This window comes from Nocardia sp. NPDC057227, from assembly GCF_042669725.1.
Classification (GTDB): Bacteria; Actinomycetota; Actinomycetes; order Mycobacteriales; family Mycobacteriaceae; genus Nocardia; species Nocardia asteroides_A.
Genome location: NZ_JBHUXA010000028.1, coordinates 1 through 57,671 on the forward strand (window position 1 = coordinate 1; position 57,671 = coordinate 57,671).

The 57,671-nt window shown below is 72.9% G+C and carries 41 protein-coding genes (1 of these 41 running past the window's edge); 15 read left to right on the plus strand and 26 right to left on the minus strand.

Annotation, left to right across the window (positions count from 1 at the left end):
- Window positions 1–78: 78 nt before the first annotated feature.
- Both ACFUJ1_RS28830 and ACFUJ1_RS28835 read right to left on the minus strand, forming a co-directional pair.
- A complete protein-coding gene (locus tag ACFUJ1_RS28830) occupies window positions 79–1,728 on the minus strand; it encodes an AMP-binding protein (RefSeq protein ID WP_378650472.1) in 1,650 nt (549 codons plus the stop codon).
- Window positions 1,729–1,731: 3 nt separating this feature from the next.
- Window positions 1,732–2,904 (minus strand): thiolase family protein, encoded by a 1,173-nt coding sequence (locus tag ACFUJ1_RS28835; protein ID WP_378650473.1) that lies wholly within the window; start codon window positions 2,902–2,904, stop codon window positions 1,732–1,734.
- A gap of 106 nt (window positions 2,905–3,010) precedes the next feature.
- Between ACFUJ1_RS28835 and ACFUJ1_RS28840 the strand changes: the two genes are divergently transcribed.
- The 4 genes from ACFUJ1_RS28840 to ACFUJ1_RS28855 all read left to right on the plus strand — a co-directional run bounded on the left by ACFUJ1_RS28840 (window position 3,011) and on the right by ACFUJ1_RS28855 (window position 6,465).
- Entirely contained in the window at window positions 3,011–3,853 is an 843-nt protein-coding gene (locus ACFUJ1_RS28840) for an alpha/beta fold hydrolase (protein ID WP_378650474.1), read from the plus strand.
- A 110-nt stretch (window positions 3,854–3,963) separates the two neighbouring features.
- The gene (locus ACFUJ1_RS28845) at window positions 3,964–4,536 is read left to right on the plus strand and encodes a TetR/AcrR family transcriptional regulator (protein WP_378650475.1); all 573 of its coding nucleotides are present in this window, start codon (window positions 3,964–3,966) and stop codon (window positions 4,534–4,536) included.
- A gap of 39 nt (window positions 4,537–4,575) precedes the next feature.
- Window positions 4,576–5,580, plus strand: coding sequence for an NAD-dependent epimerase/dehydratase family protein (locus tag ACFUJ1_RS28850; protein ID WP_378650476.1), 1,005 nt, complete (start codon window positions 4,576–4,578; stop codon window positions 5,578–5,580).
- 261 nt (window positions 5,581–5,841) lie between these two features.
- Entirely contained in the window at window positions 5,842–6,465 is a 624-nt protein-coding gene (locus ACFUJ1_RS28855; protein ID WP_378650477.1) for a Fic family protein, read from the plus strand.
- 146 nt (window positions 6,466–6,611) lie between these two features.
- Here ACFUJ1_RS28855 and ACFUJ1_RS28860 read toward each other — a convergent pair whose 3' ends face one another.
- Window positions 6,612–7,817, minus strand: coding sequence for an alpha/beta hydrolase family esterase (locus ACFUJ1_RS28860; RefSeq protein WP_378650478.1), 1,206 nt, complete (start codon window positions 7,815–7,817; stop codon window positions 6,612–6,614).
- A 5-nt stretch (window positions 7,818–7,822) separates the two neighbouring features.
- The gene (locus ACFUJ1_RS28865; protein ID WP_378650479.1) at window positions 7,823–9,499 is read right to left on the minus strand and encodes an AMP-dependent synthetase/ligase; all 1,677 of its coding nucleotides are present in this window, start codon (window positions 9,497–9,499) and stop codon (window positions 7,823–7,825) included.
- Between the two features lie 146 nt (window positions 9,500–9,645).
- On the opposite strand from ACFUJ1_RS28865, the gene ACFUJ1_RS28870 reads away from it, so the two are divergent.
- On the plus strand, window positions 9,646–10,416 hold the full coding sequence (locus ACFUJ1_RS28870) for a PAS domain S-box protein (protein WP_378650480.1): 771 nt from the start codon (window positions 9,646–9,648) through the stop codon (window positions 10,414–10,416).
- A gap of 440 nt (window positions 10,417–10,856) precedes the next feature.
- Here the strand turns inward: ACFUJ1_RS28870 and ACFUJ1_RS28875 are convergent, their stop codons facing one another.
- The 6 genes from ACFUJ1_RS28875 to ACFUJ1_RS28900 all read right to left on the minus strand — a co-directional run bounded on the left by ACFUJ1_RS28875 (window position 10,857) and on the right by ACFUJ1_RS28900 (window position 17,557).
- Complete coding sequence (locus ACFUJ1_RS28875; protein WP_378650481.1) at window positions 10,857–11,558, minus strand: ABC transporter ATP-binding protein; 702 nt, start codon at window positions 11,556–11,558, stop codon at window positions 10,857–10,859.
- Window positions 11,555–14,251: an ATP-binding cassette domain-containing protein gene (locus tag ACFUJ1_RS28880; RefSeq protein ID WP_378650482.1), complete on the minus strand. Its 2,697-nt coding sequence runs from the start codon at window positions 14,249–14,251 to the stop codon at window positions 11,555–11,557. Before ACFUJ1_RS28880 ends, ACFUJ1_RS28875 begins: the two co-directional genes overlap by 4 nt.
- On the minus strand, window positions 14,248–15,483 hold the full coding sequence (locus ACFUJ1_RS28885; RefSeq protein ID WP_378650483.1) for an ABC transporter substrate-binding protein: 1,236 nt from the start codon (window positions 15,481–15,483) through the stop codon (window positions 14,248–14,250). The genes ACFUJ1_RS28880 and ACFUJ1_RS28885 overlap by 4 nt, the downstream gene beginning before the upstream one ends.
- 124 nt (window positions 15,484–15,607) lie before the next feature.
- A complete protein-coding gene (locus ACFUJ1_RS28890; protein ID WP_378650532.1) occupies window positions 15,608–16,411 on the minus strand; it encodes an enoyl-CoA hydratase-related protein in 804 nt (267 codons plus the stop codon).
- On the minus strand, window positions 16,408–16,995 hold the full coding sequence (locus tag ACFUJ1_RS28895; protein ID WP_378650484.1) for a hypothetical protein: 588 nt from the start codon (window positions 16,993–16,995) through the stop codon (window positions 16,408–16,410). The genes ACFUJ1_RS28890 and ACFUJ1_RS28895 overlap by 4 nt, the downstream gene beginning before the upstream one ends.
- A gap of 16 nt (window positions 16,996–17,011) precedes the next feature.
- Window positions 17,012–17,557, minus strand: coding sequence for a TetR/AcrR family transcriptional regulator (locus ACFUJ1_RS28900; protein WP_378650485.1), 546 nt, complete (start codon window positions 17,555–17,557; stop codon window positions 17,012–17,014).
- 57 nt (window positions 17,558–17,614) lie between these two features.
- Between ACFUJ1_RS28900 and ACFUJ1_RS28905 the strand changes: the two genes are divergently transcribed.
- A complete protein-coding gene (locus ACFUJ1_RS28905; RefSeq protein ID WP_378650486.1) occupies window positions 17,615–18,517 on the plus strand; it encodes an alpha/beta hydrolase family protein in 903 nt (300 codons plus the stop codon).
- 18 nt (window positions 18,518–18,535) lie between these two features.
- A complete protein-coding gene (locus ACFUJ1_RS28910; protein WP_378650487.1) occupies window positions 18,536–19,405 on the plus strand; it encodes a DUF5995 family protein in 870 nt (289 codons plus the stop codon).
- 55 nt (window positions 19,406–19,460) lie between these two features.
- Here ACFUJ1_RS28910 and ACFUJ1_RS28915 read toward each other — a convergent pair whose 3' ends face one another.
- Window positions 19,461–21,422 (minus strand): potassium transporter Kup, encoded by a 1,962-nt coding sequence (locus tag ACFUJ1_RS28915; protein ID WP_378650488.1) that lies wholly within the window; start codon window positions 21,420–21,422, stop codon window positions 19,461–19,463.
- A 200-nt stretch (window positions 21,423–21,622) separates the two neighbouring features.
- On the opposite strand from ACFUJ1_RS28915, the gene ACFUJ1_RS28920 reads away from it, so the two are divergent.
- Together ACFUJ1_RS28920 and ACFUJ1_RS28925 are read left to right on the plus strand one after the other, a co-directional pair.
- Entirely contained in the window at window positions 21,623–22,999 is a 1,377-nt protein-coding gene (locus ACFUJ1_RS28920; protein ID WP_378650489.1) for a hypothetical protein, read from the plus strand.
- Window positions 22,999–24,372: a hypothetical protein gene (locus tag ACFUJ1_RS28925; RefSeq protein WP_378650490.1), complete on the plus strand. Its 1,374-nt coding sequence runs from the start codon at window positions 22,999–23,001 to the stop codon at window positions 24,370–24,372. The genes ACFUJ1_RS28920 and ACFUJ1_RS28925 overlap by 1 nt, the downstream gene beginning before the upstream one ends.
- Here ACFUJ1_RS28925 and ACFUJ1_RS28930 read toward each other — a convergent pair.
- The 4 genes from ACFUJ1_RS28930 to ACFUJ1_RS28945 all read right to left on the minus strand — a co-directional run bounded on the left by ACFUJ1_RS28930 (window position 24,344) and on the right by ACFUJ1_RS28945 (window position 31,399).
- Entirely contained in the window at window positions 24,344–29,329 is a 4,986-nt protein-coding gene (locus tag ACFUJ1_RS28930; RefSeq protein WP_378650491.1) for a hypothetical protein, read from the minus strand. The genes ACFUJ1_RS28925 and ACFUJ1_RS28930 overlap by 29 nt on opposite strands.
- A 104-nt stretch (window positions 29,330–29,433) precedes the next feature.
- Window positions 29,434–29,850 carry a hypothetical protein gene (locus ACFUJ1_RS28935; RefSeq protein ID WP_378650492.1) on the minus strand — a complete coding sequence of 139 codons (417 nt, stop codon included), beginning with the start codon at window positions 29,848–29,850 and terminating at the stop codon, window positions 29,434–29,436.
- A gap of 110 nt (window positions 29,851–29,960) precedes the next feature.
- On the minus strand, window positions 29,961–30,785 hold the full coding sequence (locus ACFUJ1_RS28940) for an alpha/beta fold hydrolase (RefSeq protein ID WP_378650493.1): 825 nt from the start codon (window positions 30,783–30,785) through the stop codon (window positions 29,961–29,963).
- A 116-nt stretch (window positions 30,786–30,901) separates the two neighbouring features.
- Window positions 30,902–31,399: a tellurite resistance TerB family protein gene (locus ACFUJ1_RS28945; protein ID WP_378650494.1), complete on the minus strand. Its 498-nt coding sequence runs from the start codon at window positions 31,397–31,399 to the stop codon at window positions 30,902–30,904.
- 109 nt (window positions 31,400–31,508) lie between these two features.
- Here ACFUJ1_RS28945 and ACFUJ1_RS28950 point away from each other — a divergent pair, with 109 nt between their 5' ends.
- Together ACFUJ1_RS28950 and ACFUJ1_RS28955 are read left to right on the plus strand one after the other, a co-directional pair.
- Window positions 31,509–33,173 (plus strand): alkaline phosphatase D family protein, encoded by a 1,665-nt coding sequence (locus ACFUJ1_RS28950; protein ID WP_378650495.1) that lies wholly within the window; start codon window positions 31,509–31,511, stop codon window positions 33,171–33,173.
- Window positions 33,174–33,231: 58 nt separating this feature from the next.
- Window positions 33,232–33,768, plus strand: coding sequence for an LppA family lipoprotein (locus ACFUJ1_RS28955; RefSeq protein ID WP_378650496.1), 537 nt, complete (start codon window positions 33,232–33,234; stop codon window positions 33,766–33,768).
- Here ACFUJ1_RS28955 and ACFUJ1_RS28960 read toward each other — a convergent pair.
- The 6 genes from ACFUJ1_RS28960 to ACFUJ1_RS28985 all read right to left on the minus strand — a co-directional run bounded on the left by ACFUJ1_RS28960 (window position 33,765) and on the right by ACFUJ1_RS28985 (window position 50,331).
- Window positions 33,765–34,571 carry an ABC transporter permease gene (locus ACFUJ1_RS28960; protein ID WP_378650497.1) on the minus strand — a complete coding sequence of 269 codons (807 nt, stop codon included), beginning with the start codon at window positions 34,569–34,571 and terminating at the stop codon, window positions 33,765–33,767. The genes ACFUJ1_RS28955 and ACFUJ1_RS28960 overlap by 4 nt on opposite strands.
- Entirely contained in the window at window positions 34,571–35,398 is an 828-nt protein-coding gene (locus ACFUJ1_RS28965; RefSeq protein WP_378650498.1) for an antibiotic transporter, read from the minus strand. Before ACFUJ1_RS28965 ends, ACFUJ1_RS28960 begins: the two co-directional genes overlap by 1 nt.
- Window positions 35,395–36,354 (minus strand): ATP-binding cassette domain-containing protein, encoded by a 960-nt coding sequence (locus tag ACFUJ1_RS28970; protein ID WP_378650499.1) that lies wholly within the window; start codon window positions 36,352–36,354, stop codon window positions 35,395–35,397. The genes ACFUJ1_RS28965 and ACFUJ1_RS28970 overlap by 4 nt, the downstream gene beginning before the upstream one ends.
- Complete coding sequence (locus tag ACFUJ1_RS28975) at window positions 36,351–49,274, minus strand: amino acid adenylation domain-containing protein (protein ID WP_378650500.1); 12,924 nt, start codon at window positions 49,272–49,274, stop codon at window positions 36,351–36,353. Before ACFUJ1_RS28975 ends, ACFUJ1_RS28970 begins: the two co-directional genes overlap by 4 nt.
- 42 nt (window positions 49,275–49,316) lie before the next feature.
- On the minus strand, window positions 49,317–49,718 hold the full coding sequence (locus ACFUJ1_RS28980) for an AMP-binding protein (protein ID WP_378650501.1): 402 nt from the start codon (window positions 49,716–49,718) through the stop codon (window positions 49,317–49,319).
- Window positions 49,719–49,911: 193 nt separating this feature from the next.
- The gene (locus ACFUJ1_RS28985; protein ID WP_378650502.1) at window positions 49,912–50,331 is read right to left on the minus strand and encodes a DoxX family protein; all 420 of its coding nucleotides are present in this window, start codon (window positions 50,329–50,331) and stop codon (window positions 49,912–49,914) included.
- Between the two features lie 119 nt (window positions 50,332–50,450).
- On the opposite strand from ACFUJ1_RS28985, the gene ACFUJ1_RS28990 reads away from it, so the two are divergent.
- The 4 genes from ACFUJ1_RS28990 to ACFUJ1_RS29005 all read left to right on the plus strand — a co-directional run bounded on the left by ACFUJ1_RS28990 (window position 50,451) and on the right by ACFUJ1_RS29005 (window position 53,093).
- Complete coding sequence (locus tag ACFUJ1_RS28990; protein ID WP_378650503.1) at window positions 50,451–51,110, plus strand: TetR/AcrR family transcriptional regulator; 660 nt, start codon at window positions 50,451–50,453, stop codon at window positions 51,108–51,110.
- Window positions 51,111–51,120: 10 nt separating this feature from the next.
- The gene (locus ACFUJ1_RS28995) at window positions 51,121–51,939 is read left to right on the plus strand and encodes a mycofactocin-coupled SDR family oxidoreductase (RefSeq protein WP_378650504.1); all 819 of its coding nucleotides are present in this window, start codon (window positions 51,121–51,123) and stop codon (window positions 51,937–51,939) included.
- Between the two features lie 116 nt (window positions 51,940–52,055).
- Complete coding sequence (locus tag ACFUJ1_RS29000) at window positions 52,056–52,202, plus strand: hypothetical protein (protein WP_233019034.1); 147 nt, start codon at window positions 52,056–52,058, stop codon at window positions 52,200–52,202.
- Between the two features lie 69 nt (window positions 52,203–52,271).
- Entirely contained in the window at window positions 52,272–53,093 is an 822-nt protein-coding gene (locus tag ACFUJ1_RS29005) for a TIGR03619 family F420-dependent LLM class oxidoreductase (RefSeq protein ID WP_378650505.1), read from the plus strand.
- Here the strand turns inward: ACFUJ1_RS29005 and ACFUJ1_RS29010 are convergent.
- The 5 genes in view from ACFUJ1_RS29010 to ACFUJ1_RS29030 are tightly spaced (at most 16 nt apart) and all read right to left on the minus strand, a layout consistent with a single transcriptional unit that may run on beyond the window.
- On the minus strand, window positions 53,081–55,396 hold the full coding sequence (locus ACFUJ1_RS29010; RefSeq protein ID WP_378650506.1) for a SpoIIE family protein phosphatase: 2,316 nt from the start codon (window positions 55,394–55,396) through the stop codon (window positions 53,081–53,083). The two genes, ACFUJ1_RS29005 and ACFUJ1_RS29010, sit on opposite strands and share 13 nt — an antisense overlap.
- Window positions 55,393–56,025, minus strand: coding sequence for a SpoIIE family protein phosphatase (locus ACFUJ1_RS29015; RefSeq protein WP_233019031.1), 633 nt, complete (start codon window positions 56,023–56,025; stop codon window positions 55,393–55,395). The genes ACFUJ1_RS29010 and ACFUJ1_RS29015 overlap by 4 nt, the downstream gene beginning before the upstream one ends.
- The gene (locus ACFUJ1_RS29020; RefSeq protein ID WP_084505862.1) at window positions 56,018–56,431 is read right to left on the minus strand and encodes an ATP-binding protein; all 414 of its coding nucleotides are present in this window, start codon (window positions 56,429–56,431) and stop codon (window positions 56,018–56,020) included. Before ACFUJ1_RS29020 ends, ACFUJ1_RS29015 begins: the two co-directional genes overlap by 8 nt.
- Complete coding sequence (locus ACFUJ1_RS29025) at window positions 56,421–56,807, minus strand: STAS domain-containing protein (RefSeq protein ID WP_067659193.1); 387 nt, start codon at window positions 56,805–56,807, stop codon at window positions 56,421–56,423. The genes ACFUJ1_RS29020 and ACFUJ1_RS29025 overlap by 11 nt, the downstream gene beginning before the upstream one ends.
- A 16-nt stretch (window positions 56,808–56,823) precedes the next feature.
- Window positions 56,824–57,671, minus strand: partial view of an STAS domain-containing protein gene (locus ACFUJ1_RS29030; protein WP_233019030.1) — the 3' portion only. 58 nt of this gene lie beyond the right edge of the window; 848 of the gene's 906 nt are visible here — the last part of the coding sequence; its start codon lies off the right edge, out of view — the gene reads right to left on this strand; the stop codon is at window positions 56,824–56,826.

Sequence of the window (57,671 nt, forward strand, 5' to 3'; positions counted from 1 at the left end):
GTGGTCGCCGCCCGGCCCGGCATCATCACCAGCGCCGACCTGCCGCTGCGCGGCTTCGCCGGCCGCTTCCGGATCTGATCAGCGCGCCGCGTAGCGCCGCCGGAGCTCGCGCTTGAGCAGCTTCCCGGTGGCGTTGCGCGGCAGCGGGCTCTGGTCGAAGAGCACCTCGGCGGGGACCTTGTACTCCGGCAGCGTGCGCCGGGCCAGCTCGCGCACCTGCTCTGCGTCGAGCTCCCGCCCCGGCGCCGGCGTGACCGCGACGACCACCCGCTCGCCGCGCCGCTCGTCCGGTACGCCGAAGGCGGCGACCTCGGTGAAGGCGTCCCCGGCCATGAGCGCGGCCTCGATCTCGGTGCAGGCGATGTTCTCCCCGGCGGAGATGACGATGTCCTTGCTCCGGTCGACCAGGTACACCAGGCCGTGCTCGTCCAGGTAGCCGAGGTCGCCGGTGCGCAGCCAGCCGTGCTGCGGCTCGGCGCCGACGTAGCCGGCCATCACCAGTCCGCCGCGCAGCTCGAGTTCGCCGATCGTGCCGGCGGGCACCTCGGCGCCGCCTGCGTCGGTGACGCGGACCCGCATGGTCGGGCTCATCGGCCCCGCGGTGTCGGGGAAGTCGCCGAGCAGTGCACCGCCCGCGGTGCAGACGCTGCCCGCGGTCTCGGTCATGCCCCAGCCCGCGCTGCGCTGGGCGGCGGGCAGGGTGGCGGTGATGCGGGCGGTGAGGTTGGGCGGGGTGGCTTGGCCGCCGGGGGTGAGGTTGATCAGCGAGCTCAGCTTCTCCTGCGCGTCCGGCAGCTTGAGCAGCTCGTCCACGGTCATCGGCGGGCCGGACATGAGGGTGATCCGGTGCTCGTGGATGAGCGCGGCCGCCGTCTCCGCGTCCCATCGGGTCATGGTGGCGACGTGGCCGCCGGTATTGAGCACCGAGAAGAGCCCGGCCAGGCCGGAGACGTGGAAGAGCGGGAAGATCAGCAGCGCCGAGACCGGTGGCATCAACCCGCGGATGTCCGCCAGCGCGATGCCGTAGCGGTGCGCGGCGATCCGCAGGTTGCATTCGGTGACGAAGCGCATGTTCAGCACCACATTGCCGATATTGCGGTGCGTGAGCCGCACGCCCTTGGCCCGGCCGGAGGTGCCCGAGGTGAACAGGATGAGGCACTCCGCGTCCGGCGGGACCGGGTGCGCGGGGCCGTCGGCGGCGTCGGCGGTCAGGGCGTCGAGTTCGTCGGTGCCGATGAGCGCGGTGTCCGGGGCGATGCCGTGCAGCAGGGTGCGCCGGGGCGGGTCGGCGACGATCACCGGGCTCGGCACGTCGGCGAGCGCCGCCGCCAGCTCGGCGGTGCTGCCGCGGCTGTTGTAGAGCACCGCGACGGCGCCGAGCCGGGCGACGGCGAACAGCGCGACCAGGTAGGCGGGCCGGTTGGCCATGGCGATGCCGACGCGGTCGCCCGCGCCGATCCCGTGCTGCCGGTGCAGTACTCCGGCCAGCCGCCGCGCTCGGTCGAATACCTCGGCGTAGCTGTGTGTTTCGGTGCCGACCGTCAGGGTGTTGGCGGCGAACCGGTGCTCGATATCGGCGAGGATCCCGGCGAGATCGCTCGCCCCGTGCCGATAGGTCGGCACCGGGTGCCCGCCGATCTCGACCTCGGTGGTCTCGAAGGGGGCGCCGGGAGCGGTGAGTTCGCGCTCGATCGCGCGGACGACGTCGATGATCGGGGTATCCGGCACGGCTCAGACCTCGACCACGACGGCGCCACCCTGGCCGCCGCCCGCGCACATGGCCGCGACGCCGATCCCGCCGCCGCGGCGGCGCAGCTCGTAGATCAGCGTGGTGATCATCCGGGCGCCGGAGGCCGCGATCGGGTGGCCGAGGCTGCATCCGCTGCCGGAGAAGTTGACCAGCTCCTCGTCCAGCCCGTGCTCGCGGACCGCGGCGATCGGGACCGAGGCGAAGGCCTCGTTGATCTCCCACAGCGCGACGTCCGCGGGTTTCAGCCCGGCCCGGTCGAGCACCTTGCCGATCACCGCGACCGCGCCGAGCCCGGTGTCGGCCGGTGGCACGGCGGCGTTCGCCCAGGCCCGAACCCGAGCCAGCACGGTCAGGTTCTCGGCCTCGGCGTAGTCGCGGGCGGTGAGCGCGACGGCCGCGGCGGCGTCGTTGATGCCGCTGCTGTTGCCCGCGGTGATCGAGAAGCCCTCGATCTCCGGGTGCAGCACCTTCAGCTGGGCGAGCCGCTCCACCGTGGTGTCCCGGCGCGGGTGCTCGTCCACCGCGAAATCGACCACCGAACCGTCCGGGCGCTCGACCTTCAGCGCCACGATCTCCTCGGCGAACCGGCCGTCGTCGATGGCCGCGACGGCCCGGTGGTGCGAGCGCGCGGCCCAGGCGTCCATCTCGGCCCGGGAGATTCCGACCTTGCGGGCGGTGTTCCAGCCGACCGTGATCGACATGTCGAGCGCGGGGGCGTCCGGGGTCTCCGGGTGCGACGGGGGCAGCCAGCCCTCGCGGAACTCCGCGGTGCCGGGGATCCGCACCCGCATGGCCGGGTTGAGCGACAGCGACTGCACGCCGCCCGCGACGATCACCCGCTCCATGCCGGTGCCGATGTGCGCGGCGCCGTTGGCGATGGCGGTCAGGCTGCCCGCGCAGTGCCGGTTCACCGACTGGCCCGGCGCGGCCGTCAGCCCGGCGGCGACCGCGGCGTAGCGGGCGAGATCGCCGCCGCCGTAGTGCGACTCGGCCAGGATGACGTCGTCCACCGCGGCCGGGTCGAGCCCGGCGCGGCGCAGCACCTCGGGCAGCACCGCCGCCGCGAGCGCCTCCGGCGGCGTCTCCGTCAGGGTGCCCTTGTAAGCACGTCCGATCGCGGTGCGCACCGCTCCGACCAGCACTGGTTCGGTCATTACTCTCATCTCCCGATCTCGGCGACCACCCCAAAATAGAACAAGTTCCGGAATTGTGTGGACAGTTGTCCATACTGATGTCCATCGATGCGGTTATCCTGCGCTGATGGTGACGACGGAGCGGTTGCGGCTGCGCGGGCTGGAGTTCGAAGTCGACGTGCGCGGCGGTGGCGGGGAGCACGGGGTGGTGCTGCTGCACGGGTTCCCGCAGAGCTCCGCCTCCTGGGACGTGATCGGTGACGCGCTCGCCGGGCACGGGGTGCGCAGCTGGGCTGTGAATCAGCGCGGCTACTCGCCGGGTGCGCGCCCGGACGGGGTCGACCCGTATCGGCTGCGCGAGCTGGTCGCCGACGTGGTCGCGCTCTGCGACGCCATCGGGCTGCCCGCCGTCCACCTGGTCGGGCACGACTGGGGCGCCGTCGTCGCCTGGGCGGTCGCCGCCCGGCATCCCGAGCGGGTGACCTCGGTGACCGCGCTCTCCGTGCCGCACCCCGCCGCCTTCGCCGCGGCGATCGCGGACGACCCGGTGCAGCGGGAGAAGTCGAGCTACCTGGAGTACCTGATCGCGCCCGGCTCCGAGGACCTGCTCGCCGCCGACGGGGCCGCCGCGCTGCGGCTCGGGTTCGGGACGGCGGTGCCGGAGGAAGTCGCCGACCGGCACATCGCGCGGTTGCTGCCACCGGATGCCATGAAATCCGCGCTGAACTGGTACCGCGCCATCGGCACCGACTGGGCGGCGGTGCCCCCGGTGACCGTCCCCGCGACCCTGATCTGGGGGACCGAGGACATCGCCGTCGCGCGGACCAGCGCCGACCTGTGCCCGGAGCACGTGCCCGGCGGGCTGGATCTGGTAGTCCTCGATGGCCGCGGCCACTGGCTCCCCGAGGAGGTGCCCGCCGAGGTCACCGCCGCGATCCTGAGACGCCTCGCCCATCCGCCGGGTGCCTGACGCGGCACGAGCGCTACCGCCGCCCGCTCCTGGATCGAACCGGCCCGCCGCGTGTTCGTGGCCCACCCGGCGGAGACGGGAGCGGAGCGCCCGCTGTAGCGTTCGACAGCGTGTCCGATCCCGCTCCGGCCGAATCGGCCCGCCGCCGCCTCTCCGGCAAGCGGGCCGAGACCGTGCAGCGGCTGGCGAGCGCCGCCGTCGTGACGCTGCGCACCGTGCGCTACCCGGACCTCACGCTGCCCATGGTCGCCGCCGAAGCCGGGGTGGCGCGGGCGACCGCCTACACCTACTTCTCCTCCCGCGAGCACCTCATCGCCGAGGTCTACTGGCGCAGGCTCACCGCGGGCAGTCCCGAGGGAGCGGACTCCCCGGACGTGCTGGTCCGGGTGGTCGGAGTGCTGCGCTACCTGGCCCTCGTCGCCGCCGACGAACCCGCCTTCGGGCACGCCGTCTCCGCCGCCCTGCACAGCTCCGACCCGGACGTGGAGCTGCTGCGCACCGAGATCGGCCGACACATCCACCGCCTGATCGCCGCCGCGGTCGGCGCCGACGGTGACGCGCAGATCGTCTTCCTGCTGGAGCTGCTCTACACCGGCGGCATCATGCGCGCCGGTATCGGCGGTGCCTCCTACCCGGAGGTCGCCGACCAGCTGGAAGCGGCGGTGCCCCGGCTCTTCCGCTGACCATTGACGCCCGTCTGGACAGTCGTCTACTTTCGGGGCATGAGCAGCACGAGCCTCGTCGTCGGCGCCAGCGGTTTCCTCGGCTCGCACGTCACCCGCGCGCTCGCCGAGCGCGGCGAGCGGGTCAGGGCGCTGGTCCGCCCGACGAGTTCGCTACGCGGCCTGGACGGCGTCGACGCCGAGATCGTGCACGGCGACATCACCGACCCGGAGTCGCTGCGCACGGCCATGGCAGGCTGCGCCGTCGTGTACTACTGCGTGGTCGACGCCCGCCCCTGGCTGCGCGACCCCGCCCCCCTGTACCGCACCAACGTCGAATCACTGCGCACCGTGCTCGAAGTCGCCGCGGCAGCCGGACCGCGCCGCTTCGTCTTCACCTCGAGCGTCGCCACGCTGCCCATCGGCACCACCCCGATCGACGAGGAGAGCGGCCCGCACAACTGGCAGCGCCGAGGCGGGGACTACGTCCGATCCCGGGTGCGGGCCGAGGAACTCGTGCTCGAATTCGCCCGCGAGCGCGGCCTGCCCGCTGTAGCCATGTGCGTCGCCAACACCTACGGCCCCGGCGACTACCTGCCGACCCCGCACGGCAGCTTCGTCGCCATGGCCGCGCGCGGCAAACTGCCGCTGTACGTGCGCGGCGCCGGCGCCGAGGTGGTCGACATCCGGGACGCCGCAGAGGCACTCGTCCTGGCGGCCGAGCACGGCAGGCCGGGCGAGCGCTACATCGTCTCGGCAGGCTGGCGCGCCACCCGCGACCTGCACGACCTCGCCGCGAGCATCACCGGCGCCCCGCCCGCCCGCTACGGCATCCCGCGCGCGGTGCTCCCGCTCGCCGGCCTGCTCGGCGAACTCACCGCTTTCGTCACCCGGAAGGACGTCCGAGTGACGAGGGTCAGCATGCGGCTCATGCACACCATGACCCCCCTCGACCACGGCAAGGCCGTGCGCGAACTCGGCTGGGCGCCGCGCCCGATCGAGGAGACCGTCGCCGACGCGGCGCGCTTCTTCACCCGCCCGCGGCGTCAGGCGACGCCGAGGTAGGCACCGCCCGCTCAGCTCGGCCCGTCGCCAGCGGCCCCGACCCTCACCTGAGCAAGGAGCACCGCGGCGGCGCTACCATGATCGCTACGAGAGTGAGGTGCCGCGAATGGAGCGTCGAACAGTGACGAAGGCGGCTGTCAAGCGAATAGCAGCGCGGTCGACCAAGGCGTCGGCGCGGCTCGAACGCCGCACCTTGCCCGAGGGCTATGTGAGGTCGACCAACGTCGCACGTTACCTGGCCGAACGCCAGCAGAAAGCCTGATGTCCTTCGAGCCGGGATACGGCGAGACGCCACTGTGCGACGACGAGGCCGAGATGCTGGTTCCGCCGGTCAGGGCCTTGATCGAGGGCTCGGGCGGCAAGGCTGCGCTATACGACCTCGAGCAGGCGATCCAGGAAGAGATTGCTGAAGAGCTCATCAATGCCGTGTTCGACGGCGGTTTGCCCCTGGATGAGTTGTTGACCGATCACTTCCTGCGAGATCTGCATCAACGCCTGTACAAGGACATATGGCAGTGGGCGGGCATTTTCCGTCGACGAGAACTGAACATCGGAGTCGCTCCCGAGCAGATCGCTGTCGAACTCCGCACGTCGCTGGATTCGATCCGATACCGCTGGATGCACACGAACGACTGGACGTCACGCCAACTCGGTATCGCAGTGCACGCGGAGACGGTCCGCATCCACCCTTTCACTGACGGCAACGGGCGGACGACCCGCCTGCTCGCGGATCTCGTCTTCGCAGCAGCCCAGGATTCGGAGTTGCTCGAGCTTTACGACTGGGAGCTCGACAAGCAGCAGTACATCAGCCTTCTGCGGGAGGACGACGGCCATCGCGACTGCAGTGCGCTGACCGCCTTCATCAGGGTGAACCAAGTCAGGTAGGTCGTCCGCTGTCAGGCGGACAGCGCAATCAAGGCGGGCGTCCGGTTCGGATGGGCGCGAACTAACTCAGGGGTGCACCCCGGGGTAGCCGCGTGTCCGGCCCAGCGACGCACAGGGCCCGCAGCGCTGGCTGCGGGCCCGTGTGGTCAGGATTGGATGGGTGTGCCGAGAGGGTGGGCTCGGAAGAAGTCCCAGATGATCCGAGTGGCGCTGATCGTGTTCGTGACACGCCCGACGATCGGTTCCGGCACGGTTGTGGTATCACCGCCGGGCCAGGTGTGGCCGCCTCCTTCGATGGTGTACAGCTGCACGGAGCTGTCGGTGGCACACGGGTAGACCGTGCGGGTCACATCGGTCGTCACTCGGTCGACGGCCGGAGCGGAGCCGCATCCATTGCGAGCGGCCCACGCGGCGGCCTGGTCCGGGACGCTCTGCACGCTGAGTATCTGGCCGGGCGGGGTCTCTCGTAGTTGCTGTCCCGCGGTGCGCGCGGAGCCGTCCGTGGCCGGGAGGTTCTGGCCGACGGGGCCGAGACCGCCGGTGTAGGAGACGATCTGATCCTCGGTGCCGTGGAAAGCGACAATCGGAATATGGCGAGTCGGCTGACACCACGAAAAATTCTCGAGGCCTGCGACCGGAGCGACTGCGGCGAACCTGTCGGCGAGCTGGCATGCCACGGCCGATGAGGTGAACCCTCCCATCGACAGGCCGGTCATGTATACCCGGCGCCGGTCGACGCACAGTGTCTGTTCGACGTGGGTCAACAGCTCGGACAGGTAGGCGATGTCGCCCCCGCCGGGGGTGTAGTCCCATTTCGGCGGGAACGCGGTCGTTTCCGGGGAGATGGTCGCGTAGCCGTGGCTCATCCCGTACTCGGCCACGCCGCTCCATTGCCGCTGCATCAGCGCGGGTTGCAGATAGCCGTGCATATCGAAGACCACCGGCAGCGGGGTCCCGGCGGGAGCAAGGGGGACATCCTGAATGAAACTGCCGGTGCGACCGGCAGCGGTGAACGGTCGAGTCGTCTCGCCCGGCGCTGTCGCAGGGTTGGCGCACCCGGCAGAGGGAACCGGGTCCAGCGCGGCCGGGGCCGGGTCGGCGGCGGCGACCGTTGGTGTGGACAGCACGGCCGCGGCCACTGTGACAGCGAGGACGCCGATGTCCCACCCCCGACGGCGCTTCTGAGCGCGCCGCCGATGCGGCGCGGGGTCGGAACCGCACCGCACCTGGTCACTGTCTGTTCGGTTCAAGTACATGAATTGCCTTCTCCTGCGGTTCCTGTCGTCATCGGTGACGGCAGGCATGTCGAGTGAATCCAGCAGCGTCGAGATGGCAACGCTGTTCGGTTGCACCTCGGTCAGTGGGTGTCGTAGAGGTCGTTGATCTGCGCTGCGTACATGGTGGTGATCTGGGCGCGTCGGAGTTTCATGGTGGGGGTGAGCTGGAGGCCGGGCGTCCAGTTGCCCTCGAGGATCAGGAACCTCTTGATCTGCTCGACTCGGGACAGGGTGGCGTTGGCGCGGTCGACCTGTTCGGCGACGCGGGCGTGCAGTACCGGGTCACCAGTGGTCACGCCGGCGACGGTATCGGGGTCGAGGACGAGCAGGGCGACGTTGTAGGGGCGGGCCTCGCCGATGACACAGGCGTGGGCGATGAGGTTGCCCGCAGATCGGATCGCCAGTTCGATGGTGGCAGGCGACATGTTCTTGCCCGCTGCGTTGATGATCAGTTCCTTCTTGCGGTCCACGATCCAGAGGAATCCGTCGTCGATGCGGGCTACGTCGCCGGTATGGAACCAGTCATCGGTGTCGATCGCCTCGGCGGTCTGGTCGGGCCGCCCTCGGTATCCGCGCATGATCTGGGGTCCGCGAATCAAGAGTTCGCCGTCGCAGGCGAGGCGGGTCTCGATCGTCGGCAGTGGGCGTCCGACGCTCCCTGCTCGTAGCGCGTCCGGGGTGTTGGTGGCTACGACACACGAGGCTTCCGACATTCCCAGCATCTCGCACAGCGGCATGCCCAGGGCAAGGAAGAACTCGACGACCGCGCGCGGCGTCGGAGCTGCTCCGGTGATCACCCATAGGGCCTGATCGAGGCCGAGTTGTTCGCGCAGGGATGCCGCGAGTGCCGGGTCGGCCGCGGCATCGGCGGCCACGTCGTGCGGGTACGCGGTTTCGAGTGCGGTTTTGAGCTTCTCCCAGACTCGAGGGACGGCACCGAAGACGGTCGGGCGGGTCTCGATCAGCGCAGCGGGGAGATCGGCGGTGTCGGCGACGCAGGTGACGGTGTTGGCGTATGTCATCAGGGCCGAGTAGTGCGATGACCATCGGTCGGCGACATGGGCCGCGGGAAGGAAACTGACCTGCCTGCCGCCCCGGGGTAGCGGTGCAACGGCGTGGACGCCGCGGAGCTGGGCGAGCATTCCCGCATGTGTCAGCTCGACCCCCTTGGGTGGACCGGTCGTGCCGGAGGTGTAGATCAGGGTCAGCAGATCGCCGGGCTGCACCCGCCCGGCGGTGTCGAAGTCGACGTCGATGTCCTCGGTGGCCAATTCCGCGAGGAGGTGCGCGCAGTCGTCGACGATTTCATCGACGGTCAGCAGGTGCCGGATCGGTGTGCCGAGGTCGCGAGCAGCTGCCAGCACGGACACGAAGCAGGACTCGGTGATCACCACATCGGCACCGGCGTCGGTGACCACATGGCGGATCTGCCCGGGAGCGAACGTGTTGTAGATACTGAACGGAACCGCACCCAGCAGCATCGCCGCCGCGTCAACGACATGGAATTCGGGCCGATTGCGCAGCATGATAGCCACCGTTGCACCCCGGGAAACCCCGAGCCCGCGCAGCCGGACCGCCACCGCAGTGGCTCGTGCCATCAGCTGCCGGTAGGTCCACTCGGCCGAAGATCCATAGGCACGCACCGCCACGGCATCCGGGTGGCGGGCCGCTGTACTGGACAGCAGATCACACATCGTCGTGGCGGTGTCCAGGTCCGGACAATCGTGGACATCCCGAGGGGACTCGACGGTCGGCACAAGCTCTCCTTCATCTTCGCTTCTGCCATCCTCGGGCCGGTGAGGTGATCTGGACCACCCCCGGAAGTCGTCCGGAACACCTCGTTCGGGGGTCTTCGACGCCGTGTGCCTATGACGGCCCGCTGTTGATCCCGTAGGTTTTCGGTGTGACCAACAGTGTCGATGGTCCGTTTCGGCTCGATCACGAGGAGTTGCTCGCCCGGCTCGCGGACGTGATCTACGCGGTCGATCTGCGCGGACGTTTTTGTTACGTCAACCCTGCCGGGGCCGACCTGTTCGGGTGGGCAGCAGAAAGCCTGCGGGGCGAGCACTTCTCCACAGTCGTAGCTCCCGATGCGCTCGAAGCGACGATAGAGAGGTTCCGGCAAGGTCTGGCCGATCCGACCCGGCATCCCTATTTCGAAACCAGGATTCTGCGGCCGGACGGGCAAATTCGCGAGATGGAAATCCACGCCGGCAGCGTGTATCGCGATGGCCGGGTCATCGGACGGCAGGGAGTCGGCCGCGATATCACCGAACTGAAGCAGCTGCAGTCCGAGCTGGCCGACAAGACCAGCCGGTTGACGCTGCTCGAAGACCAGCAGCGTGCGGCGATGGACCTGTATCGCCGTTTCAGCCTGATGGCCGGGCGCATCTCGACCCATCCGGACCAGGCCGAGCGCGCACTCGAAGCGATCGAGCAGGTGATGCAGAAGTCGATCGTGCGGGCCGTCGGGCTCGATGAGCACGACCTGCCGATCATTCAGCTCGTTGCCGAAGGCTATTCCAACCAGGACATTGCTGAGCAGGTCCACCTGAGCATCCACACCGTCAAAGACCGCGTGAGCCGCATCATCACCAAACTCGACGCCCGTAGCCGCGCTGGAGTCGCACTGCGCGCCGCCGACGCGGGGCTGCTGTCCCCACCCCCGATCTGACTCGGTCGACCATACCGATACCGGCGAGATCCACGGACTGCTGGTGCCGCTCGCCGCGCATTCGACGCCGACTCGCCGGATTGGATGGCGAATGCTATTTGCCCAACGCACGGTTGTGCCGCATACCGCGCGGTTGCGTGTGCCCTCGGATAGCGGCCGTGGCCGCCTGGAATCGAGACGAAATCGGCGAGATCTGGGAGCAGCGCGGACCGCGATCTTCGTAGTTCCGGCAGGGCGGCACGTCACACGTCGAACCATCCGCTGCTGCCGCTGAGCGCTCGGGCTGCTTCAGTGGTCGGGAGTGCGGAACCGGCACCGCTGGCCGGGGCAGGCATCGAGTACGCCTGACTCTGCACGGCTCTTCGCCTCGACGACACCGAACGACCGTCGCCGACGCGGCGCGCTTCTTCACCCGCCCGCTTCTTCACCCGGCCGCGGCGTCAGGCGACGCCGAGGTAGGCCCGCTCGATCGCGGCCGGATCGGCGCGCAGCGCGGTGGATTCGCGGATCAGCGCGGTGCGGCCGTGCACCAGGACGGCGGTGCGGTCCGAGGCGCCGAGCGCGAGCTCGAGGTGCTGCTCGACCAGCAGCACGGCGATGCCCTCGTCCGCCGCCACCCGCCGGATGGTGGGCAGGATCGTCTTGGCGACGGCCGGGGCCAGCCCCATCGAGAGCTCGTCGATGAGCAGCGCACGCGGCCGGGTGACGAGAGCCCGGCCCAGCGCCAGCATCTGCTGCTCGCCGCCGGAGAGCTGGCCCGCCCGCACCCGCAGCCGCGTGGTGAGGGCGGGGAAGTAGCCGAGAATCCTTGCTACGTCCGCTTTCTCGCGGGCGACCAGGGTGAGGTTCTGTTCGGTGGTGAGCCCGGTGAACAGGGCGCGGTCGTCCGGGACGAGCACCAGTCCGCGCTTGGCCGCCGCCCTGGCCCGCCCGGCCCGCAGCGCGGTGTCGCCGAGCGTGACGGTGCCGGTGCGGTGCGGGAGCAGCCCGGCGAGCGCGCCGAGCAGCGTGGTCTTGCCTGCCCCGTTGGGGCCGAGCAGCGCGACCACCTCGCCCGCGGCGATCTCCAGGTCGATCCCGCGCACGCAGGGATGGCCGGGGAGGTGGCCGGCGGCGACGGCGTCCAGGCGCAGGGTGGTCACGAGACGGCCTCCGTGGTCGGGCGGCCCAGGTAGGCCTCGATGACGCGCGGGTCGGCGCGGACCTCGGCGGGGGTGCCCTCGGCGATCACCCGGCCGAGGTCGAGGACCAGGACCCGGTCGCTGATGGTCCAGACCAGCTCCATGTCGTGGTCGACGAGCAGCAGCGCGGTGCCCGCGTCGCGCACCGTGCGCAGCTGGTCGCCCAGCCTGCGGCTCTCCTCGGTGTCCAGCCCGGCGGCGGGTTCGTCCAGTAGCGCGACGGCGGGCGCTCCGGCGAGCACCCGGGCCACCCCGACGAGCTGGCGCTGCCCCTGGGACAGCTCGCGCACGGGCCGCTCGGCCACCTCGGTGAGCCCGAGCAGCGCGAAAACCGCGTCCGGCGTCGCTTTTTCGCCATGGCGGGCGGCGGCCAGCCCGACGGCGACGTTCTCCCTGACCGTCAGGTCGTCGTAGAGCTCGATGCCCTGGAAGGAGCGGCCGAGCCCGGTGCGGCTGCGCCGGTGCGGGGCGAGCCGCTCCAGCGAGGTGTCGCCGAGCGTGATGGTGCCCGCGGCGTCGGCGAAGCCGCTGAGCGCGTCGATGAGCGTGGTCTTGCCCGCGCCGTTCGGCCCGATCAGCCCGATGATCTCACCGGGCCGCACGGTCAGCGCGACGTCGTCCACCGCGACCACCCCGCCGTACCGCACCCGCACCCCGCTCGCGGTGAGCGGCTGCCCCTCCCGTGGCGCGATCTCCGCCGGTACCGCGGTCCGCACGCGACGCCGTGGTGCCGGGAGCCGCTCGGCGAGCGCGTGCACGCGACCCGCGAGCCCCTCCGGGTACCAGATCAGCACCAGGATGAGCAGCAGCCCGCTGATCGAGGCGTAGTAGGCGCCGAGTTCCAGGTGCTCGCCGAGCAGGGTGAAGGCGAAGCCGCCCGCGCCGAGCAGCCCGGCCAGCACCGCGCCGGTCACCGAGGTGATGCCGGTGACGTAGGCGATGGCGAAGAGCCCGAGCCCGGCGAAGACCGGGTAGGTCGGCGCGGTGGCCAGGGTCTGCTGGTAGGCGAGCAGGGCGCCGCCGAGCCCGGCGATGAAGGCGCCGAGCCCGAAGGCGGTGAGCTTGGTGCGGCGCACGTCGACCCCGGCCGCCGCGGCGGCGCGCTCGTTGGCGCGCACCGCGAGCATGGCGGCGCCGAGCCCGCTGCGCCGCAGCAGCGCCACCCCGACCGCGACCGCGAGCAGCACGCCGAGGCAGAGCAGCGCGAAGGCGGCGCGCGGGTAGCTCTGCCCCGCACCGATTCCCAGGTCCAGCCCGAAGATCCCGGGCGCGGGGACCGGCGCCCCGGTGAGCCCGCCGTTGACCGCGGAGTTCTGGAACCAGAAGGCGTCGAGGAACACCGCGAGCGTCAGCGTGCCGACCATGAGCGGCAGCCCGCGGGTGCGCAGCGCGGGCAGCCCGAACAGCACCCCGATCGCGGCGGTCACCAGCGCCGCGGCCAGCGGGGCGAGCGGGAAGGGGATGCCGAGGTCGTGCGCGAAGCGGCTGAGCAGGAAGGCCGCGACGCCGGCGAGGGTGAGCTGGGCCAGCGACACCTGCCCGGCGAGCCCGGTGACCACCACCTGGGAGAGCGCGATGATCGCCAGCACGAAGCTCACGATGAGCGCCGCGCGCAGGCTCCCCGAGGTCGCGAACACCGCGAGCACCCCGACCGCACCCCAGGCGACGGTGGCGAGCCCGACCCGTCGTGGCCGCGGCGAGCGCCCCAGCGAGCGGTACACCAGCGCGCCGCGGCCGGGCAGCGGGGTGCCCCGCAGCAGCAGCACCGCGAGTACCAGGACCAGCGGAATCAGCTCGCTCATCCCGGTTTTCGGGAACCAGTCCAGGCTGACCTGGAGATGGGTGACCTCGCCCTGCAGCGCGCCGACCGCGAGCCCGGCCAGCACGGTGACGGTGAGCGAGGAGAAGTTCCCGGCGAACGCCACCGCAAGCGCGGGCACGATGAACAGCGTGTAGGAGAGCGGGATCAGCGGAACGATCGGCGCGATGAGAATCCCGCCGACCCCGGCGACCACGGTGCTGATCGCCCAGTTGCCGAGCGCGATCCGATCCGGGGAGAGCCCGGAGAGCACCGCGCCGCGCTCGGTCTCGGCCGCGGCCCTGGTGGCCAGCCCGAAGCGGGTGAACCGGTAGATCAGCCCGAGCGCCACCGCGATGCCGACGATCACCGCGGCCAGCAGCAGCCGGTCGGTGGGGACCCGGGACGCGCCGATCGTGATGCTTCCGGTCGCGAAGATCGGCTTCACCACCACCGGGCTGGTGCCGACCCGCTGCGCCAGCACATCCTGCACGACCAGCATCACCCCCAGCGAGGCAACCGCTTTCGCCACCGCCGATGCGTGCCGCAGCGGCCGGAACACCAGCGCGTAGAGCAGCGCGCCCAGCGCCGCCGCGATCAGCAGCGCGATCGCGACGGCGGGGGCGACGCCGAGCGGCCCGCCCAGCGAGACCGAGGTCGGCAGCCCCGGGATCGGCAGCAGCAGTTCACCTTTGCGCAGGTAGGCGAAGGTGTAGGCGATGTAGAGCGCGATGGCGCCGGTGCCGAAGTTGACCACCCCGGAGGAGCGGAAGGTCAGCACGAGGGCGATCCCGAGCGCGGCGTAGACCGCGCCGTTGCCGAGCCCGAGCGCCAGGAAGGCGAGGTGCTCGCTCACTCGATGACTTGCGGGTCGCTCGGCTTGCCGTCGCGCACGGTGGAGACGATCGCGCCGCGGCCGCAGACCGAGCTCAGCACGAACACCTGCTGCCCGTCACAGGTGAAGGTCAGCCCGCCGCCGATCGGCACCGGGACGGCCTTCGCGGTGCGCAGCGCCTCGCTCACCGCCGCCGGGGTGAACTCGCCCGGCACGGTCTGGATGGCCCGCACCAGCCCGAGCAGCGCCTGGTAGCCGGAGAAGGCGAAGCCGTAGATGTCGGTTCCCGGCGCGTACTGCGCCATCACCGTGCGGAAGGTGACGGTGTCCGGGTCGTCCGAGCTCACCTCGGCCGAGGAGATCACCCGCGCGCCCTCGACGGCCGGGCCGGTGGCCTCGGCGACGTCCTGGTCCAGGCAGGTCGAGGTGGTGAGTTTGTCGACCGTGGAGCCGAGGGCGTCCAGCGAGCGCAGCACCGCGGTACACAGGGTGCTCTCGCCGACGATGAAGATGGCGTCCGGGTTCTGCCCGAGCGCCGCGCTGACCTGCGGTGTGGTGTCCGGCGTTCCCATCGGGACGCCGACGGTGTCCAGCCCGACCCCGGCGCCGCCGAAGGACGGCTCGGCCAGCGACTTCACGCTCGCCACCACCGAGCCCGCGTCGTTCACCAGGATCACGACCTTCTTGTACCCGCGCGACCCCGAGTACTTGGCCGCCGCCGCGAAGGCCGCGGGTACGCCGCCGGTGAGCACGAAGGAGTTCGGCGTCGTCATCTCCGCGCCGCTCGGCCCGACCGAGGTGACGTACGGGATGCCCGCGCCGGTGATCACCGGGACCAGCGCGTCGCCCTGCCCGGTCACCGGCGCGACCACCGCGACCACCCCGGCGCCCGCCAGCTGGTTGGCGCAGTCGCGGGCGCTGGCCGGGTCCTCCTTCTCCTTGCAGACCACCAGGTCGATCGGGCGGCCCGCGACCCCGCCGAGATTGCTGTTCACGTACGTCGTCGCCGCCTCCGCGGCGATCCTGGCGTCCGGGAGCTGGCCGAGCGGGCCGCCCTCCGGGCTCACGAACCCGATCTTGATCGGGGCGCCGGAGGCGGGCTTCTCCGGCAGCGTGGTGGTGCTGCCGACCTGCGCGCTCGGCGCGGAGTTGCCGGTGTCGGCGGCGCAGGCCGTCAGGGTCAGCCCCGCCGCGATCAGCAGGGCGGGAAGTGCGTGCCGGGTTCGGTGGCGGGCGGTGATCGCGGTGTCCATCAGGCGTTCCTCGCAGACTGTACAAACATCTAGACAGGTGTCTGGACGTTAGCACGGTCACATGTCCGCGACAATGGGCGCGATGCGCCGCTGCTGCACCACTATCAGTGATGTCAGGTGGCTATTATTTGCCGGACCAGCGCGGTGTGCGCTTCTCGAAGAAAGCGGTGAGCCCCTCGCGCAGATCCGCCGAGCGCAGCAGCTCCGCGTGGGTGGCGTGCGAGAGCTCCCAGAGTGCGGATTCGTCGCCCGCGACGGCGGTGTCGGCGATCCGGAGGGCGCCGCGCACGGCGAGCGGCGCGTTGGTGCAGATCCGCTCGGCCAGCTCGAGCGCCCCGGCCAGGGCGGCGCCCGGCTCGGTGAGCCGGTTGACGAAGCCGAGGCGCTCGGCGCGGGCGGCGTCGATGTCGTCGCCGGTGAGCAGCAGCTCCCTGGCGACATTGGGCGGCAGCGCCCTGGTGATGCGGAAGGCGCCGCCGAAGTCGGGCATGAGGCCGCGCTTGGGTTCGGGCAGCCCGAACCTGGCGTCGGTGGCGGCGACCACCAGGTCGCAGCAGAGCACCAGCTCCAGCCCGCCGCCGAGCGCGAAGCCCTCGACCGCGGCGATCAGCGGTTTGCCGCGCTCCCTGGTGATGATTCCGGCGATTCCGCCGCGCGGGGTCGGCTCGCCGGGGCCGGCGGCCAGGTCGGCGCCTGCCGAGAAGAAGCGGTCGCCGCCGGTGAGGACGGCGCACCACTGCTCGGGGTCGTCCTCGAACTCGTTGAGCGCGTTGTCGATTCCCTCGGTGATGCTCGCGTCGATGGCATTGCGCTTGGCCTCGCGGCGCAGCGTGATGACGGTGACCCGGCCCCGCTTGGTGCTCTCGACTGTCGTCTGCGCTCTTTCGGACATAAGGCTGGAATAGTCCGCCCCGGGTCGGTCCGTCAGCTCCGACCGGCACGCGGGCGCATGGAGGCGAGTAGCCCGACCTCGGGGGCCACCGCTCCGGCCTGGCCGAGCGCCTGGAAGTCGGCGATCACCTCCGCCGGATCGAGCGCCCCTTCGCGGACCGCGTGATAGCGGACCAGCGACCAGACGAAGGTGTCCAGGTCGTCGAAGCGGGTGCCGCCCTCCAGCACCTCCTCCTCGTGGAACCAGACCGCCACCTGGCCGTTGGTGAGCACGGTGTAGTAGTTGCCGCCGCCGTCCGCGCCGACGGTGTAGACCTCGTCGGAGGGCACCTCGGTGCTGTAGTCGCTGTCCAGGACGCCGCAGTCGTTGGCCGCGAAGTCGAAGCCGTAGGACCAGTCGGCGATGTCCAGGATGTCCGGCAGTGCGCCCGCCCGCGCCCGCCGGTCGTAGGCGGCCAGCGCGGCGGCGTCGCGCGGTGCGAGCCGGGTCAGGAACGGCTCGATCGGCCGCACCTCCGCTTCGTCGAGTTCGGCGCGCGGCCGATCGCCGAACCAGCGCGCGAGATCGGCATCGAGGTCCCGCTCGATGTAGCCGACGAGGTCTTCCCGGGTTATCGCCACCGGCGAAGCGTAGCGGTCACAGCCCGGCCAGGAAATCCGCGGCGGCGGAGTGGATCCGGGCCGGATCGCCGCCGCCGAGCAGGTCGAGGAGCAGGCCGCGCAGGGTCGCGATCACCAGGGTCGCGCGCCGGGCGGCCACCGCGGGGTCGGCCTCCGGACCCTGGGCCGCGCACAGTGCGGCCGTGAGCTCGGTGCCCGCCTCGGCGAGGAACTCGGCGTAGGCGTCGGGGGCCTGCACCGCGCTGCCGTAGACGGCGAAGAAGAGCCGGAAGACGCTTCGCTGCTCCGGGCTCGCGCTGTGCTCCCAGACCGAGCGGGCGGCCGTCGCGAGATCCGGGTACGAGCCCGGCGTGAGCGCGACGCGCTCGCGCAGCCGCCCCAGAACGGCGGCGAGCAGCTGCTCCCTGCTGCCGAAGTGGTGCACCAGCGTGGTGGGGGAGACGCCGAGCGCGGCGGCCATCGGGCGCAGCGAGAGTTCGGCGAAGCCGCGGTCGGCGGCGTGGTCCACCGCCGCGTCGAGCAGCTCCGCGCGCCGCCGGTGGTCGATCGGCCGCCCGGCCATGCCGCCTCCTAGAATTTCTTGTACAGTCGTTCTAGGAATTGTAACCGTAGGAGGTCGATGATGCTTGCAGTGGAGGCGACGCCGGTGGTGTCGGTGGATCCGGTGCTGCTGCCCGCGCCGGGGCGCGGGGCGGCGCTGCGGGTCCGGGTGTCGGCGCCCGCGCAGGGCGCGGCGCTGCCGATCATCCTGTTCGCGCACGGGTTCGGGTCGTCCGGGCGGGCCTACGGGCCGCTCGCCGACCACTGGGCCGCCGCCGGTTTCGTGGTGCTGCAACCCACGTTCCGCGATTCGCGCACCCTCGGCCCGATTCCGGACGATCCGCTGCTCTGGCGCTACCGGGTCGACAACATGCTGCGCATCCTCGACGATCTCGAGCCGATCGCCGCCGCCGTCCCCGGCCTCGCCGGCCGGCTCGACCCGGCCCGTATCGCCGCCGCCGGGCACTCCTTCGGCGGCCAGACTGCGGGCATCCTCCTCGGCCTCCGCGTCCTCGACCCGGTTACCGGCGAGGGGGCGGACCTGGCCGATGAGCGGGTCTCGGCAGGCGTTCTCCTCGCCACCGCGGGCCGCGGCGGCGCCGACCTGAATCCCGCGGCCGCGGCGAAGTTTCCGTGGCTGAACCCGGACTTCACCCACCTGACAACACCCACCCTGGTCGTCGCGGGCGACGCCGACTCCAGCCCGCTCACCACCCGCGGCCCCGACTGGCTCACCGACCCCTACCACCTCAGTCCGGGCGCCCGCGCCCTGCTCACCCTGCGCGGCGCCGAGCACTCGCTCGGTGGCATCCCCGGCTACGACGCCGCCGAGACCACCGACGCCGACCCGGCCCGGGTGCGTGCCATCCAAACCCTGAGCACTTCCTTCCTGCGCAGCGCCCTCTACCCGGGCGATCCGGAGTGGGAGCGGGCGCGCACGGCCTTCACCGATCCGGCGCTCGGCGGGATCGAGACCGAATGAGTGGGTAGCGTCGGGATCATGATCGGTCGGATGCTCGTGCTCTCCGCGCTCTGCGCGACGATTTTCACCGCGCCGGTCGCGGCGGCCGCGCCGGAGGCGGTGTGCGGCACGGCGTTCGACGCGGGTGAGCACGCCGAGCTGGTGGCCTGGTCGGACACCGCGACGTTGGCGGGGTCACCGCTGGAGCGGCTGGAGACGGCGGTCGAGCGGCATCATCGGATCAGCGAAACGCTGGTGCGGCACGGGGATCGGCGCGGAGTCTTCACGCTCGGGCTGGACGCCGTCGAGCAGCAGGCGGTCATGCCGCTGCAGCGCGACCCCGCCGCCTTCGCCGACCCGGACTGGGCGCACCGGATCAGCCTCGACCTGCTCTCCCGCTTCCTGGACAACCTGCACGGCGAGCTCACCGGCGGGCCGGTCGACCCGCAGTGGGCGCACTACTTCACGCTGACCCGGCAGTGCGAGCTCTCCGCCGCCCGGGTCGCCATGGCCGGGTACAACGCGCACCTCGCGGTGGATCTCGCCTACGCCGTCGCCGCCACCGGCGCGACCCCGGCGAACGCCGGTGACCACTTCCTGATCGTGGATGCCATCGCGCGGCACGGCTCGCTCATCGTGGACGGCACGCGCGCGGTCTACGGCGGCGACCTCGGCCCGCTCTGGCGCTTCTACTTCGCCGGTGAGGGGCTGGACCGCGTGCTCGGCGCGGGTGTCGGCAGCGGCGCCCTGCTGCGCGCCGCGGACGCAGGCGCCAATGTCCTGATCTTCGGCAACGGCCTCGCGCTGCAGGACCCGGCCACCGCCCCGGCGGCGCGCGCCGAGATCGATGCGCTCTGGCGCGCCGACGACGCCGCCTTCGAGGTGCTGACCCGGCTGGGCGGGCTCTGACATCGAGTACCGCTTCCTCCGGGTCCGGGATGCGGCCCGCGTCGACAGCCGAGGCTCACACCTCGACGTGCGAGCCCATGATCACCGTGCGCTCGCGCGGCAGCCCGAAGTGGTCCGCGGCGTCGGCGGTGATGTGCGAGGTGGCGATGAAGAGGCGTTTGCGCCACCCGGCCATGGTCGGCTCGGGGCCGAGGTCGAGTTCGATGGTGGAGAGGAAGTAGGTGGCGTCGGCCAGGTCGAGCGGGCCCTCGGTGCTCTCCGGGTCGAGCCGCGCGAGGGCCGAGGGCAGGTCGGGTTTCTGCATGTAGCCGAAGCGGACGGCGACGTGCACGATGCCGTCGTCGGCTTGGCCGAGGTGGTCCACCTCGAGCCGCTCGGCGTCCGGGACCCGCGGCACCGGCACCGTCTCCATGGTGGCGATCACGATCTGCCGGTGCCGCACGTGGTTGCGCTCGACATTGGCGCGCAGCGCGAGCGGCGCGGTCTGCTTGCCGCGGTTCAGGAAGACGGCGGTGCCGGGCACCGTGGTGGTGGGCAGCTCGCCCGCGCGCAGCTGCTCGACGAACTCGCGCAGCGGCCCCTCCCGGTGCTGCCGCCGCGCGGTGACCAGCGTGCGGCCGCGCTGCCAGGTGGACATCACGGTGTAGGCGGTGAGCGCGATGAGCAGCGGCAGCCAGGCGCCGTGCAGCAGCTTGGTCAGGTTGGCGGCGACGAAGAGCAGGTCGAGCGCGAGCAGCGGGGCCGCGCCGAGCACGAGCAGCCAGACCGGGGTGCGCCAGGTGGCCCGCGCGACGTAGAAGAAGAGCAGCGTCGTGATGGTGATGGTGCCGGTCACCGCCATGCCGAAGGCGTAGGCCAGCGCCGACGAGCTGCGGAAGGCGAAGACCAGGGTGAGCACCGAGACCAGCAGCAGCCAGTTCACCCACGGCACGTAGATCTGCCCGATCGCCTTCGCCGAGGTGTGCGCGATCCGCAGCCGCGGCAGGTAGCCGAGCCGCGCCGCCTGCGCGGCCACCGAGAAGGCGCCGGTGATCACCGCCTGCGCGGCGATCACGGTGGCCGCCGTGGCGAGCAGCACCAGCGGCCACCGGGCCCACTCCGGCGCGAGCAGGAAGAACGGGCTGTCGACGTGCGCCGGGTCGGCGAGGATCAGCGCGCCCTGCCCGAAGTAGCTGAGCACGCAGGCCGGGAACACCAGCCCGAGCCAGCCGCGCACGATGGCGGGCCTGCCGAAGTGCCCCATGTCGGCGTAGAGCGCCTCGGCGCCGGTCACCGCGAGCACGACGGCGGCGAGCGCGAAGAACGCGATCCCGAAGTGGTGCACCAGGAAGCCGAGCGCGTAGCTGGGCAGCAGCGCCTTCAGGATCTCCGGCTGCTCCGCGATGCCGCGGATGCCGAGCGCGCCGATGGTGCCGAACCAGACGATCATGACCGGCCCGAAGGCACGGCCCACCGCCGCCGTTCCGCGCCGCTGCACCGCGAAGAGCGCGACGATGATGACCGCGGTGATCGGGACGACGGCGTCGGCCAGCCCCGGCTCCACCACCTCGATGCCCTCCACCGCGGAGAGCACCGAGATGGCCGGGGTGATCATGCTGTCGCCGAAGAAGAGCGAGGCGCCGAAGATGCCGAGCCCGGCCAGCCCCGCCGCCACCCGCCTGCTGCCCGGCGCGGGCAGCCTGCGCAGCAGCGTGATGAGCGCCATGATGCCGCCCTCGCCGTCGTTGTTCACCCGCATGGCGAGCAGCACGTAGGTGACGGTGACGACGATGGTGACGGCCCAGAAGATCAGCGAGACGACGCCGTAGACGTTGGCGGTGCTCACCGGCACCGGGTGCGGATCGGCCGGGTCGAAGACGGTCTGCAGGGTGTAGATCGGGCTGGTGCCGATATCGCCGAACACCACGCCCAGCGCCGCCACCACCACCGAGAGCCGCAGCACCGAGCGCCCGGTCGGCGCGGCGGACTCGGTCTCCGGGTCGTCGCCGGAGACCGTCGCGTATCGGCGCTCACCCATTCCTGCCCTCCCGATCGTCCGGACCGCGCCGAGAATACCCCCGCGACCTGCCCGGAAGCGGGAGCACGCTGCACCGTCGACCGGGCCGCTCGATTCCGGACCGTGTCGGTCGGACGGCCGACTGGCAGGGCGGCGCCGATGTAAGAGGATGCAGGACGGGCGGCGATCCAGCGCCCCGGTCGTGATGCGGAGGGTGATCGATGACAGACCCGCGCTACCCGGAACCGACCTGGGTGGCACCGCTGTGGTGGGTGACGGGGCCGGACGCCACCACGTCGCGCCGCGCCCTGATCGTCGCCTGGGTGGCTCGGGCGCAGGCGCCGCCACGGAAGAGCGAGTTCATCGACGAGATGAAGGGCTGGTCGGGGGTCCTCGGCAGTTCGAAGCCCTGGGTCGCCGGTGCGTACGGAGCACCGGCGGCGCAGTTGGCGGGTAAGAATATCTGTCTGGACGATCCGCAGGCCTGGCTCGCCGTGTCGCGGCTGTACGCCGCGTTCGTCGACACCTTGGCGCGGTTCACCGCGAGGTTCGCCGTCGCCGCGGCGCAGTACCGGCCGCGCGACATCCCGAACGAATTCTACGACGCCGTGCGGGGTTACGAACTGACCGTGCCGCCCGCGGTGCGGGCGATCATGGCGGGCGACCCCACCCCGGACGGGTTCGGCGGGGTCGTGGACACCGAGCGGTCCGCCGAAGCCTTCGTGGCCGACCCCGTCGCCAACGAGCCGCCCCACCACGCCGCCGCCATGCGCTGCTACGCGACGGTCCTGCGCGCCCGCTCGAGATCCTTCCTGGACGATCCCGAGCTGTTCGCGGCGTTCACCGAGCGGATCGCCGAGCTCGCTCGGTACGGCCCCCTCCCGCCGATGGCGGCGGATACCTCGGCGGCCGACGTGGCTCGGGCGGACGACCTGATCGTGGAGCAGGTGCGCGCCGATCGGCTGCACACGAATCCGCACCTGTCGGAGGCATTCTTGCGGACCCGACCAGCGTTGCTGCGCCGGGTGCAGCAGGGCCGCCCGCTGACCGACGCGACCCTTCTCTTCACGAAACTCCGGTCCGCGCGAATCGACAGCTTCCGGGCCGAGCAGCGCATTCGCGAGCAGGAGACGCCACTCGAGGTCACCGAACTCCCGGCACCGCGCGACGACGTCGCGTACCGCCGCGTCGAGGATTCCGGGGTGCTGGCCCGCGCGCGGAAGCTGCTGGCGGAGTACCCCGCGCATCGTCCCGGGACGACGATCGACTGCTGGGAGAAGGAGTTCGCCTGTACCGTGCTCGACGAGCCCGCGGATCCGGACGGCTACGCCAGGCTCCGCACCCGGGTCGCCGAGGAGTGGCGGAAGGACCGTGCGCCCGGGGCGAAGCGCCCGGAGGGCGCGGCGAGCGCCACCCCAGCGGCCGCCGCCGGGCTGGTCGACGCGCTGCTGTTCCTCGCGCTGTCGAGCGCGGCGCAGGCGGGCGATGTCCCGGATATCGCGAACAGCGACGCGTTCACCCGCCGTCGCGAAGAGACGGATCGCGTCCTGCGTGAGCTGGGCTACTCGGTGGACGATATCGAACGGGGGGAGCGGTGATGGCCGACCCGGGATTCCTGTCGATCGAAGAATCCGGCGCGGTGAGCTGGTTCTCGGCGCGGGCCGCCGCGGTGCCGCCGGTCGAATTCGCGGTCGCGCCCGGCATTCTCGTGCAGGTCGACCCGGCCCGTCCGAGCGATCCGCTCGGCTGGAGCATCGACGGCGGCACCAGCGCCGAACCGCTGGCTTCGGCGCTCGGGTCTCCGGAATTCGCGCCGTTCGTCACCGAGCTGCGCGGGCGCGGGGCCGGGGTGTACGCGTTCACCGCGCCCGGCCTCACCGGCGCATGGCCCCATCGCGCCGTCGTCGCCGCCACCGCCCGCTGGACGGTGCGTCCCCTGCACCGCGGCGCCCTGCTGCTCGACCGAGCCGTGGCCGCGCACGGGGTGGGCGGGACAGCCGAGGCCCGGCGGCTGTTCGGGCATGCGGACTACGCGCTCCGCGAGCTCGGTGAACGGTGCGTGCGCGGCGAGCTCGGCGACAGCGCCGGGCAGCTCGTGCGCACCGCCTTCGCCGCCGCCGGGACTGCCGGGATCGGTGCCGAACTCGCGGACCTGGCCGAGCAGGTCGCCGCGACCGCCGCCGTCGGCGACGCGGAGTTGCTCGCCACGCTCGCCGCCTGGGTCGACGCGGCCGCCCGCACCCGGCCCGACATCCTCGTCGGTGACGACGCGGCACGGCTCTCCCGGGATCGGGAACCGCTGGATCTGACCGTGCTCCCGCCCCGCATCCTCGCCTGGGCGGGCCGGAACACCGCCGAGCTGCGGCTCGAATACCACGCCGATTCGGATTCCCTCCTGCTGGAGGCGCCGCTGGCCGACGGGGTCGACCCGCTCTGCCGGGAGGCACGGGAACTCCTCGGCTACAGCGCGGAGTTGCGCACCGGCACGGTGGTCGCGGTCGCCCCCGCGGTGGCCGCGGGCCGATCGGTCGTCGCCTGGATTCCCGCGCGCGACCGGGATCCGGCCACGTTGACGCTCGGACTCTTCGACGCGGGAGCCGATCTCGGAACCCTGCGCACCGACCCGATGGGGCGTGCGCTCGCGGCGGTCGACCGCGCCACGATCGAGGCATGGAACGAGCAGCGCAGGGCGACGGCGCTGCTCTCCGTCGCGGTGCAAACCGATCATCAAGCCGGTGAACGGGCGCGCCTCCGGAGCGACGAGCACCTGGTGGCCGCCCGCGCCGCCACCGCCGACGCGCGCCGGCTGCTGGCGACGCTGATCGGCGCCGCTGGCGACGAGGCGGAGGAACTCACCGCGCGCGCGAGCGCCGTCGACGCCTACGCCGACCGGCTGTGGGAGGTCGGCCCCGTGCCGGTCAGTGAGCTGCTGCTGGTGGATCTCATCCCGCCGAATGCCGACCCGGACTGACATCGAGATCGAGCAGGACGATTCCCTGCTCGGTGTTGACCACGATGGAGCCCTGGTCCCCGAGTGCCAGTCCGGTCACCGGGGCGTCCAGGTGGATCGGCAGCGGATCGTCCGCGTCGAAGGGCCGGAGGCGGACCGCGGAGCCGGTGGCGACGACCAGGCCAAGCTCGGGATGGATGAGCGCGGCCCCCAACTGGCCGCCGCAGTCGGCCATCCGGCGGGGGCGCGGGGTGCGCAGTAAGCGGCGCAGCGGCCCCTGGAACAGGGTATCGATCGGCCATTCGCTGACCAGCCCCACGACGTTCGCGACGTACAGCACGTCGGTGCCGTCGACCGCTCCGGTCATCAGCAGATGGATGACCTCCTCCTCGAGGGTGGGCCCGGTGGGCGCACCCGTCCACAGGTCCCACATCCGGAGCGTGTCCTGCAGCATTCCCGCCGTGAAAACGATCGGGCGGCCGCGGAAGACGTGTGCGGCGACCAGGACTCGCTTCCCCACGCCCCCGGCGCCGAGACCGGTGATGCCGGGGCGGTACGGCGCCCCGTGCAGCACCGACGCGGTGCGGAGTTCGTCGTCCCGTGCGGTGATGACGATGGTGTCGTCGCCGATCGATACGGTCGCCGAGTTGGCCGAGCCGTAGTGCAGCCCGTCGTCGAGCGGCACGGGCGTCATGGCGTGTGCTTGCCACGCCCGCTGTCCGAGCATGCTCGCGCCGAGCACGACCTGGGCTCCGGCGACCTCGATCGTGCGCAGCTTCGCGATCCCGGGCGGAGCGGCGACGGCCGCCTCGATCCGCTCACCCTTCCCGAGGTCACGGAACGCGAGCTTCCGCCGCCCGGAGGCGACGACCACCGCGGGCCTGCCACGCAGCCCGGCAACCGTGACCCCGGTCGGATTGACCGGCTCGGTATCGATGACCGGGATACCGGTCCTGCCGTCCACCAGCTCGAGTTCGCCGTCGTCACCACCGATCAGGATCGCCGTCGATCCGGCCAAGCGGGTCAGCGCCGCCGGTGGCTGGTGCGCGGTTCCCGGGCCGCCCTTGCCGCTCACCCCGACCGGTGGCGAATGATCATCCGCTGCCAGCGATCGCACCCAGAGCTGGTAGTCGTCACCGCAGGCGAGGACCAGGTGCCCGTCGCCGGAACCCGGCACTCCGGAGGGGTACAACCGGGCCGCCCGGACACGTTCCGGGAATTCGAGGCGCACTCCGACCTGCTCGCGTGTCCGCAGGTCGATGGCGCGAACCACGCAGTGGCCCGGTTGGGCTCCCGGTTCCGCGACGAGCACGGTCGGCCGGTCGTCGAGCAACTCGAGCCCGATCAGGTGTTCGTGCTCGAACGGCTCCCCGTGACAACTGCTGTCGATCGACCCGGTGGCCGGATCGATCGTGGTGCAGACCTCGGCGGTGGCGACGACCGCCATCGGCCGACCGTTCACCATGACCAGCCGTATGGTGTGGACGGGATCGCCGCAGCCCGCCGCGGGCCCAAGCGCGGCGCCGGTCCGCGCATCCCAGCAGCGCAGCCTGCCGGGGGCGGCGGCTGCGGCGGCCAGTATTCGATCGCCCACCCGTCGGCAGTCCATCGCGGTGACCTGGTGCTCGAGCGAGCAGGTCTCCTGCCGGGCGACCGGTGCCAGTGCGAACAGCCCGCCGTCCATGCCGCCGGTGACGATGTACACCTCGTCGTCGTGCACGGCGGCGGCGACGGCGGTCACGGTCTCGTACAGCTGGGTGCGGTAGAGGTCGGGAAGCCCCTCCGCGCCCGCCCGGCCGCCTGCCTCGAGATCCCAGATCCGGACAGTGCGGTCCACCCCCGCGGTGACGGCGATATTCCGGCCGCTGTCCCGCGCGAGCGCGACCCCGGTGATCGTCTCCGTGTGCCCGGTCAGCGCCGCCTCCGGAAGGTTGGCGTCGGCGAGATTCCAGACCCGGATCGTGAAGTCGGCGCTGCCGGTGACGGCCACCAGATCGTCGCCGAGCCGCCCGGTGGTCAGCGCGCTGATCTTGTCCGTGTGCCCGACGTAGGCCGTTCCCAGCGGGTCGCCGGTGCGCAGGTCCCAACTGATCACGGTGCGGTCCTCGCTGGTGGTGACGACCATCGGGAACTCGCCGCCGAGTTCGACCCGGATGCCGGTCACCGCCCTGGAATGCCCCGCCATGCGGGCGATCACGGCCCCGGTCCCGAGGTCGATGATCTCCAGACTGCCGTCGGATCGGCCGGTCATCACCCGCCACTCCGGCGAGCCGGAATCCTCCGTCGGCGGCAGCGGCGCGATCGCGCACGCAGCGCGTTCGAACGCGGCGATGCGCTCGAGGCGCAGCAGGTCGAAAACGCGGATGCCGTGGATATTGTCGTGGGTGGTCACCAGGATCGGCCCGGTCGGCCGGTCGATCACCGCCATGTCCGTGGCGTCTCCGTGCGGCCCGGTGATGGAGTCGGGGCGGGTCGCGAGCGTTTCCCCGGTTGTCAGATCCCACATCGTCAGGGAGCCGTTGCTCTGCGCACCGACGGCAACCGGTCGCCCTCGAAATCGATGTACCACCAGGGAGGTCGTGCGTCGGTAGAGGTCGGTTGGGGCAAGAGGCTCGCCGATGAAGCCGTTTCCCCAGCCCGACTCGTCGTGGTGACAAACCTGAATCATGCCGTCGCTCATGCCGAGCACGATGAAGAACTCATTGCCGAACTTGCCGTGTGCCGCGGTCAGGATGGTCGTCGCACTCGTGTCGTGGTTCGAGCAGAGTTCCAGGGCCTGGCCGGTATCGGGGTCGTGGATCGAGCACAGGACCGCGCCCACCGCGAGAATGACCGTACGGCCGTCGATCTCGACAAGGGCCAGATACACCTCGCCGTGCACGGCGAAGATCCGCGCGGCCTTGCGCTGCGCGTTCCACCAGGCCCAGCGGGAGCGCCACCCGGCCCCCGCGGGGAAGCGCGCGGCGATCCGATCGGTGTATCGCGCGGGCACCCTGGCCTTCTGGGCGTCGAGCCGAAGGTATTCGTGCCGCTCGTGCACCTGCCGCCGCGGCAGGGTGCGCCCGGCCGCGCGCAGGAAGAAGACCGTGCGCTGGATTCCGCGCAGGTGGTCGCGGTGCCGCGCGGCGCGGTCGAGCACGATGAGCATCCGGTAGATCTGACCGTCGCTCAGCCGGGCGGCGGCGTCCCGGTGCGTGTCGTCCGGCAGCAGGTGCCCCTGGACGAGCTCGACGAGCTCGTCGTCGGCGCCCCAGACCGTCGCGATCAGGTACTCGCCGAGGCGGTCGGGCTCGAGCGGGCCCCACGCGGAGTAGGGGTCCGGGTAGAGGTCGGCGAGCCAGCGGACCACCCGGGCGCGGTAGTGCGGTTCCCGCTGCCGGACGGCGGGAAGGGAATCGACCAGGTTCGCCGCCTGCCGCTCGGTGCTCGCACCGAAAAGGGTGACCGCGGCGACCGATTCGCGAAGCGGCCCGGGGTCGGGGTCGAGGCCGTATGCCTCGGCGGTCCGCCGCCAGTAGGTGGACTCGTGCCCGAGCAGGATGTCCTCGGTCGAGCCGGAGCGGCGCACCGGCCGCGGACCGGACTGGAGCAGATCGGCCAGTGCCTGTTCGTACAGCGTGAGTGCGTGCCCGAACCGCGGCCGCCACAGTTCTTCGGGCGTCGCGATCCGCTCGATCCGGCGTGACCACTCGGTTTCCCGGTAGTCGGGGACGTCGGTGAGCCGCGCGGCCAGCGCGTTCAGCGCCTCCCGATACAGGCGCAGCCGGAGGTCGAGGGCGACGGCGAGACGTCCCAGCGTGAGCTCGTCGAAGGCCGATCCGGTGAACTTGCCGCGCAGCTCGGCCCACCACGTGCCGGGCGAGCGGGCGACGAGCAGGATTCGGATCGGCCCCGCGGTGGCGTCGGCCCGGCTGCCGATGAGCCGGAGCAGGGTGCGGACCGGATCCTCCGACCGCTCACCGGCGCTGCGCCACGCCTCGGCGTAGTCGATCATGATCAGCACCGGAGCGCTGGAGCGGCGCAGCGCGCGCTCGACGTCCGCGCACGCGAGCGCCGCCGCCATCCGGTCGAAATCCGCCCGCGCGACCCCGCAGCTCCAGCCCAGCGCGCGCTGCCGCGTCAGGAGTTCCAGCGCCAGCCTAGTCTTGCCCTGGCCGCCCTGCGCGTGCATCAGCATCACGCTCGACCCGGCACCTTCACACCAGCGCTGCAGCCGTGCGAGTTCGGCGTGCCTGCCGTGGAAGTCGATGATCCGCGACTCGGCCCGGAGCAGCTGCGCGGGTGAGCCGGGGCGAGCCGGTGCGGGGGAGGGGGCGAGCTCGACCAGCTCGACCGCGTCCACCACGAGCTCGCCGCTCGTCGCGGCGCGGGTGAACCCGGGGTCGGCGGCGAGCACATCGATCGGCTGGTAGCGGAGCCGTCCGCCGTCCCACTCCGTCGAGTCCGCGGTGACCACGCCGACCAGCAGTCCGGCTGCCCAGACCGCCGCTCCCGACATCCCGCGCCACGCGCCCGCACCCGATACCGGCGGTGCTCCGGTGATCACGAGGTGAGACCGGCCGTCATCCGCCGCCCCGCACGGGATGTTCCCGGTCACCGGCTCCAGCCCGCGCCGCCCGCCCCGTTCCCGCGCCCGGGGAAAGCCCTGTGCGTCAGCGGCGACGACACCGTCGCCGGTGACGAACCGGCCGAATCGAACCGGTTCGGCGTCGTGCAGCCACGCGGGCAGGTCGGGGTCGGTGAGCGTGAGCACCGCCGCGTCCACGCTGCCGGTCCGGGACCAGACCACCTCCGCCTGCCGGACCCGGTCGTCACCGGCGAAGCCGAGTTCGACGCGCTCCGCGTCGGCGGGGACGACGTGGCCCGCGGTCAGCACGGTCCGCGGGCCGATCAGGTAGCCGGAGCCCAGCTCGGTGCCGCTCGGCCCGATGGCCGATATCGCCGCGACTCGTTGCTTCGCGAGGCCCGGGCCAGCCACAACGTCTCCCTCGTCCCGCGTGCGGTGCTGCCGCGTCGCGGCCGGATCCACGGTAGTTCCGGGAAGGGTTTCGCCCTATCGTGCGAACGGCCGACAGGCCGGGGCTAGCGCACGCGGTGCGGGTCGAGGGTCCAGCGGAGTTCCTCGTCGCCGTAGTCGGCGATCTCGCTCAGCCGCCTGCCCCCGGCCAGGATGCCGGTGCGGTCGACCTGGACCAGCGGGCAGCCGAGGCCGTCCAGGTGCGGGCACCAGCGGCGGGCGATGCGCAGGCAGGTCTGGTGCAGGGCCGCGTCGCCGAGCACCCAGTCGCCCGCCTCGACGACCACCCAGGCGCGCTCCGGCAGCGGGTCGCCGCAGACCTGGCAGAGCCACTCGGCCTGGCAGCGCCGGAGGCGGTCGGTGTCGACGCACTTCCAGTCGGCGGCGCCCCACCAGACCGGGGTGATCCACGGGACCGGCAGCCCCTCGATCCGGCGCCGGGGCAGCCCCGGCTCGGACCACGGCGCCGAAACGGCTTCCACGAACTCGTCATCCTCTCGTCGCGCCGCACGGCGCGGCCGTCCACGCTACCAGCGTGCACCGAGGTGTGAGTCCGAGTGGTACCACAAGGTGGCTTGCGGCTCGCCCGGAGTCAGCCCGCCGCGAGCACGGCCTCCCGGACGATGCCGGCGACGGCGTCCGGCTGCGAGACGTAGGAGGCGTGCGAGGCGGCGATTTCGCGGGTCCGGCCGGGCGCGACCTGCTGCGCGGTCTCGCGCTGCAGGGCGGGCGGGATCACCCGGTCCGCGCCGGAGACCAGGTACCAGCTCGGGGTGTCGGCCCAGGACGGGTCGCCGGTGCGCTCCAGGTTTGCGGTGGCGGCGAGGGTGCGCTGGTTGCGGTACATCTCCGCGGCCTTGGCTGGCGTGACGTCCTGGGCGAAGACCTCGCGGAAGAACGGCTCGGTGACGAAGGCGTCCAGGTTCACCCCGGCGGGCCCCGCCGGGTCGGCGACCGGCTTCACCAGCAGCGCGGGCGGGAGCAGCAGGCTGCCCGGGTGCGCGATCGGGTTCACCAGCTCGGCGAGCAGCTGGTTCCGCTGCGGCGCGTAGGCGGCGACGAAGACATTGGCGGTGACGTCCGGGTCGTGCGTATTGGTGATGACGGCGCCGCCGTAGGAGTGGCCGACCAGCACGATCGGGCCGTCGATCCCGGCGAGGAACTCGGTGAGGCGGGCGGCGTCGTTGGCGATGCCGCGCAGCGGGGTGTCGAAGGTGCGCACCGCGATGCCGTCGGCGGTGAGCCGGTCGGCCACGTCGGACCAGCCGGACGAGTCGGCGAAGGCGCCGTGCACCAGCACCACCGTCGGTGCCGGATCGGCGTGCGCGGGGGCGGCGGCGAGGCCGAGGGCGAGCGCCGCGGCAACGGCGGTGCCCGCGGCGCGGCGGCGGAAGCGGGCGGTTCGGCGGGCGTTCATGGATTCCTCCGTCGATCGTCGGGGCGCACGGCACCGGGCGCGGACCGCTCCGAGCGTGCCATACCGGAGATTCGCCACGCGTGTGCCCGCGGTTTGCGGAGAGTCCGGATCGGGTCCTAGCGGGGCAGCTCGAGCAGGGGCGGGATGCCGAGCGCGGCGCAGGCGTCGCGCACCGCGTGCACCTCGGCGGGGGAGAGCGTGCCGTCGGCGTTCGCGATCATGATGCCGATCTGCACCACCGCGCGCGCCTGCTCCGGCTTGCCCGCCACCTTGGTGATCTGCTGCAGCACGTGCGCCCGGCCGAAGGCGGGGTCCTGGACCAGCCGGTCGCAGTTGCCGTCGAACAGGGTGCGCAGTTGCTCGGCCGGGAAGTTGTCGAGCACCGCGTCCCCGGTGATGAGCCCGGCGACCTGCGCCCGCTCCTCGGCGGTGACGGTGCCGTCGGCGGCGGCGACCAGCGCGCACATCCCCATCACCGCGTCCCGGAAGGCGCCGCTGGTGAACTCGTTCTTCTTCGACACGAGCTGGGACCGCCACTGCGGGGCCTTGTCCGCCAGGTCCATCAGCCGGGTGACGGTGTGCCCGCTGTTCAGCAGCTTGTTCAGGAACGACATGACGGACTCCCGCGACAGGGGCCGGCGCGCGACGACCCGCCCCGGCGAACACTCGGAAGGTAGCAGATCCGCGGGTGCGCCGCCCCGCGATCCCGGCGCTGGCGTTTCGATGCCCGACCGTCGAGGATGGCGAACCGTGGGAGCACCGATCGAGGGGCCGCCGGTCGGCCGCCGGACCGTGATGAAGGGCGGTGCGGTCGCGGCGGCGGCCGTGTTCGCGGGGACCGCGCGCGCCGCCGCGCAGACCCCGGTCTTCGCGCACGGCGTCGCCTCCGGCGACCCGCTGCCGACCGGCGTAATCCTCTGGACCCGGGTGACCCCCGCCCCGGAGGCGACCCCTGGCTCGAACCGCGGCCCGGACGTCACCGTCCGCTGGGAGGTCGCGCGCGACGACTCCTTCGGCAGCATCGTCGCCACAGGAACCACGACGGCGACAGCGGCTTCCGACCACACCGTGAAGATCGACGCATCCGGCCTGGCCCCCGGCACCGGCTACCGCTACCGCTTCACCGCGCTCGGCGCCACGTCGCCGACCGGCCGCACCAGGACCGCCCCCGCCGCCGCCGACACCCCCGAGCGGCTCCGCTTCGGCGTGGTCTCCTGCTCGAACTGGGAGGCCGGGTACTTCGGCGCCTACCGGCACCTGGCGGCCCGCGGCGACCTGGACGCCGTGCTGCACCTCGGCGACTACCTGTACGAGTACGAGCGCGGCGAGTTCGGCGGCCGCGGCGGCGCGGTGCGCGCGCACGACCCGGAGCACGAGATCACCACGCTCGCCGACTATCGGATCCGGCACGGCCAGTACAAGACCGACCCCGACCTGGCCCTGCTGCACGGCTCGGTGCCCTTCATCACCACCTGGGACGACCACGAGACCGCCAACGACGCCTGGTCCGGCGGCGCGCAGAACCACGACCCGGCCACCGAGGGCGACTGGGCGGCCAGGCGCGCGGCGGCGCGGCAGGCGTACCGGGAGTGGATGCCGGTCCGCGACACCGCCGACGGCAGGCTCTACCGGCGGCTGCGCTTCGGCACGCTGGCCGAGCTCTCGATGCTGGACCTGCGCAGCTACCGCGACCGGCAGGTGCGCCCCGGCGCGGGCTGGCGCGACGTCGACGCACCCGAGCGCAGCATCACCGGCCGGGAGCAGCTGGACTGGCTGATCGGCGGGCTGGAGTCCGCGCCGGTCCGGTGGAAGCTGGTCGGCAACCCGGTGATGATCGCGCCGGTGCTCTTCCCGCCGCTCGAGCCCGCGGTGACCGAGGGGCTGGCCCGGACGATCGGGATCCCGGCGGGCGGTATCCCGTTGAACGCCGACCAGTGGGACGGCTACACCGCCGACCGGAACCGGCTGTTCCGCGCGGTGCGGGACGGCGGGGTGGGCGGGGTGCTCTTCCTCACCGGCGACATCCACAGCTCCTGGGCCGCCGACCTCCCGCTGGACGCGGCGGCCTACCCGGCCGGGCCGGTGGCGGGCGCGGAGTTCGTCGTGCCGTCGGTGACCTCGCAGAGCCCGGGCGATATCGCCGGGGCCGCGGCCCGCGGCGGCATCGTCGCCGCGGAGAACGCGGTGCGCGAGGTGAACCGGCACCTGCGCCACCTGGAACTGGCCTCGCACGGGTACGGCGTGCTGCACGTGGACGCCGGGCAGGCGCAGATGGACTGGTTCTACCTGCTCGACGTCGCCGACCCGAATTCCGGCGTCCGGCACGGCATCTCGCTCGCGGTCGGCGCGACCGGCCGGATCGAGCCGCGGCCGGGCCCGGTCGGCTGAGCGAAACGCCGCGTGCCGGATCGGCGAAGACTCCGGTGCATCGTTCCGGGGAGGAAACATGATGATTCGGATCGCGGCCCTGCTCGCGGCGGCCTGCTCCGTGAGCGGGTGCGCCACCCTGCTCGGCTATCCGCCGGACCCGCCGAGCCCGGCGGAGTACGACGCGGCCGCCGCCGAGGTCGCGGCGCTGCCGCGTTCCGGCGAATCGGAGCGGGCGCTGCTGGACGCCGTCGAGCGGATCGCCGCCGCGGCGACGGCGCTCGCGCCCGGCCTGGAGTGGCGTTCCGATCCGGAGCGCCCGCGCGTCGAGGGCGGCTGCGGCGGCGTCTACGGCCCGACCGGCGGCGTGAACGTGGGCCTCGCGAACCGCATCGCCGCGGGCACGATCCCCGCCGACCGCTGGTTCGAGCTCCAGCAGACCGCCCGCGAACTCGCCGCCGCCGTCGGCGCCGACGACATGCGCCCCGGCTCCGGAACGCCGCCGAACCACCACGTCACCTTCGACGGCGCACGGGAGAGCGACCCCGGCATCTCGCTGTACGCCGACTACCGATCGCTGACGATCACCGCGCACACCGGATGCCGCCTGCCCTAGCGCCTGCTCGCCCGCCGATATCCGATCGCCGCCGGAACCGAGAAGACCACGATCGCGCCGAGCGACCACGCCAGGGTCAGCGTGAGCGGCCGGGCCAGCGCACCACCCTCGGCGAGCGCGCGCATGGTGTCCACCGCCGTGGAGAGCGGCTGATTGCGCACCACCGGCTGGATCCACTGCGGGTACGCGGCCAGCGGGACGAAGCCGGTGCTGAAGAACATCATCAGCGAGGTGACGATGGTGATCCCCTCCACCAGCGTCGATTTCGCGGTGAAGACCGCGACCGCGGTCACCAGGGTGGCGAAGGCGAGGCCGAAGAGCACCGGGATGCCGAAGAAGGCCAGCGACGGCAGCAGCCCGCGCTGGAACCGGAAGCCCAGCAGGTACCCGACCGCGACGATCGCGACCGTGCCCGCCAGGATGCGGCAGCCCTCGGCCAGGATCCGGGAGGCGATCCCGGAGCCGCGGTGCACCGGGAGCACCCAGAACCGGGCAAGCAGCCCGGCGTCGCGCTCCCGGCCGAGCAGGATGCCGCCCGCCACCGCGCCGGAGAGCGCGCCGACGACGGCGACCAGCGGCACCGAGCCGAACAGCGCCTCGCTGCCGGTGAAGCGGCGGATCTGCCCGCCGATCACGGTGTCGAGCATGACCAGCAGCAGGCACGGGACGATCAGCGTCTCCAGCAGCGACACCGGGTTGCGCACCCAGCGCATCAGCAGCCGCCGGGTCTGGATCAGGGTGTGCGCGCCGAACGCGAGCAGCGAGGACTCGGCGACGGACGGCGGGGTTGCGGTGGGAATCATCAGGCCCTCCTGCGGCTCAGCCGGACGGAAAGGGGGATGCAGAGCGCCACGATGCCGAGCGCCCAGGCCAGCGGGGGAGCCAGCAGCGACCAGGTGACGGCGCCCGCGTTCGGCAGCGAGTCGCCTGCCAGCGCGCGCAGCGCGGCCGCCCACTGCGAGACCGGCTGGTTGCGCACGAAGGGCTGCACCCAGCCGGGGAACTGCGCCGCTGGAGCCAGTCCGGTGGAGAGCATGCCGAAGATCAGCGGGGGCAGCACCAGCGCCTGCGCGGTCGCCTCCGGGCTGCGCGACGCGGTGCCGATGACATCCGCGCCCAGACACAGCGCGACCCCGATGAGCAGCGAGAACAACAGGAAACCGGCGGTGTCGGCCGCGCCGGTGTAGAAGCGGAAGCCGATCACGTGCCCGCACACCACCGCGGTGAGCATCGCCACCACCAGCCGGAACACATTGCCGGACAGGCGCGCCGCCGCGGGCACCAGCGGGCCCACCGGCATCGAGCCCCAGCGCCGGTTCAGCCCGGAGACGGCGTCGGAGGCGGCCCGGAAGGCCGCCGAGACCGCGGTGAACGCGGCCGCCTGCAGGATCACCAGCGGCATCAGGTACTGCGCGTAGCTGCTGAAACCGGTGCCCGCGAAGGTCATGATGGTCTTCAGCGGGATGTAGAAGCTGGCGGTGAAGGTCACCGGGGCGAGCACCGAGGTGATCACCTCACCGGAGCGCAGCGCCGGGGCGACCAGCCTGGAGGTGAGCACCCACCACTGCTGTGCCCGCCGCGGCGCGGCGCCCGCCCGCGCCAGCCAGGCGGCGCCGGTCGCCGCGGTCACGGTGTCACCTCGATGGAGGTGGCGAGGTGGCCGGTGAGCTGCAGGAAGACATCGTCGAGCGAGGGGCGGCGGAGCGCGATGTCGACCAGCTCGACCCCGGCGCCGTCCAGCCTGCGCAGCGCCTCGGCCAGCGTCTTGGCGCCGTCCGGGGCCGGGATGGCGATCCGGTCGGCGTCCGGGCCCGGGTAGCGGTCCTCGGGCAGCAGCGTGCCGAGCGCGCGGGCGACCGCGGGCAGGTCGGCGGTGCTCAGCGGGACGATCTCGCAGTAGCTGCCGCCGGTGCGCGACTTGAGCTGATCCGCGGTGCCCTCGGCGATCACCCGGCCCTGGTCGATGACGATGATGCGGTCGCTGAGCGCGTCCGCCTCCTCCAGGTACTGGGTGGTGAGCAGGGTGGTGATCCCGGCCTTCTTGAAGCCGGCGACCAGGTCCCACACCCCCTGCCTGCTGCGCGGGTCGAGCCCGGTGGTCGGCTCGTCCAGGAACACCACCTCCGGCCGCACCACCAGCCCGCAGGCGATGTCGATGCGCCTGCGCATGCCGCCGGAGTAGGTGCCGACCGGCCGCCCGGCGGCGCGCTCGAGGCCGAACTCGCCGATCAGCTCGTCCGCGCGCAGCCGCGCCGCGCGCTTGCGCAGCCCCATGAGCCTGCCGAACATGACCAGGTTCTGGTGCCCGCTGAGCATGTCGTCGAGCGCGGCGTACTGGCCGGTGAGCATGATCGAGCGGCGCACCGCGGCGGGGTCGGCGACCACGTCGTGCCCGGCCACCAGCGCGCGGCCGCGGTCCGGCTCGATCAGGGTGGAGAGGATGTTGACGGTGGTGGTCTTGCCCGCGCCGTTCGGCCCGAGGATGCCGAGCACCTCGCCGGGCTCGGCGTGGAAGTCGATGCCGCGCAGTGCTCGTACGGAACCGAACGACTTCTCGATTCCGCTGACGACGACGCCGTGGGTCATCGCTGGCCTCCCAGGTGGTGATCGAGCACGCGCGCCACGATGGCCAGCGCGTGCGGTGCGGTGAGTTCGTCGTGGGTGACCGCGACGTCGTGGTTGGTGATGGCGCCGGTGACGTAGGGCCGCCAGTTCTCGGCGCCGAAGATCTCCGAGCTGTCGACGGTGGCGGAGACGTAGACGATGTCGCCGTCGAACACCGGGCGCCGGTAGCCGGTCCTGGTGTGCGCGGAGGCGTTGTGCGAGCCGGCCAGCCGCTCCAGCGTCCCCGCGTCGATCAGCGCGATGCCGAGCCGCTCCCTGATGTGCTCGGCGGCCTGCTCCGCGGTGGCGTCGGCGGGGACGTCCTCGATGCCGAAGACCGAGCCGAAGGCGTTCACGAACGCGCCGGGGGTGAGCGGTTCGAAGCTGGCGCCGTCGAGATCGGCGGTGTCGGCGTCGAGCAGCGCGACCACGCCGAGCTCGGCGCCCTGCGCGCGCAGCTTCGTCGCGACGTGGTGCGCGATGAGCCCGCCGAACGACCAGCCGAGCAGGTGGTAGGGCCCCTCCGGCTGCAGCGCGCGGATCTCCCTCGCGTAGCGGTCGGCGAACTCCTCGATGGAGCGCGCCGACGGCTCGCGGCCGCTCAGGTCCGGCGCCTGCAGCCCGTAGATCGGGCGGCCGGGCTCGAGCAGGTCGGCGAGGCCGAGGTAGGTCCAGGCCATGCCGGAGGAGGGGTGCACGCAGAACAGCGCGGGCTCGGTTCCGCCGGTCCGGATGGGGAGCACCACGTCCAGGCCGAGTCCGGAACCGGCCGGGGCCGACGCGGTTTCGGTGAACGCACGGGCCGCGTCGGAGCCGGCGAAGCGGGCGGCCGCGGCCAGGGTGTCCAGCCAGAGGTCGGCCAGCCGGGCCGCGAAGGGCTCGTCCAGCAGCTCGCCGGGGTAGCCGACGGTGATCTGCAACCGGTCCCGGACGACGAGGGCGTTGATGTCGATCACGGACTGCAGCGGCACATCCGGGTGCTCGCCCGCGTGCAGCTCGCCGAGCGCGTCGGTGGGCAGCCAGCCCAGCCCGTCCAGCCCGGCCGGGATGTCGCCCGCGGCGTAGCGGCCCAGGTAGTTCACGCTGACCTGGCCGGGCAGCTCGGCCGGGAGCTGCGCCGCGGTCTCCGCGTTCAGGTAGCGCAGCAGCCCGAAACCGATTCCCCGGTCCGGGACGGTACGCAGCTGCCGTGCGGTGGCGCGGATGGCGGCGCCCATGGCGGGGCCGCCGGCGAGCGCCTCGGCGATGTCGATCCCGGTGAGGTCGAGCCGCGCCGGGTAGAGGCTGGTGAACCAGCCGACGGTGCGGGAGAGGTCGGCGCCCGGGATCACCTCCTCCTGCCTGCCGTGCCCCTCCAGCCGGAGCAGCACCGGGTCGGCGCCGCCGCGCAGCCGCAGCAGGGTGAGCGCGAGCGTGGCGAGCAGCGCGTCCTCCACGCCGCCGCCGAAGATGCCGGGCAGCGTGGTGAGCAGCGCCGCGGTGACCTCGGCGGTGGCCTCGCGGTCGAGCAGCCGCAGGGTGCGGGTGGTGTCGATCGCGGGGTCGAGCCGGCGGGCCGCGAGCAGCGGGTCCGGGGTGGCGGCGACCGCCTGCCAGTGCCCGAGCTCGGCGGTGCGGTGCGCGCTGTGCGCCTCCTCGGTGAGCGCGGTGGCCCAGCGCCGCACCGAGGTGCCGGTCTCGGCGAGCACCGGGGTGGCACCAGCCGAGACCTGCGCCCATGCGCCGATCAGGTCCGGGATCAGGATGCGCCAGGAGACGCCGTCGATCACCAGGTGGTGCGCGACGATGATCAGCCGGCCGGTGCCGGACTCCGGGTCCAGCCAGACGAACTGCAGCACGGTGCCCGCTTCCGGGTCGAGCCGATCCAGCGCCGCGTCCAGCTCGCTCGCCGCGTGCTCGCGGAGCTCGATCGGGTCGGTGGTGCTGTGCCGCACCCGGTGCAGCAGCCCGTCCACCGGAACCGAGCCGGGCTCGGCGACCAGCACCCGCGGCTCGCCGTGCGTGACCAGCCTGGCGCGCAGCATGTCGTGCCGGTCGAGCACCGCGGCGAGCGTGGCCACGATGCCGGCCCGGTCGATTCCGGCGGGCAGGTCGAGCACGGCGGTCTGCGCGAAGCGGCGGTGGTCGCCGCCGCGCTCCAGCATGTAATGGCCGATCGGCGGCAGCGGGAACTCGCCGACCCCGCCGCCGGGCAGCTCGGCCAGCACCACCGCGGGGCCGCTCGCGTCCGCGGCGGCGGCCAGCGCGGCCACCGTGCGGTGCTCGAAGACCTGCAGCGGCGTGCAGGTGACGCCGTGCTGCTTGGCCCGCGACACCAGCTGGATGGCGAGGATGCTGTCGCCGCCGAGCGCGAAGAACGAGTCGTCGGCCCCGGCCCGGTCCAGCCCGAGCAGCTCGGCGTAGACCTCGGCCAGGATCTTCTCGGTCGGCGTCGACGGTTCCCGATACCCCGCGCGCTCGGTGCCGAACTCCGGCGCGGGCAGCGCGTTCCGGTCCAGCTTGCCGACGGCGGTGAGCGGCAGCTCGTCGAGGACGACGAAGGCCGCGGGCACCATGTAGCCGGGCAGCGTCTCCGCCGCGGCGGCGCGCACCCGCGCGGTGTCCAGCTCGGCGCCGGGGGCGCGCACGAGGTAGGCGGCGAGCGCGGTGCCGCCGGGGCCGGGCACGCCGAGCGTCACCGCCTGCCGCACACCGTCGAGCCGGCCGAGCACGGCGTCGATCTCGCCGAGCTCGATGCGCTGGCCGCGCACCTTGACCTGGAAGTCGGTGCGGCCGATGTACTCCAGCCGCAGCGCGGTTCCGGCGCGGGCGAAGCGCACCAGGTCACCGGTGCGGTACGCGCGCTGCCCCGGCGCGAACGGGTGCGCCACGAAGCGGGCGGCGGTGAGCCCGGGGCGGCCGTGGTAGCCGCGCGCCAGCGCCGGGCCCGCCAGGTACAGCTCGCCCGCGACGCCGACCGGCACCGGCCGCAGCCGGTCGTCGAGGACCAGCACCGACGCCCCGCGGATCGGGGAGCCGATGGTCACCGGCTCGCCGGCGGCCAGCGGCGCGGAGGCCGTCGCCCAGATGGTGCTCTCGGTCGGGCCGTACAGGTTCACCAGGTCGCGCCCGGTCGCCCAGCGCGCCACCAGCTCCGGCCCGACGGCCTCGCCCGCGACGGCGAGCACCCGCACGCCGGGCACCGTCTCCTGGTCGATGGTGGCCAGCGCCGACGGCGTGATCACCAGGTGACTCACCGCCTCGGCGGCGATCAGCTCGGCCAAGGCGGCGCCGCCGAAGACCTCCGGCGGCGACACCACCGCGGCGCCGCCGTGGCCGAAGGCCATGAGCGCCTCGAAGATCGAGGCGTCGAAGCTCGGCGAGGCCACCTGCAGCACCCGGGCGGTCTCGTCCAGGGTGAGCAGCTCGCGCTGCGCGGCGACCAAGTCGGCGATGCCGCGGTGCGCGACCGCGACGCCCTTGGGGGTACCGGTGGAGCCGGAGGTGTAGATCAGCCAGGCGATGTCGTCCGGGTGCACCGCGGGCAGCGCGGCCTCCGGCCGGTCGCCGAGGTCGTCGAGGACCAGCCAGTCGACGGTGTCCGGCAGGCGGTCCCGGTACGCGGCGAGGGTGATGCCGGTGCGGGCGCCGGAGTCGGTGAGCATGTGCGCGATCCGCTCGGCCGGGTGCTTCGGATCCACCGGAAGGAAGGCGGCGCCCGCCAGCGCGGCCGCCCACACCCCGGTGAGCAGCGCGGCGCCGCGCGGCAGCCCGAGCGCCACCACCGAGTCGGTGTTCGCGCCGCGCAGCAGCCCGGCCAGCCGGGTGCCGCGCTCGGCCAGCTCGCGGTAGGTGAGCGTCAGGCCGTCGGCGATCACGGCCGGGCGGTCGGGGTAGCGGTCGGCGGTGCCGGCGAGGAGCGCCGGGAGCGTCGCCGTTCCCGCGGTCTCCGGCCCGGCGACGGTGGCCAGCTCGCTGCGTTCGGCCGCGTCGAGCAGATCGATGTCGCCGATCCGGACGCCGGGCGCGGCGGTGACGGCGCTCAGGATGCGCTGCCAGCGCCGGATCAGGGTGCGGGCGGTGGGCTCGTCGAAGAGGTCGGTGGCGTAGGTGAGGACGCCGGTCAGCCCGTCCGCGTGTTCACGCAGGTCGACGGTGAGGTCGAACTGCGCGGAGCCGCGGTCGAAGTCCTCGACCTCGACCCGGAGGCCGGGCAGCTCCAGCACCGGCGCCACGTAGTTCTGCAGGCTCAGCGTGACCTGGAAGAGCGGGTGGTGCGCGGTCGAGCGTGCCGGGTCGAGCACCTGCACCAGCCGCTCGAAGGGGACGTCGGCGTGCGCGAAGGCGTCCAGGTCGGCGCCGCGCACGGTGGCGAGGAACTCGCCGAAGGTGGCGGCCGGATCGACGGGGGTGCGCAGGGCGAGGGTGTTCACGAACATACCGACCAGGTCGTCGAGGGCGCGGTCGCCGCGGCCCGCCACCGGGGTGCCGATCACGACGTCGCCGGTGCCGCCGAGCCGCGCGGTGAGCACCGCGAGCGCCGCGTGCACCACGATGAACAGGCTCGCGCCGTGCGCGGCTGCCAGCTCGCGCAGCGCCCCGGCCAGCGCCGGGTCGAGGGTGAAGTCCAGGTCGGCGCTGCGCAGCGACTGCACCGCGGGGCGCGGGCGGTCGGCGGGCAGCTCGACCACGTCCGGTGCACCGGTCAGCGCGTCGGTCCAGAACCGGACCTGCCGCGCCGCCACCGAATCCGGGTCCGACTCGGCGCCGAGCAGCTCCCGGTGCCACAGCGCGAAATCCGCGTACTGCACCGGCAGCGGCGGCGCCGTCTCGGCGCTCCCCGCGGTGTGCCTGGCGTAGGCGGTGACCAGATCGGTGGCGAGCGGGGCCATGGAGGCGCCGTCGGCGCTGATGTGGTGCACGACCAGCAGCACAACGTGCGTCTCCGGGGCGAGCCGGAAGACGGTGGCGCGCAGCGGTACCTGCTCGACCAGGTCGAAGCCGACGGCCGCCGCGGCGGTGATCTCGGCGCGCAGCGCGGCGGGCGCCACGTCGCGCAGGGCGACATCGGGGGTGGCGTCGGCGGCGTCGAGCACCACCTGGCGGGCGCCGTCGGCGTCCTGCGGGTACACGGTGCGCAGGCTCTCGTGCCTGGCGACGACGGTACCGAAGGCGGCGCGCAGCGCGCCGGTGTCCAGCGCGCCGGTGAGCCGCAGCGCGACCGCGATGTTGTAGCCGGGCGAGCCCGGATCCATCCGGTTCAGCACCCACATGCGCTGCTGCGCGGGGGAGAGCGGGATCCGGTCCGGCCGCACCCGCGCGGCGAGCGCGCGCCCGCCGCCCGCCCCGATGGCGGGCACCACCCGCGCCGCGAGCTGCGCGACGGTCGGGGCGTCGAAGAGGTCGCGCAGCGCGATCCGCGCGCCGAGCGCCGCGTTCACCCGCGCCACCACCTTGGTGGCGCTCAGCGAGTTGCCGCCCAGCTCGAAGAAGGACTGGTCGGCGCTGACCCGCTCGGCCTCGAGCACCTCGGCGAAGACGGCGGCCACCGCCTCCTCGACCGGGGTGCGCGGCGCCAGGTACGGGCGGGCGGAGCCGGTGAAGTCCGGGATCGGCAGCGCGGCCCGGTCCAGCTTGCCGACCGGGGTGAGCGGGATCGCCTCCAGCACCACCACGTACGCGGGCACCATGTACCCGGGCAGCACCGCGGCCACCCGCTCGCGCAGCAGCTCGACGTCGAGCGGAGCACCGGCGGCGGGCAGCACGTACGACACCAGCACGGTCGCGCCGACCGGCCCGGCGCGGCCGATGGTGACCGCGTACTCCACCCGCTCGTCGCGGGAGAGCACCGCGTCGATCTCGCCCAGCTCGATCCGCAGCCCGCGGATCTTCACCTGGAAGTCGCTGCGGCCCAGGTACTCCAGCTCGTGCCGCTCGGTCCAGCGGACCATGTCGCCGGTGCGGTACATGCGGCTGCCCGGCGCGCCGTACGGGTCGGCGACGAACCGCGCCGCGGTCATGCCGAACCGGTTGAAGTAGCCGCGGGCCAGCGCGGGCCCGGCCAGGTACAGCTCGCCGGGCACGCCGACCGGAACCGGGCGCAGCCAGCCGTCCAGCACCACCGCCGCGGCACCGCGGATCGGCCCGCCGATGGTGATCCGCTCGCCCGCGACCAGCTCGGCCGGGCCGGTGGCCCAGATGCTGAACTCGGTGGGGCCGTACTCGTTCACCATGCGCCTGCCCGGCGCCCAGCGCTCCAGCAGCTCGGGGGTCGCGGCCTCGCCCGCGACGACGAGCACGCGCAGCTCGTCCAGCCCGGCCGGCTCCATGGTGGCCAGCGCGGACGGGGTGATCACCGCGTGCGTCACCCGCTCGGTGCGGAGCAGCTCGGCCAGCGCGGCGCCGCCGTAGACCTCCGGCGGCGACACCACCAGCCGCCCGCCGGAGGCGTGCGCGCTGAGCAGCTCGTACACCGAGGCGTCGAAGCTCGGCGAGGCCACCTGCAGCGCGCTGGTCGCCGGGTCGTGGCCGAGCGTTTCCCGCTGGTAGGCGACGATGTTCGCGATGCCGCGGTGGCTGAGCAGCACCGCCTTCGGCTTGCCGGTGGAGCCGGAGGTGTAGATCAGGTAGGCGGTCTGGTCCGGGAAGATCGGGCCGCCGCGCTCGGCGTCGGTGATCGGGTCGGCGGAGACCGTCATGACCCGGCGGATCGTGTTCAGGTCGTCGAGCAGCAGCCAGTCGATGGTGCTCGGCAGCGTCTCGCCGGTCGCGGTGACGGTGACGCCGATCGGGGCCTTCGAATCGGTGAGCATGTGCTCGATCCGCTCCACCGGGTGGTTCGGGTCCAGCGGGGCGAAGGCCGCGCCGGTCTTGGCCAGCGCCCAGACCGCGACCACCGACTCCAGCGAGCGGGTCAGCGCCAGGATCACGAACACCTCGCGGCCGATGCCGCGGCGTAGCAGCATCCGCGCGAACCGGTTGGACCAGGTGTCGAGCTCGCGATAGGTCATGCTCAGGTCGCCCGCGCGCACCGCGATCGCGTCGGGGTCGAGCGCGGCGCCCGCGGTGAGCAGCTCGGGCAGGGTGCGCGGGGGGACCCCGGCGGGGCCGCGTACCGGGGCCAGCGCGGCCAGTTCGGCGTCGTCGCAGGTGCGCAGGTGGGCGAGCGGGGCGTCCGGGCGGGCCGCGAGCCGGTCGGTGAGCCGGACGAAGCGCTCCAGCAGTGGCCGCGCGGCGTCGGGGGCGAGGTGCCCGGTCAGGTACTTGAGCGTGATCTCGAGGGTGTCGCCGTCGTCGCCGCGCTGCGGGATCACCATGAGGTTCAGCGGGTAGGGGGTGGCGTCGGTGCCCGCCACGTCCAGCACCCGCATCCCGGCGATGTCCAGCGCCTGGGAGAGCGCCGCCCGGTCGATCGGGTAGGACTCGAAGACGGTGAGCGTGTCGAAGAGCTCGGCCAGCCCGATCGCCTCGTGGATGGCGGCCAGCCCGACGTGCTGGTGATCCAGCAGCCGCGCCTGCTCGGCCTGCACCCGGGCCAGCAGCGCGGCCGCGCTCTCCGCCGGGTCCAGCCGGACCCGCACCGGCAGCGTGTTGATGAAGAGCCCGATCATCTCCTCGACCCCGGGCAGCTCCGGCGGCCGCCCGGAGACCGTGCCGCCGAAGACCACGTCGGTGCGGCCGGTCAGCATGGCGAGCAGCAGCGCCCAGCCCGCCTGCACCAGGGTGTTCACCGTGGCGCCCGCGGCGCGGGCCGTACTCTCCCAGCGGGCGACGGTCGCGCGCGGCAGCTCCAGCGTGACCGCGCCGGTCTCGGTGGTCTCGATCCCGGCCAGGCTCGGCAGCGCCCGGGTGGGGGTGTCGATGCCCGCCAGCGACTCGGTCCAGGCGGCGAGCGAGGCGGCGTCGTCGCGCTCGGCCAGCCAGGCCAGGAACTCGCGGTAGGAGTGCGCGGGCGGGAGCGAGGCGGCGTCGCCCGCGGTGACGTAGAGCGTGAGCAGCTCGCGGACCAGCAGCGGCGTCGACCAGCCGTCGAGCACCAGGTGGTGATTGGTGAGGATCAGCCGCCAGGTGTCGCCGGGCAGCCGGACCAGGGTGAAGCGGACCAGCGGCGGGCGGGTCAGCTCGAAGCGGGTGCGGGCGTCGACGGCGACGATCCGATCCAGCTCGCGCTGCCTGGCCTCGGGGTCGGCCACCGCGCGCAGGTCGAGCTCGCGCCAGCCCACCTCGGCGGCGGCGACGACGAGCTGCCGCGGCCCGTCCGCGGTCTCCACGAAGGCGACCCGCAGGTTCTCGTGCCGGTCGATCACCGCCTGCGCGGCGGCGCGCAGCCGGGCCGCGTCGACCGTGCCCGCCAGGGTGAGCAGCGACTGCACGGTGTAGCCGTCGGCGGTGTCGGTGTCGTAGACGGCGTGGAAGAGCAGCCCGTACTGCAGCGGCGAGAGCGGCCACACGTCGGTGAGCGCCGGGTACTCCCGCTCCCAGCTCTCGATCTGCGGCTGGTCCAGTGCGAGCAGCGGGAAGTCGGACGGCGTCCGGCCCCCGGTCGCCGCGGCGGCGAGCGCACGCAGCGCCGACTCCCAGAGCACGGCCAGCTCGGCGACCTCGGCGGCGGTGAGCAGCCGGGCGGCGTAGGCCCAGGTGACCTCCAGCCCGGCCGCGGTGCGCACCGCGTTGATGTCGAGCGCGGCGGCCAGCGGGGCGCGGTGGTCCTGGGTGGCGGCGAACCGGCGCGGCAGCCAGGGGCCGCTGCCGTCGGTCTCGGCCCGGCCCAGGTAGTTCAGGCTGATCTGCGGCTCGGGGTGCCCGGTGAGCGCGGGCGCGGTCTCCGGGTTCAGGTAGCGCAGCATGCCGTAGCCGATGCCCCTGTCCGGCACCGCGCGCAGCTGCTCCTTGACGGCCTTGAGCGCCGCTCCCGCGTCGGCGGGGTCGATGCCGGTGAGGTCGACGGCGGCCGGGTGCACGGTGGTGAACCAGCCGACCGTGCGGGTGATGTCGGCGCCGGGCAGGATCGATTCGGCGCGGCCGTGGCCCTCCAGCGTGAAGACCGCGGTCCGCCGATCCCGCCAGTGCGTGATCGCGAGGGCGAGCGCGGTGAGCAGCACGTCGTCGGGGCCGCAGTGGAACCGCTCGGCGGTGGCGCCGAGCGCGGCGTCGGTGAGCTCCGGCGCGATGACGGTGTGCTCCTGCGCCATCGTGCCCACCACGTCGAGCGCGGGGTCGAAGGGCGCGGAGCCGATCGGCGGGTCGTCGGTGGCGGCGATGCGCTGCCAGACCGGCAGCTCGGCCGCCCTGGTGGCGGCGTGCTCGCGCTGGCCGTGCGCCCAGCGCCGGAACGAGGTGCCGACCGGGGCGAGCGTGCCGCCGAGCGCGGCGGTGGCGAGGTCGGGGAGCAGGATGCGCCAGGAGACGCCGTCGGTGACCAGGTGGTGCAGCACCAGCCAGGCCAGCGGCTCGTCCCGCTCGACGACGACCACCCGGACGACGACGCCGCGTTCCGGATCCAGCCGGTCGGCAGCGGCGTCCAGCGCGGCGTCGAGATCGGTCTCGCCGGGCACGGTCTCGATCAGGTCGCGGGCGTCGACCGCGCCGGGAGCGGCGACATCCCAGGTCCAGCCGTCGGTATTCGGGTCGCGGCGCAGGGTCGAGCGCAGCAGGTCGTGGTGGTCGAGCAGGGTCCGCAGCGCGGGGGCCAGGTCGGTGCCCGCGGGCAGCCCGATCAGCACGGCCTGGCCGAAGCGCCGCCAGTGGCCGCCCTCGAGCATGGCGTGCACGATCGGGGTCGGCTCGACCGGACCCGTTCCGCCGCCGGGCAGTTCGCGCACCGCGACCGCGGTGACGTCGGTGGCGACGGCGGCCAGCGCGGCCACGGTCTTGCGCTCGAACACGTCGCGGGCGCCGAAGCCGAGCCCGGCGGCCTTGGCCCGGGACACCAGCTGGATGGAGACGATGCTGTCGCCGCCGAGCGCGAAGAAGCTCTCGTCCACGCCGACCGACTCCAGCCCGAGCACCTCGGCGAAGAGCCGCGCCAGCAGCTCCTCGCGCGGTGTCGACGGTGCCCGGCCGGTGCTCGCGCCTACGCCGAAATCGGGCGCGGGCAGCGCCTTCCGGTCCACCTTGCCGAGCGGGGTCAGCGGGACGTGGTCCAGCAGCAGCACCACCGACGGCACCATGTACGAGGGCAGCGACTCCCCGGCGGCCGCCTTCAGCGCCTCCGGGTGCGGCGCGGTACCCGGCCGCGGCAGCACGTAGGAGACCAGCGCGGTCGCCCCGGACGGGGTCTCGGCCCCGACGGTGAGCGCGAACTCGACCTCGGGGTGCCGGTGCAGCGCCGCGTCGATCTCGCCCAGCTCGATCCGGAAACCGCGCACCTTCACCTGGAAGTCACTGCGGCCCAGGTACTCCAGCTCGAAGCGGTCGGTCCAGCGCACCAGGTCGCCGGTGCGGTACATGCGCTCGCCCGCGGCGTACGGGTTCGCCACGAAGCGGGCGGCGGTGAGCCCGGTGCGGCGGTGGTAGCCGCGCGCCAGCCCCGGCCCGGCCAGGTACAGCTCGCCGGTGGTGCCCGCGGGCACCGGGCGCAGCCAGGGGTCGAGCACCACCGCGGCGACCCCGGGCTGCGGGGTGCCGATGGTGACCGGGGCGTCCGGGTCGAGCGGGCCGGTGAGCGTCGCGGTGACCGTGGTCTCGGTGGGGCCGTAGCCGTTCAGCAGGGTGCGGCCGGCCCAGCGGGTCACCAGCTCCGGCGGGCAGGCGTCGCCGCCGACCACGACGGTGCGCAGCGCGGGCAGCGTGGCGGGGTCGAGCGAGCCGACCACGGTCGGGGTGACGTTCAGGTGCGTCACTCCGTTGCCGTGCAGCACCGCGGCCAGCTCCGCGCCTGCGTAGGCCGACGGTGGGACGACGGCGAGCGTGGCGCCGCGCGCCAGCGTCACCAGGATCTCCTCCACCGAGATGTCGAAGCTCGGCGAGACCGCGTGCGCGACCACGGAATCGGCGGTGACGCCGAAGCCGTCGCCGGAGCCGGTGACCAGCCCGGCCAGGCCGCGGTGCGGCACCACGACGCCCTTGGGCAGCCCCGTCGAACCCGACGTGTAGATGACGTAGGCGGCCTGGTCCGGATGCACCCGGACGGCGGGCGGCTCGGTGCGGTGCCCGGCGATCCTGGCCGCGGTGGCGGGATCGTCCAGCACCAGCCAGTCGATCCGGCCCGGCAGCGCGGCGGCGACCGTCACGCCGGTGACGACGCCGCTGTCGGAGAGCATGTGCTCGATCCGGTCGGCGGGGTAGGTGGGGTCGATCGGGACGAAGGCGGCACCGGTGCGCGCCACGGCCAGGGTGGCGAGGACGGAGTCGACGGAGCGCGGGATCGACACCGCGACAGCGCGTTCCGGCCCGGCACCGCGGGCGACGAGCTCGCGGGCCAGCTGCGCGGTGCGGGCATCCAGCTCGGCGTAGGTGAGCGCGCCGCCGTCCCCGGTGAGCGCGACGGCACTCCGGTCGAGCTCGATGCCCGCGGCGATGATCTCGGGCAGCGTCCGCACGGCGGGGCCCGCCGCGCCGTGTCGCGGTGCCAGCTCCGCGCGCTCGGCATCGGTGAGCACGGTGAGCCCGGCCAGCGGAGAATTCGGCCCGGCGGCAAGGAAGCGGTGCAGGAAGAGCAGGAAGCGGCGGTGCTGCGCGGCCAGCTCGGCCTCGCTGTAGAGGTTGGCGTTGCCCTGGAAGTCGATGTGCGTGCTCTCGCCGCCGACGCCGGGGTAGAGATTCACGAAGAGGTCGTCGATCAGCCCGGAGGTGAGCACGTGCAGCCGCCCGGTCACGGCGCCGAGCCGGATCCTGGTGTCCACCATCATGAGGTTCACCGACGGGCCGAAGGAGACCGCCTCGTCCATGGCGCGGCCCTGGTCGCGGAAGATGTCCTCCTGGCGGTAGCGCTGGCGGCGCAGCGCGCCGGTCAGCTCGCCCTGCGCGGCCCGGATCACGGAGCCGACCGTGGTCGCCGGGCCCACCGCGAGCCGCAGCGGGACCACATTGGCGATCATCCCGCCGGAGCGGCGCAGGCTCGCCGTCGTGCGCGCCGAGACCGGCAGCGAGAGCACCACCTCCGGCGCGCCGGTCATGGCGGCCAGGTAGGCGCCGAAGGCCGCGACGACGGTCGGGGCGACACCGGAGTTCACCGCCGCCGCCACCGAATCCAGCAGCGCCGCGGTGCTTTCCGGCAGCGCGCCGGAGACCAGGGTGGGGTGGCCGTCGACCGCGGCGACCCGCCCGGCCAGGCTCACCGGGTCGGCCATCCCGGCCAGGTGCTCCAGCCAGTACTCGCGGTCGGTGCCGAACCGGCCGGACTCGCGGTAGGCGCGGTCCGCGGCGACGATGGTGCGCAGGTCGTCGGCCTTGGCGGCGGGCGGGTCGACGCCGTCCACCGCCGCGTTGTACAGCTCGCCGGTGCGCTGCACCATGGCGAGCGCGCCCATGCCGTCCAGCACCAGGTGGTGGATGCGCGAGTACCAGTACCAGCGGTCCTCCGCGATCCGCAACACCGCCACGTGCACCAGCCGGTCGGCGGCGGGATCCAGCGGCGCCCGGTACTCGGCCCGCATCCACGCCTGCGCCGCCGCCTCCGGGTCCGGCTCGGCGCGCAGGTCGAGCAGCTCCAGGCTGTCGTCCAACGAGGGGTCGACCAGCTGGTACGGCCTGCCGTCGGCCTCCCCGATCCGCAGGTAGCCGGTGCCGAACTCGCGGCCCGCCCGCCGTGCCGCGCGCTCCAGCTCGGCGACGTCGACGGCGCCGCTCAGCTCGACGTACTGCGCGATGGAGATGGGCGTCGCACCGGCGATGTGCTGCGCGAACCAGATCCCGAGCTGCGCCGCGGAGAGCTCGAACGAGCCGTCGGGGGCACGGGTGACCGGGGGAGTGAGCTGCTGCATGGAGACGTCCTTCTACCCGCGACCGCGGGACGGCGATCGGGTTCAGGCGGAGCGGTCGGCCACGGTGATCGTGGAGTCCGACCCGACCAGGTAGCGGCGCAGCGTGGCGGGCTCGTCCAGGATCAGCCAGCGCACGTCGTCGGTCAGCCGCGTCCGGCGCGCCCGATGCGTGATCCCGAGCGCGGTGCCCGCGGGCAGCGCGCCGTCCCCGACCGGAAGCGGAATCCCGCGCACCTTGGCGATCGCGCGCTCGGCCACGGCGGCCTCGACCGGGGAATCGATCGCGATGGCGATCACCGCACCCGCCTTCGCGCCCATCCCGAGCAGCATCCGGGCCAGCCGGTTGGACCAGCGGTGCAGCTCTTCGGCGGTCAGGTCGGTGTCGGTGTCGGAGACGACGACGGTGTTCCGGTCGGCGGGGTGCCGGGGCGCGGTGGAAGGCATGAGGGGGTCCTTCGGATCGAGCGTACGAGGGGTACCTCAAATACTCCGCCCGCGGCGGCCATCCCGATATGACCCCAGCGAGTGTGTGCGCACCTCCGAGGGGTTGCGAATCCGCACCCTTGGTGAGGCGATCCGCGGGTGGCCGCCCGTCGAACGGCCACCGCCGCGCCTCGGTCGGCCCCGGCCCCGCGCCTCAGTCGGCCCGTGCCCCGCGTCTGCGGGTGATGTAGTGGTCGGCCGCGGCCCGGCCCGCGTGCGAGAGCCCGACCGCTAGCAGTCCGGCGATCAGGGCGAGCGGGAGCTCGTAGCCCCCGTCGCTGTTCCAGAAGCCGCTGTCCCAGTGCGCGTACCAGATGGCGCCGAGCATGTTCAGGATGAGCAGCAGCGAGACGATCGGCAGCAGCAGGCCGATGATGAGGAAGATCCCGCCGAGGAACTCGACCCAGGTGGAGTACTGCGCGGCGATCCCGGGCGCGGGGATCCCCATGGCATCGAAGCCCTTCTCCACATTGGAGATTCCGTTCGTGTGCAGCTTCTGCCAGCCGTGCATGACGAAGATGAAGCCGAGGATCAGGCGGGCCAGGAAGAGCGCCGCGTCGCGTGAGCCGTACATGTCGGTCCTTCCGTCGCTGATAGCCACTCGGCATGACAATATCGCGCCGAGGCTCGCACGGCGATGGTCGACAAATTACGCCAGCTGACTTAATCTCGCGGACGAACGATCGGAGCGAGATGGCACGGCACAGTGAAGTGGCCCGCGGCGCGCTCATGGACGCCGCCGAGGAGCTCTACGGCCGGGACGGCATCGACCAGGTGTCGAACCGGCGGATCGCCGAGCGCGCGGGCAATGCCAACCACTCCGCGGTCGCCTACCACTTCGGCGACCGGGACGGCCTGATCACCGCCATGCTCGACCGCTACACCGAGCAGTCCGAGCCGCTGCGCGCCGACCTGCTTGCCGCACTCGGCCCCGACCCCACGCTGGTCGAGCTGCTGCGCTGCCTGGTGCTGCCCGCGGTCCGCGGCCTGCTCGACCGGCCCGCGCCCGGCTGGCGGGCCCGCTTCCTGAACCAGGTGCGCGCCACGCCATCCACCGCCGCGCTGCTGGAGCGCCCGGTCGCCGGGAAAACCGCCACCGCCGCCATCATGGCCGCCACCGGGGAGCGGCTTCGCCACGTCGACCAGCCGGTGCTGAACGGCCGCGGCTGGATGCTCACCGGCATGGTCTTCGAGGTCTGCGCCGCCTACGAGGCCGAGGTCGCGGCGGGCGAGCGCGAGCCCGACTGGGCCGCGCTCGGCTGCTTCCTCACCGACGCCGCGGCGGGCATGCTCGCCGCCCCCGTCACCGCTCCCGGCGGCTTCGCCCCGGCCCCCACGCTCATCCAGCTCTGAGAGGACCCCCATGACCGGACGTGTAGCAGGCAAGGTCGCGCTGATCACCGGCGCGGCGCGCGGGCAGGGCCGGGCGCACGCCGTGCGCCTCGCCGAGGAGGGCGCTGGCATCATCGCCGTCGACCTCGCAGGCCCGCTGCCCGGCGTGCCCTACGACTCGCCGACCCCCGACGACCTGGACGAGACCGTCCGCCTGGTCGAGAAGGCGGGCGGGCGGATCGTCGCGAGCATCGCCGACGTCCGCGACATCGACGCCATGCGCGGCGCCGCCGACGCCGGGGTCGCCGAGCTGGGCAGGCTCGACATCGTGATCGCCAACGCCGGCATCTGCATCCCGAACGCCTGGGACGCCATCAGCCCGCAGGAGTTCCGCGACGTCATCGACACCAACGTGATCGGCGTCTGGAACACCGTCACCGTCACCGCCCCGCACCTGATCGCGGGCGGCCGCGGCGGCTCGATCGCGCTCATCAGCTCCTACGCCGGGGTCAAGATGCAGCCGTTCATGGTGCACTACACCGCGAGCAAGCACGCCGTCACCGGCATGGCCCGCGCCTTCGCCGCCGAGCTCGGCAAGCACGAGATCCGGGTCAACTCGGTGCACCCGGGCGGGGTGAACACGCCGATGGGCTCGGGCAACATGCAGGCCGCCATCGCCGCCGCGGGCGAGACGAATCCGCTGCTCGGGAACATGGGAACCCCGTTCCTGCCGCGCTGGGCCGCCACCGCCGAGGAGATCGCCGACGCCGTGCTCTTCCTGGTCAGCGACGAATCGAAGTACATCACCTCGATCCCGCTCTCCATCGACGGCGGGGCCTCGCACTACTGACCGGAGACCGGGCGCGGCGAATCCGTCAGCACGAAAGCTCTTTTTCGGGGAGAATAGTGTCGGCGGGTTGGGTAATGCTGTGCCCGATCGCCTTGTTTCGCCCGAAGGAGTCCGTCGTGAGCAATATCGATCAGGCCCCGCTCTTCAGTCATCTCGAGGCCGCGGTCGCCACCGGCACCGCCCCCGAGACCGCCGTCCCGCTGCCGGTTTTCAGCAGCGGTGAGCGCACCGTCGCCCGCGAGGACGGGCGGCCCGGGCGGTAGCCGGGCAAGGGTCTCGCGCAGCGCGAGCGAAACGGAATTTCCCCGCTCGGTCGGTCGTTCCGCATCGGTATGCAGATCGGAATCAACACCTTCCTGACCGACGAGGGGATCGGCCCGCTGGAACTGGGGCGGGCACTGGAGGAGCGCGGCTTCGAATCGCTGTTCCTCGCGGAGCATTCGCACATCCCGCTGAGCCGGGAGACGGCCTACCCGGCCGGCGGTGAGCTGCCCCGGGTGTACTACCGGACGCTCGACCCGTTCGTGGCCTTCGCGGGGATCGCGGCGGTCACCGAGCGGCTGGTGCTCGGCACCGGGGTCACGCTGCTGATCCAGCGCGATGTGCTGCACACCGCCAAGGAGGTCGCGACGCTCGACCGGATCTCGAACGGCCGGGTGGTGTTCGGCGTCGGCGTCGGCTGGAACCGCGAGGAGATGGCCGACCACGGCACCGATCCGCGCACCAGGGGCGCGCTGCTCGACGAGCAGTTGCAGGTGCTCACCAGGACCTGGACCGAGGAGACGGTCGAGTTCCACGGCGAGCACCTCGACTTCGCGCCGTTCCAGGCGTGGCCGAAGCCGGTGCAGCGGCCGCACCCGCCGATCTTCGTCGGCGGCGCGGAGGCGGCGGCGAAGCGCGCCCGGCGGCTCGGCTTCGGCTGGATCCCGAACGGCGTCGGCAGCCCGGCGGCGGTCGCCGAGCAGCTCGCGCCGTTCCTGGACAGCGGGCTGCCGATCGCGGTCACCCCGGCCCCGGCCGACCCGGCGGTGCTCGACACCTACGCCGCGGCGGGCGCGGTCCGCGCGACCCTGAAGCTGGAGACCCTGCCCGAGGACGAGACGCTGCGCGTGCTGGACGATCTCGCGAAGCTCGCCGCCCGCTACGCGGGCTGACCGGCGCTGCGGATCGGGTTCGCGGTGGGGAAGGTGATGGCGGGCAGCGTGACCCACATGCGCACCCGCGTCCCCTCCTCGGTGTGCTCGATCTCCACGTCCTCGGTCAGCGCCTTCATCATCTCGATGCCGCGGCCGCGGTAGCCGGGGTCCGCGGCGCGCGGCTTCCAGTCGCCGTCGTCGCGGACCACGATGACGACGGTCTCGGTGTCGCACTCGGCCGCCAGCACCACCCGGCCCGGGCGCTTGTGCAGGTAGGCGTGCTCGACGCTGTTGCTGCAGGCCTCGTTGGCGGCGGCCACCAGGTCGGCGGCCAGGTCGTGCGGCACCGCGGCGGCGGCGAACCACGCCTTGAGCGTGCGGCGCAGCACGGTGAGCTGCTCGGCGGCTGCGGGCACGTCGAGCAGCAGCGGCGCCGGCGGCTGCCGGTAGACCACCATGGCGACGTCGTCGTCGTACCCGGCGGCCGGGCGCAGCCTGCTCAGCACGGCGTCCGCGACCTCGCGCGGCAGCCGCCCCGGCGTCCCGGCCAGCACGTCGGCGATCTGCGCGAAGCTGTCGTCGATGTCGACGCCCCTGCGCTCCACCAGCCCGTCGGTGAAGAGCACCAGCGTGGCGCCGGGCGGAAGCGCGGTGCTCGCCTCCGGCCTGCGCGGCGTGTCGAAGGTGGCCAGCGGCACCGCGCGCCCGCCCTCCAGCAGCCGCCCGACCTCGCCGACGTCGGCCAGGATCGGCGGCATGTGCCCGGCGCTGCTGTACCGGACGACGCCGCGCACCGGATCGAGCACCGCCGCGCAGACCGTCGTGCACATGGCGCCGGGGATCCGCGCCGCCACCGCGTCCAGCTCGGCCAGCAGCTGCGCCGGACCGGCCCCGCGCAGCAGCAGCGCCCGCGCGGCCGTGCGCAGCTGGCCCATCACCACCGCGGCGGAGAGCCCGCGGCCGACGCAGTCGCCGACCACGACGCCGATGGTGCCGTCGCGCAGCGGCACCACGTCGTACCAGTCGCCGCCGATCTCCAGCGGCGGCAGCGCCGGCTCGTAGTGCACCGAGAAGCGCGGCGGCAGCTCGATCGGGCCGAGCATGGCCCGCTGCAGCGTGAGCGAGGTGGCGCGGGCCTGGTCGAAGTTGCGCGCCCGCTGCATCGCCAGGCTCAAGTGCCCGATCAGCAGCGAGAAGAGCGTGCGGTCGGCGGCGGCCACCGCGCGCGGGGCGGCGAAGCGCAGCCAGAGCGCGGCATCCCCGGTCTCGCCGAGCGGGGCGACGATGCCCGCGGCGCTGTCCAGGCCGTCCGGCAGCACCTGCAGCGAGCGCGGCGAGCGGCGCCGCGCCCGCTCCAGCAGCGCCCTGGTCTCCTGGTCCGGCCCGTCCGGGACCGCGCGCGCCGGGACGTCGGCGAACTCGTCCTCGTCCGGGCGGTCCGGGCCGGAGGTGTAGATCTCCGGCTCCGCGGTGCGCGCGGGCCAGACCGCGACGACGGCCTCGGCCGCGCCCGCGGTGCGGCGCAGCTCGTCCAGCCCGACGGCGAGCACCTCGGCCACGCTGGTGGCCGCGCCGACCGCGGTCGCCAGCCGGGAGGCGGCCTGGTCGCGGGCCTGCGCGTCGTGCTCGGCGGTGACGTCACGGATGGTGCCGACGACGATGCGCTCGTCGTTCTCCGGCTTCACCAGCGTGCTCGTGCTCACCGCGAGCCAGACCTTGCGGCCGTCCCGGTGCTGGATCGGCATCACCCAGCGCAGCGACTCGCTGCCGAGGTCGGGGTAGCGCGGCGCGGCGGGCGGCGACCACGGGTGCGGCAGCGCGAACGGGACGTCGCCGGGGCCGTAGCCGGTGAGCGCGCCGAACGCCGAGTTCACCTCGACGACGGTGCCGTCCGCCTCGGCCACGAAGAAGCCGTCCTGCAGCGACTCCACCAGCGCGGTGCGGAAGGCGTCGCGCCCGGCCAGGTCGTCGGCGCGGGTGCGCTGCTGCTCGTAGGCCTTGGTGCCGTCCAGGTAGCCGCGGGTGGCGATGTCGAGCGCGGCCAGCGTCTGCAGCAGGAACTCCAGCGCGTTCTCCGCGATCCGCTGGTCCGGCGCCGCGGGCGAGCGCTGCGCGGCCTGCGCCACCCGGAAGTGGTTCTCGGTGAGGTCGAGCAGGCTGATCCGCTCGACGAGGGCGCGCCTGCCGAGTTCGTACCCCTCACCGAGCCCGCCCTGCTCCGGCGCCGCCAGGTGCCTGCGCAGCACCGCCGCGTAGTCGTCGAGGAAGGCGGTGAGCACCGCACCGGCGTCGTCGCCGCGCTCCCCGGCGTCCATCGTCATGCCACCGGGTCGGTGGCGCCGCGGTGCCGCGCCGCGAGGACGAGGGCGTCGTCGGTGGCCTTGGCGTAGGTCTCCAGGATCGCGGCGGTGATGTCGGCGGTGGAGCGGGCCAGGTCGACGGCGCCGTCGGAGTCGGCGAGGATGCCGTCGGTGTACATGAGCAGCAGGTCGCCCGGGCGCACCGGAATGCTCTGCGGCTGCAGCGTCGGCGGCAGCCGGTAGCCGACGATCCCCGCGGTGAGCAGCATGGTGGCGCGCACCGCGATCCCGGCCGGGCCCGCGGTCAGCACCCGCGACTCCACATTGCCGACGCCGAGCCAGTGCACCGTCTCGTCGGCGCCGAACGAGGCGAGCGAGACCGCCGCGCCCCTGGTGTCGGCCATCGCCCGGTGGCACAGCACCAGCAGCACGTCCAGCGGCTCCGAGCGGTTCTCCGCGAGCACCCGCGCCGCCCGGTCCGCCGCCTCGGCGGCACCGCTGCCGTGCCCGAGCCCGTCCAGCACCCCGAAGAGCACCCGGCCGCCGCCCGCGTCCAGCACCACGCCGCGGTCACCGGAGGTTTCGTGGCCGGGGTAGGGCCGGCCGGCGACCGCCCACTCGACCCGGTCGACGAAACCGTGGTCAAACATTCTCCGGTACCCACTTCCACATCTCGATGAGGGTCCCCTGCCCGGGATTCGAGTCGACCGTGAGCCGGTCCATGAGCCTGCGCGCGCCGGGCAGCCCGAGCCCGAGGCCGCGGCCGGTGGAGTAGCCGTCCTCCAGCGCCCTGGTGATGTCGCGGATGCCCGGCCCCTGGTCCTCGGCCTGCACGATGAGCGCGCGCCTGCCCTCGCGCTCGTCGACGAGCAGCCGGATCTCGCCGGTACCCGCGTAACTGGTGATGTTGCGGGCGATCTCGGAGATGGCGGTGGAGATCATCGTGCGGTCGGTGAGCGAGAAGCCGAGCTCGGCCGCGAGCTCGCGGCCTGCCTGACGCGCGATCACGATGTCACCCGACACCTTGACCAGGATCACGTGGCTCTCAGCGGCCACTGTCACGGCCGTCTCGGTGGCGTCGGGAGGTCTTGGCGTTCAGCCAGGCCAGGCCCTCTTCGAGGTCGAGCGCGGTGTGCATGTCCTCGAAGGTCAGCCCGAGCTGCACCATGGCGAACGCGACCTCGGGTTGCAGCCCGACGATCACCGTCTCGGCCCCCCGCAGCTGCGTCATGTGCGCGATGGTACGCAGCGACCGTGCGGCGAACGAATCCATGATGTCGATGGCCGTGACGTCGACGATGATGCCGTTCGCGCGGTATTTGCTGACCTGCCGCATCAGGTCGTCCTGCAGCCGTTCGGTGTCGGCGTCGGTGAGTGCGGACTGCACCGACGCGATCAGATAGGTGCCCTGCTTGAGAATCGGAACCGGCATCTGCCCGCCAGCCCGTTCAGCGGCCGTCGCGCTCGATGAGCCGGTCCGTGACCCGGGTGACCTCGTAGCCGAGCAGCCGCTCCGCCTCCTCGATGCCGCCCTGCAGGTCACCGACCGCGTTCATCTTGGACAGATCGAGGCCGATGGTGACCAGGGTGAGCGCGATATCCGACGAGAGCCCGGTGATGATCACGTTCGCGCCCATCAGCCCGGAGGCGTCGACCGTCTGCACCAGGTGGTTGGCGACCGTCGAGTCGATGTTCGGCACACCGGTGATGTCGATGACCACCACCTTGGCGCGATTGGCCCGGATCGCGCGCAGCAGCTGCTCGGTGAGCTGACGCGCGCGCTGGCTGTCCAGCACGCCGATGATCGGCAGGATGAGCAGCTGCTCGCGCACCTGCAGCACCGGGGTGGACAGCTCGCGGATGGCCTCCTGCTGCTGCCGGATGACGCGCTCGCGCTCCTGCACGAAGGAGATGGCGACCGTGCTCGCGATCCGGTTCGCGGCCGGCTCGTAGGCGTCGAGCACGTGGTTGAGCAGGTTGAAGTCCGACTGGTACTTCTCGAACAGCGAGCGGGCCAGCACATCCCGCAGCAGCAGCACGATGCCGAGCACCTCGTCGGTCTCGACGCCGCGCGGGATGATGCGCTCGGAGAGATCGCGGGCGTAGGCCTGCAGCGCCTCGACGCTGCCGGTCTCCAGCACGGCCACGTAATTGTCGTAGACCGAGGTGATTTCGGAGAAGATCTCCTCCGGGGTCATCGCGGTCAGCAGCTGCGCGTCGGTGATCCGGCGCGCCCACTCCTCGCGCAGCGCGGTGCGATTCTGCCGCAGGTGCTCCACGAGCTGGGGCAGCAGGT

Coding starts and splice junctions, on each gene's coding strand:
- ACFUJ1_RS28905 (WP_378650486.1), top strand. CDS start 17,615: ATGATGCTTGCAGTGGAGGCGACGCCGGTGGTGTCGGTGGATCCGGTG.
- ACFUJ1_RS28850 (WP_378650476.1), top strand. CDS start 4,576: ATGAGCAGCACGAGCCTCGTCGTCGGCGCCAGCGGTTTCCTCGGCTCG.
- ACFUJ1_RS28915 (WP_378650488.1), bottom strand. CDS start 21,422: ATGGGTGAGCGCCGATACGCGACGGTCTCCGGCGACGACCCGGAGACC.
- ACFUJ1_RS28975 (WP_378650500.1), bottom strand. CDS start 49,274: ATGCAGCAGCTCACTCCCCCGGTCACCCGTGCCCCCGACGGCTCGTTC.
- ACFUJ1_RS28955 (WP_378650496.1), top strand. CDS start 33,232: ATGATGATTCGGATCGCGGCCCTGCTCGCGGCGGCCTGCTCCGTGAGC.
- ACFUJ1_RS28950 (WP_378650495.1), top strand. CDS start 31,509: ATGCCCGACCGTCGAGGATGGCGAACCGTGGGAGCACCGATCGAGGGG.
- ACFUJ1_RS29010 (WP_378650506.1), bottom strand. CDS start 55,396: ATGACGATGGACGCCGGGGAGCGCGGCGACGACGCCGGTGCGGTGCTC.
- ACFUJ1_RS29025 (WP_067659193.1), bottom strand. CDS start 56,807: ATGCCGGTTCCGATTCTCAAGCAGGGCACCTATCTGATCGCGTCGGTG.
- ACFUJ1_RS28910 (WP_378650487.1), top strand. CDS start 18,536: ATGATCGGTCGGATGCTCGTGCTCTCCGCGCTCTGCGCGACGATTTTC.
- ACFUJ1_RS28990 (WP_378650503.1), top strand. CDS start 50,451: ATGGCACGGCACAGTGAAGTGGCCCGCGGCGCGCTCATGGACGCCGCC.
- ACFUJ1_RS28855 (WP_378650477.1), top strand. CDS start 5,842: ATGTCCTTCGAGCCGGGATACGGCGAGACGCCACTGTGCGACGACGAG.
- ACFUJ1_RS28970 (WP_378650499.1), bottom strand. CDS start 36,354: ATGACCCACGGCGTCGTCGTCAGCGGAATCGAGAAGTCGTTCGGTTCC.
- ACFUJ1_RS28900 (WP_378650485.1), bottom strand. CDS start 17,557: ATGGCCGGGCGGCCGATCGACCACCGGCGGCGCGCGGAGCTGCTCGAC.
- ACFUJ1_RS28940 (WP_378650493.1), bottom strand. CDS start 30,785: ATGAACGCCCGCCGAACCGCCCGCTTCCGCCGCCGCGCCGCGGGCACC.
- ACFUJ1_RS28980 (WP_378650501.1), bottom strand. CDS start 49,718: ATGCCTTCCACCGCGCCCCGGCACCCCGCCGACCGGAACACCGTCGTC.
- ACFUJ1_RS29015 (WP_233019031.1), bottom strand. CDS start 56,025: ATGTTTGACCACGGTTTCGTCGACCGGGTCGAGTGGGCGGTCGCCGGC.
- ACFUJ1_RS28995 (WP_378650504.1), top strand. CDS start 51,121: ATGACCGGACGTGTAGCAGGCAAGGTCGCGCTGATCACCGGCGCGGCG.
- ACFUJ1_RS28920 (WP_378650489.1), top strand. CDS start 21,623: ATGACAGACCCGCGCTACCCGGAACCGACCTGGGTGGCACCGCTGTGG.
- ACFUJ1_RS28925 (WP_378650490.1), top strand. CDS start 22,999: ATGGCCGACCCGGGATTCCTGTCGATCGAAGAATCCGGCGCGGTGAGC.
- ACFUJ1_RS28840 (WP_378650474.1), top strand. CDS start 3,011: ATGGTGACGACGGAGCGGTTGCGGCTGCGCGGGCTGGAGTTCGAAGTC.
- ACFUJ1_RS28885 (WP_378650483.1), bottom strand. CDS start 15,483: ATGGACACCGCGATCACCGCCCGCCACCGAACCCGGCACGCACTTCCC.
- ACFUJ1_RS28985 (WP_378650502.1), bottom strand. CDS start 50,331: ATGTACGGCTCACGCGACGCGGCGCTCTTCCTGGCCCGCCTGATCCTC.
- ACFUJ1_RS28945 (WP_378650494.1), bottom strand. CDS start 31,399: ATGTCGTTCCTGAACAAGCTGCTGAACAGCGGGCACACCGTCACCCGG.
- ACFUJ1_RS29005 (WP_378650505.1), top strand. CDS start 52,272: ATGCAGATCGGAATCAACACCTTCCTGACCGACGAGGGGATCGGCCCG.
- ACFUJ1_RS28960 (WP_378650497.1), bottom strand. CDS start 34,571: ATGATTCCCACCGCAACCCCGCCGTCCGTCGCCGAGTCCTCGCTGCTC.
- ACFUJ1_RS28835 (WP_378650473.1), bottom strand. CDS start 2,904: ATGACCGAACCAGTGCTGGTCGGAGCGGTGCGCACCGCGATCGGACGT.